The organism is Flavobacterium rhamnosi (assembly GCF_048286515.1).
Classification (GTDB): Bacteria; Bacteroidota; Bacteroidia; order Flavobacteriales; family Flavobacteriaceae; genus Flavobacterium.
On sequence record NZ_JBLVPS010000018.1, the window covers coordinates 1 to 57,671 of the forward strand.

A 57,671-nucleotide genomic window follows, 5' to 3' on the forward strand; every position below is an offset into this window, starting at 1 on the left:
ATTGCTCAGCCAATGTGTACATCTGTTCTTGTTGATTCATGTCTAAAATTTTGAATCAGCAAATTTAAACTAGATGATTTATGAATCAAAGATGCTTTTAGTGGGACCAATACGTTAAAAGAGTATAAATTGTCTATTAACAATTCTAAAACAATTGAATATAAAAAGCCCATTATTACAGAAATTACAATTGCTAAAGAAAAAATAAATAAATTATTTTCAGAAAACCCAAGATTTTCAATTAAAGAATTAGACAAAAAAGAAACTTCAATTGATGAAAATAAAGAGGATGTTGAAATACTAAATCATAAGTTTTCATTTTACTTTAATCCTGATAATTTAATAACTCAGTATAAAATTTTAATTAAAGAATCAACTGTTGATTACAAAGATGTTTTGAATTATAGCTTGGCTCTTTTAAATAATATTATTGAAAGGAATCTTGTTGTTTCTGAAGAAGTTTATATTGATTATAGGTCAAAAACAATGACAGGTGAAATTGCGGATAAAACTCTTATAAATAAATTAGATAAAGTTGAAGATGCGTTGACCTCACATTTGATAAACTTTATAGATTTTGTTTTTTTTATTTATTCAGTTTCACCAAGAGTAAACTCTACTATTAAAACTTGTCATATTTTATCTAAAATACTTGTTTTTTATAAACTAAAGCGAAAATCAGATAAAGAGTTTATTTTAAGCACTAATAATAGAAATAGAATTTTTAAAAAGATACTTGATGAATCAAGTTTAATAATCAAAAAGAATTCAATTAATGAATATGCACAGATTGAAACGTTATATCTTTTGACTGTGATTAGAGAATTAAATAGAGAGTTTAGAATTCCCGAAGTTATATTAGAGAAATTTATAGGTTTTGACAATGAAAAGAATGAAATTCCAGATTGTCAATTAAATTATTTTTCAATAATGGTATTATTGTTTTATTTTGGGCATTCTAAAAAGTATCCAAAAATTAAGGTTGCATTGAAAATATATATTGAAAACTATATTAAAAGGTTTCCAGTTGAAAAAAGAAGTAAATCTTCTGAGTTAACTCATCTAATAATTGATTTAATTGCTTGTCCGTTTCTTACAAGACAGGATAAAAGAAGGTTTTTTGCAACATACAAAAATAGTAAAGGTGTTAGCGAATTGAAAAACGATTTCGAAACGTTAGATAAAATCCGGTTTTTTCAAAAAAGACACATGAAATATGGGTTTACTAAATGGGAAAGGTTTAATTTAGCAAAGGAATTAGAATACAAAAAAAGTCAAGAGGTTTACTCTTAAAAATATTGTCAACACTATCTCCAGTTTGAATGTGTTATATTTCAATCTAGAATTTAAGAATGATTTATTATTTTTAAATTCACACACTTGTAGTTGGCAGCACTCTGTAAAAGAGGAAAAAGCAAGCAACCTGAGGAGATGAAGGTTGCTTTTTTATTTAGAATTGATAAAGTTCAATCTGTTTTATAATAAAGTATATTCAAAAGCATATAATTTGTTGATTTATATCCTTTTTATATTCAATTGCATATAATACTAAAACATAAAATTTGAAAATGCGGTGAAAAAACAACATAATCACCGCATTTTTTGCGGAGAATAATCGCTACATTTACCGCATAAACTAAAGACACGATGGCAATCTACATTCATCAACTTAAAAATTGGCCTAATTTACATTGGAATGAGCAGGAATTTATTTCTCTATTAAGCGAAGTTAGGAACTTGCAAGGCAAGCTTATGGGCAAAGTTGAATTGCTAGGTTTCGAATTAAAAGGCGAAGCCAATTTAGAAACCTTAATTCAAGATGTTCTGCAAACTTCTGAAATAGAAGGTGAAATATTAAATCCTGAACTAGTTCGTTCCTCTATTGCAACAAGACTTGGATTAGAATATTCTGGTTTAGAACACTCAGATAGACACGTTGATGGAATCGTAGAATTAATGCTAGATGCTACTCAAAACGACAACAAAACATTGACAGATGACCGTTTGTTTGGTTGGCATGCGGCACTATTCCCAACAGGAAGAAGTGGTATGCATAAAATTGAAGTAGCAAAATGGCGTTCAGGCGCTATGCAAGTAGTTTCAGGAGGAATGGGTCGGGAAATAGTACATTATGAAGCTCCTAAACCAGAGCGATTAACGTCAGAAATGAAACAATTTACAGACTGGTATAATAACGATGATAATGTAGAAGCATTACTAAAAGCTGCTGTAGCTCATCTATGGTTTGTCACCATACACCCATTTGACGATGGGAATGGAAGAATTACCAGAGCCATTACCGATATGCAACTTTCAAAATCCGATGGTGTAAATCAAAGGTTTTACAGTATGTCAACTGAAATTAACAAACAAAAGAAAAATTACTATACTATTTTAGAGAAAACTCAAAAGGGTGATTTAGATATTACAGAATGGATCATTTGGTTTTTAGAGTGCTTAAAAAATAGTATTCTTTACTCGAGTACTATCGTTGACAAAGTGGTAAAAAAACACCAATTTTGGGTTAAAAATACTGGCATAATCAATAATAAACGTCAGCAAAAAATGCTTAATAAATTGATGGATAATTTTGAAGGCAACTTAAACACTAGTAAATGGGCTAAAATGGCAAAAACTTCTCCAGATACTGCTCTTAGAGATATAACCGATTTAGTAAATAAAGGTATATTGATTAAAGCCAATTCAGGAGGAAGAAGTACACACTATATTTTAAAAGATACATTTTAAGAAAATCAAATAAAAGATCGTTATAAAACTTAAATTTGGTTCATTTTAAAACATTCGACATATGGAAAGAAAAATGAGAAATTTTCACCCTGGGGAAATTTTAAAAATGAAACTCGTTGAAGGAAGAAAACTTTCAATACGTAAAATTGCGAAGTTGTTAGATACTACAATTTTTGATATTTCTAATATTTTAAATGGTCATACCGAAATCTCCCTACCATAGCTTTACGTCTTGAAACTGTTTTTGGTGGTAAGGCAGATTTTTTTATTCGCTTACAGGCTAATTATAATTTAGAGGGAGCGAAGAAATAGTTTAAATCCTAACTGGATGAATTCATTATTAGAATAAAGATATTTCTTATATTAGCCTGAAACAAATACCAACTTATACAATTAAGCTAATTAGATTTAAGACTAATAAGATAACAACCATAAAATATGCCGAAAATTCATTCACTTTCAATTTCAAACTTTAAAGGCATTAGTCAGTTTGAACAGACATTTGGTCACAGGAATTTTATTTGCGTTATTGGTCGTGGAGATTCTGGCAAAACAACTATACTAGAAGCAATTAACTTAGTTTTATCCTCAAATTGGAATGTTTCATTCTCTGACAACGACTTTCATAATCAAAATATAGAAAAACCAATAGAAATTACCGCCACATTATATGACTTACCTGAAAGTATTTTAAAAGAAAGTAAGTTTGGTTTGCATTTACGTGGTATTGATTTTAGTACTAACATAATTAATGATGAAGTTCAACAAAATGACATACCTTCAATTACTATAAAATTAGTTGTTACTAAATCATTAGAGCCTACATGGTATATCACAAATGAAAGAGCACAACCAGATGTAGAAATTAAATCTTCAGACAGAGCTAAATTTAATACCTTTTTAGTGTCTGATTATATAGATAGGCATTTTTCCTGGAGTAAAGGTTCTCCTTTATATACTTTGTTAAAAGCTGATGATTCTGCTATTAATGCAACAGAATTAATACTTGAAACAATTAGAGAAGCTAAAAACAAAATAGACTCTAGTGCTTTTCCAGATTTACAAGCTATCATAGATAACATTAAAATTAATGCTCAAAAATTCGGTGTAGATCTATCTAAAATTAATACTACTATTGACTTTAGAGATATTATAATAAAAGAAGGCAAAATTAACCTACATGATGAAAATACACCTGTCAGGCTAAAAGGAAAAGGCTCTAAACGATTATTATCTATTGCAATTCAACTTGAACTTTTCAGTTTAAATAATGGAGGGATTTTGTTAATTGATGAAATTGAGCAAGGTTTAGAATCTGATAGAGTACAAAATTTAGCAAGAATTCTAAAAAACAATATAAATAATCAGGTATTCATTTCAACTCATTCTCGTGATGTTATTGTAGAATTAAACTCAGAGGACTTGTACAAGCTTAGTAAAAACTCAAACAAACTTTACAACTTTACAGCCTCAGAACAAGGAACTTTACGCAGTAATCCAGAAGCTTTTTTTGCTAAAAAAATAGTTTTATGTGAAGGAGCTACAGAAGTTGGAATTATTAGAGGATTAAATAATTTCAATTACGGAAAAAATGATTTTAGATTTTCAAGTAATGGGGTTAGATATTTAGACTGTGGTGGCGATTCAAAGATTCAAAAGTATATTGAAGTTTTTAAAGACAAAGAGTATGATTTGTTAGTTTTTTGCGATTCTGACAATGACGTTAGTGTAAAAAGCTTAAAAAAATTTATTGTTGATAACAGTATTGAATCGGTTCAATGTGAATCAGGTAAAGCAATTGAACATCAAGTTTTTTCAGATGTAGATTTTGAAACTATAAAAAAAATCTTTGATTTAGAGTTACTTGAAGATAAAGACTCTTTAAAAGAAAGTATTAAAAGTAAATTTACAGGATCTCAATGGGATGAAGATTTTTTAAAAAATGACAATCTTGATATTAGAAACGCTATTGGAATTGCGTCTAATAAAAAAAGTTGGTTTAAAAGAATTGATTTAGGTACAGAGATTGGTCAAATTTGTATTGAATCTCAAGATAATTTCAGAGGTACGCATTTAGATAAAATGCTAACAAATATTAATAATTGGGCAGGCAAATGATCGATTTAGATAAATTTATAGAACATCCCAAAAGCCTTTTAATAGCGCCAGCTGGTTTTGGAAAAACTCATACGATAACAGAATGTTTATTAAGACTTCCTATTAATTCAAAGAAACAACTGATTCTAACTCATACTCACGCTGGAGTAACTTCAATAAAGGAGAAATTAAAAAAACTTAATGTTCCTTATAACTATGAAGTTGAAACAATTAGTAGTTTTATTCAACGTTATGTTTTAGCATATAATCACAACAATACAATACCTAGTATTGAAGACTCAAAAAAGTACTATGCTTTTCTTAATGATTCAGCACTTAGACTTTTTAAGTCAAATCTTATCTCAAAAGTTATTAAATCTACATACTCAGGTTTGTTTGTTGATGAATATCAAGACTGTACTAAAAAACAACACGAAATAATAAAAATATTAGCCGAATTAATACCTACTAGAATATTAGGTGATTTTCTTCAGGGTATTTTCGAATTCAATGAATCTACAGTGGATCTAACTAGCGCTTCTGAAATGAATGGATTTATCCAAAATTCCTTTGAATTGACTCAACCACAAAGATGGCTCAATGGAAATAATATAGGTTTAGGTAATGATCTAAAAGCTATTCGTGAAAAATTGATTAAGAAAGAGGAAATTGATTTGAAATCATATAAATCAATTGAATTATTGAATTATCCTCCTTTAGATTTACATATTCCAAAAACAGATTATAGTAATTTACTATGGAGATTAATAGGAAATTCTTCTAGCTTATTAATAGTCCATAGCAATACAACTAGTGTTGAACCTAGGAAGAAAATCACACAAAAATTTAACAACTCATTGATACTAATTGAATCTATTGATGATAAATTATTTTACAAAGTTGCGAAATTATTAGACGAAATTGATTCAACAAATTCAGTTATTAAATTACAAGAAATTTCACTTCTATTATTTAACAAGACAGAAATTAATAATTGGTTCAATGATAAAGGATTGAAAAGAAAAATTAATGCAGATGATAAAAAAATAATTGAAGAATTAAAAGTGCTTTTTAAAGATGTTAAAAAAAATAGAAGAGATTTAATTTTAAAAATTTCAGATCTGCCGAAAGTGAAATGTTTCAGACCTGAAGTATTAGATAGTTTATTAGAAGCTATAGAAATCTCCAAAACGGAAAATATAAATTGTTATACCGCAATGATTAATTATAGGAATAAAATAAGACGTTTTGGTAGAAAAATTGAAGGTAAATGCATCGGTACTACACTTCTTACAAAAGGTTTGGAATTTGATACAGTATTAATTTTGGATGCAGATAAATTCAATTGCCCGAAACATTTTTATGTAGCTATAACTAGAGCTTGTAAAAAGTTGGTTATCGTAACAGAGAAGAATAAACTAAGATTTAATTAGAAGCCCTGCTACTCACGCGATTCTTTTATAAAAAATGGTTCCATATAAGGAATTTCTTTAAAGTGAGGCTGTTATAAAAAAAATCACGAATATTTTGAAGCAATAAAAAACTAACACAGGAGAAAAACCGGCATTGGTTTTTTACCGTTCAAATATTACCTGGATATTCCGCTGCAAATGGGTATTCCGGGGCAAACTGGACACCCTATTCCGGGATAAACTGGAATACGTATTGGGCTTAATTTCTTTTTGAAAACGCCCAAGAACAAATTAATCAACACCAGCTATAAATGGAGATTAGAAATAGTAAAGACCAACTTTTTCGTTATCGAAAAGCAAATGAATTTTCCTTAGATGAGTTAGAAAATAGCTATATCTATTTCCCTTCTAGCAATGAACTTAACGATCCTTTTGACGTAAGTCATAATACTTTAAGTTTAACAAAAGAAGATTCTGAAATGGAAAAGCTTTATAATCAAATCTTAAAAGAGTCACCCAACGAAATAACAAAGGCTTATGTCAAAAAAACTTACGGAAACAAACATGATATTCTCCGAGAACTAGTAGTTAACGGTATAGCAAATTATATTTCAACATATGGCATCGCATGTTTTTCTGTAACGCCTATACATGTGGTACTTTGGACATATTATGCAAATCACGAGGGAATTTGCATACAATATGACACAAATCGTGATGAATCATTCTTTAAAGGAGCGCGAAGAGTAGATTATGTTGACAATCTAGGAATAATAAATTTCGAACCAATAACCAATCCGCAGGTAACTAATGATATATTTTATAAGAAATTGAATCTTTGGGAAAAAGAATTTGAAATTCGGTTAGTCAAATCTGGAACAGGGAAACATAAAGTCAATCCTGAATCTGTTAGAAGTATAATTTTAGGTTTAAAAGCAAAAGATGATTTTATAGATAAAGTTATAGACATTGTAAAGAGAAAATATAAACACGCTACATTGTATCAAGCAGAAGTAATGACTGACAGTGTTGGGTTTTCCTTTATTCCTTTTAATCTGTAACGCTGCCTAACTCCAGTTTGTGGCAACTGCGAATATATTTGAAACGGTAGTCGATTTTCCGCTGGAAAATCTCTACTTTAGTAGAAATAAAAAAATCACTCAGCCACAGCTGCTTCAAGCCCCGAAACGTTACTGGTAACCTACCTCAGATTATGGAAAAAGTGATTCTTTTAAAAACTCAATTAGCAGAAGCCGCAGAATTTGCTAAGTCAAATCGTTTTGGACACAAACGCTTAGCAGTAATTCTTCTTGACAATTTCATCGAAATACAATTAACTTCCTTGATGAAACAAAAATTTGAATGGAATGTTTACTTAAAAGGTACTATGTATTCTATCGATAGAAAATTTAAAATCCAAAACCACTTTGACGAATTAATAAAAGCTAGTTTAGAAGAAGAAATTATTACTACTAACGAAAAAATGCTTTTAAGCTTTTGCCATAAAATTAGAAATAATTTATATCATAAAGGCAATGAAGAAAAATTGCTAACACAAGTAGCAATAATAATTTTGTCTGATATAATTAAAGAACATCAACATAAATGGAAAAATGCAAGAATGCTTACTTCGTATCGTTCGGATACAATTGATCCTTACAAAATTGGAGATAGTTCTATTTCAAGTGGAAATTCAGAGGAAAATTGGAAAAAATTTCTAGAAAAATATTTTGTTATAATAGATAGTACAGACAAAACTTCATCCAAATTGATTTCCGATTTTTTAATAGAAAAGATTAAAGATGCTAAAGAGTATTATAAATTTATTCAATCTGAGTTTGATATTTTTTTTCCCCATACTAAAGATTGGACATTTAATGATTTCGTTTTACACTATTCTTTCAAAATAACAAAAGAATCTCAATTGGAAAAAATTAGAGAAAATCCAAATATAACTGAGCAAAAGAATGAAGTTATAAAACTTCAAAAAGAATATTTAACAAAATGGCTAATTAAAAAACCCGAAAGATTAAACGTTTTGGAAATATCATTTGAAAAAATAGACAACCTACCAATTGAAAAAAGTATAGAAAAATTTATAACATACCGAGATGAAACATACTTATATTATGATTCTCTTTTAAAAGCAGCACGGGACTTAGATGACGCTATTGAAAATTCTATAAACATTGCAAGAGGAAAATAAAGGCTACAACTAACACACATTTTTATACATTTCCAATTTAGTGGAATTATAGTTTTTTATCGTATTTTCGTTTAGCCGAAAATACTCGTCTTCGTAAGTTGTAAACTGCGTGAGAGGTGTGTTATCAGTAATCTCACAGCACACAGAATGAAAGAAATTGCCGAAAAATATATAAAAAGTCTTCCAGAAATTAGGAATTTTACCTGTACACTTTTTAAAAATCTAGATTCTTACAAGCAACATGGGACAGGTGTTTTTGTAAAAATTGGAACGAAATATTTTCTATTCTCTGCGGCTCATGTTTTTGATGATTTTGAGAAATTATTCATACCAATCGAAGAAGGTAAAACATTAATAAAACCTGGCGGAAGTATTATTAAAAATAATCCCAAAAAAGATCGAAAGTCTGACGAATTAGATCTGGGAATTTTAATTTTAGACGAGCAATCTGTAAAAGAATTAAGCATTGATTATTCCTTTCTTGAAAGTTCAAACTTAGAGATTAATCACTCTTCAATTGATTTTATGAGTTACATAGTTTTTGGATATCCTAGTAGTTGGTCAAAAAAGTCACATTCAAGAAATTCATTTCACTCTGTTCCTTTTTTTAGTATCACAAAATGCGTGAATTTAAATGAGTATAAGAAATTAAAAAGAAAAGAATACTTAAATCTTATTGTGGAATATGATCGACAAAACACACCCAATCTAAAATCTAAATCCATAAGTTATGGGCCTGATTTATTTGGAATTAGTGGATGTGGTCTATGGTATATTAATCCTTTTGATTTGAAGAGAGAACCAAAATTAATTGGAATTATGAATGAGTGGTCAATATCAAATAGAAACAGATTAATAGCTACAAGAATTGACGCATATACAGAAATACTACGTAAACAAGAGATAATTGATTTTCAAGAATCGGAACTATTCGGATTTAAATAAAAAACTGGCAGATAATACGTTTCTAGATATTTGCAAATTTAATAGAATTACAGTTTTTTATCCTATTTTTATTTTACCGAAATTAAAAAATAAGCAAGTACAAATTATTACTATTATTAATTACTTCTCATTTATCGACAATATCACTACACCTCTTGTACACCTCTCCCCTTCTAAGCCCCTATAAATAAAGAGAAGTAAGATATTGCATCGGAAAGTAGTGTATTTCTAACCCTATCCCAACCTATTTTACAGTATTCAATAAATTTAATCTTAAACGATATTCCGATGGAGACATGGAAAATAAAAAAGTTCAAAAAATGGACAGCCCAAAATAGAGTCTCCCAAATATCTTTGTAAGACTAATACAATATCGAGCTTATTATTATCAAAATTAATTGTACATTTTCTAACTTTTTAGGTGCAGCCTAAAAACAGATTTTAACGCTGTTTTAAAATTTAACATTTCATTAGAAATAAATTATACCAAATGGTATAATTTTGTATCGAAATAATTAAATATGAATAAGTCCGAACGCACCCGACAGTATATAATTGAAAAGACAGCACCTATATTCAATACTAAGGGGTATGCGGGGACTTCTTTAAGCGATATGACTGAAGCCACCGGTTTGACAAAAGGAAGTGTATATGGTAATTTTAAAAACAAAGATGAAGTAGCTATTGCAGTTTTTGAATATAACTTTGGCCGTTTATTAATTATGCTAAATAGTGAAATTAGTAAGAGAAAAACCTATAGGGAAAAACTTTTATGCTTTCCAGAACTATATTTAAATTTTTTAGGTGATAAATTCCCTGTTGGAGGTTGCCCTATTATGAATACAGCAATTGAGGCCGACGACACACACAAGGACTTAAAAAATGCTGCAAAAAAAGCGCTTTTGAAATGGTTTGACAGTTTTGTTTATTTAATAAATAAAGGCAAAGAAAAAGGTGAATTTAAAAGCACCACAAATGCTGAAGATAAAGCTCTAGTTATTATATCACTGATTGAAGGCGCTATAATGATTACAAAAGTAACCGGAAAAACAAACTATTTAAAATCTTTAATGGGCAGTTTAAAAACGATAATTGAAGACTTCTAATTTTTTTTAATTATAAATATACCAATCGGTATAAAATAATTCATAAAAAACGTAACTATAACTTTAACAAAAAGAACTCCAACAGGAGCATTTTTAGGCCGCCTCTCAACACTTAGTGCAAAGGAACTTGGAAGTATACGGAGGCATCGTTGCCATGGAACAAGAAGCATTAATATTTAAATACATAATAATATAAACACGATAAAATGAAAACAACAGACAACACAATATTAATTACCGGGGGAGGCTCCGGAATAGGCTTTGAAATAGCTAAATTATTTTCAAAAAATAATACGGTCGTTATAACCGGACGCAATGAAAACCGATTAAAACAAGCTGTCTCCCAATTAGAAAACACATACTACATCGTTAGTGATATTACCAAAGAGAAAGATATCAATTCTCTCGCGAAAAACATCAAAACACAATTCCCAAATCTTAACTTACTTATTAATAATGCTGGCCTAGCCATTGTACATAATCTTACCGAAAAAGAAGGAAATACTCACGATAAAGCCTTAGAGGAAATCACAACAAATTACCTTTCTACCATAAGAATAACAGAAAAATTACTTCCGATTATTTCATTAAATGACGAATCGGCAGTAATAAACGTTTCTTCTGTAGCGGCTTTAGTACCAAGCCATATGCTTTCAACATATTCTGCGAGTAAAGCAGCTTTACATTCTTATACACAATCCTTAAGATATTTTTTAAAAGATTCGACAGTGAAAGTTTTTGAAGTAATGCCTCCACTGGTTAATACAGAATTTTCGAAAGAAATAGGAGGTAAAAAAGGAATCCACCCAAGTGTGGTAGCCCAGGATTTACTCGATGCGCTAACACAAAATAAGTTTGAGGTTCATGTGGGTGATACAGCAGCTATATATCAGCTATCGCTTTCCTCCCCGAAGGAAGCTCTTAGCGTAATGAACAATTAATTTAAAGAAAAGAAAATGAATCAGGAACCTTTAAATTTTCTCATCCAGCATAAAGATAAAGTGGTAACAAACTCACCCTCTCCTTTTATGGACTGGCTAATGCCCACCGTAGTTTTTGCCGAAAAAGGAAAATTGATTTTTCAGTATAAAATAAGGAAAGAAATGACCAATCCTTTTGGCACATTACACGGCGGAGTAACCGCTGCAATAATGGACGATGCAATTGGAGCTTCATTAATTACTTATGGAGAACCCAGTTTTTACATAACTGTGAATTTAGCGATAGATTATTTTGGAACGGCAAAAGAAGGCGATCTCATAATTTCCGAAACTTTTATCATCAAAAAAGGGAAACAAATAACCAATGCTTCCTGTGAAATTTGGAACAACGACAAAACAAAACTCTTAGCAAGAGGATATACCAATCTATTAAAACAGGATTTATAAATAAATTTATGAAAAAGAAGATTGCATTTTCGATGATTATGGCTATGATAACCACTTTTATCATTTCATTTCTCCTGATTTCCATCAACGTTGGGTTTGGAGACAAATTTATGTCAATATGGCTCAAATCTTGGGCTTTGTCTTATATAATGGCAGTTCCGGCCATATTGATAATTGCACCAGGAGTTAAAAAACTGACGAATCGAATCATTAAATAAAAAAATTATGAAAAGAGTAGTTATTACAGGAATGGGGGTTATTTCTCCAATTGGCAACACCATTAACGATTTTTGGAAAAATATGGTATCCGGTAAAAGTGGAGCAGATGAAATTACCAAATTTAATGCCAATGAATTCAAAACGCAATTTGCCTGTGAGGTTAAAGATTTTCATCCTGAAGAGTATATAGACAGAAGGGAAATTAAAAAATATGATCTCTTTACTCAGTATGCCATAGCTGCCAGCGAGCAGGCTATAAAAGATGCTAAACTGGACTTCGATGCCATGACTGATGACGAAAAAACAGACATTGGCGTTATCTGGGCATCTGGAAATGGTGGGATTGCTACTTTTGAAGAGCAACTCTATGAATTTCATCGTGGAGATGGTAGGCCGCATTTTAATCCGTATATGATTCCAAAAATGATTGCAGATATAGCAGCTGGGGTAATTTCGATCAGACATAAATTGTATGGGCCAAACTATGCAACGGTATCGGCATGTGCTTCTTCAAATACAGCCATCGCAAATGCCTTTGACACCATCCGACTGGGAAAAGCAAAAATTATGATTGCGGGAGGTTCGGAAGCTGCAATAACAATGGCTTCTGTTGGTGGGTTTAATGCTGCTCATGCACTTTCCAAAAACAATGAAAACTTCAAAACTGCTTCCCGTCCATTTGATAAAAACCGTGACGGATTTGTGATTGGTGAAGGTGGCGGAGCTCTAATTTTAGAAGACTTAGAAAACGCTCAAAAAAGAGGAGCCAAAATCTATGCTGAAATTGTCGGCAGCGGAATGGCTGCAGATGCTTATCATTTGACCGGAACTTCACCTGATGGTTTCGGTGCCTATCTCGGCATGAAAAAAGCCTTAGAAGAAGCCCAAATAAAAACTACCGAAATCGACTATATAAATGCTCATGCTACTTCTACAAATATCGGAGATTTAAGCGAAATAACCGCCATTAAACGGCTATTTAAAAACGACCCGATTATTGTAACAGCAACAAAATCAATCACTGGACATCTCTTGGGGGCTGCAGGAGCAGTAGAAAGTATCATTAGTATTCTTTCGATAAACAATAATACTATTCCAGCCACCATTAATACTATAACACTAGATGAGGACATACCGGAAAGCATACAGATTGTCTTAGAGAAATCTCTTGAAAAAGAAGTAAAATATGTAATGAACAACACTTTTGGCTTCGGAGGGCATACAGTTACAACCATATTTAAAAAATTCATTATCTAAAAACATAACCGATTAAAAAAAACTTATCCTTAATAATTATAACCAGTTTCTTTTGGAGTTGTGCCACTAGACCCAACAACCAATCCCCAATTAAAAAAAAATATTATTTCCTGTTTCAGCCTGCTTTGGAGATTGCCTAATTTATCATTTGAAAGTTAAAAATGATAAAAAAATTACGTTAATTACTGAGAAATTATTCCCCAACAAACTGAAGTTAAACGAATTTGAAAAACAGAATTTCTAACCTGAAAAGAAAATAGGGATTATATTTTAAACTGGATGCGTAAATACTAATCCCGTCGATAGAGAGTTCGAACTAAATTCTAACTCATATTGAAGATAAGAATTGAGACATTATATAAAATATCAAAGTAGCTAATTGCCTAGCTACTTTAATATTGTTTATTTAGAATAAAAAAAATATTTTTTACCATATATTTTTCAATCTTGTAGAAGTTGTGCAACAATTACCGCTGGTACGTGCAACTGGTACTGCCCTTTGAAATAGTAAGATTAGGTTCGGTTTTCCCGCGCAGCCATTACAGGAAAGTCCCAAACCTCTCAAAATGGCAAGTGTAGCCATTGGGATTCTTTACTAGGTAGTCCTGGTGATATTCTTCCGCAGGCCAGAATTTTGTATAGGGCTCGAGTGTTGTGACCACTTTACCCATCCACCTTCCTGAATCATCAACGATCTTAATGACTTCCTCGGCAACTTCTTTCTCTTGCTCATCCTGAATAAATATAGCCGATCGGTAACTGGAGCCCTTGTCATTCCCCTGTCTGTCAACTGTTGTTGGGTCATGCACCCTGAAAAAGTAGTCCAATAGGTCCTTATATGATATTTCATTTGGATCGTATGTTATTTCTATTCCTTCTGCGTGTCCCGGGTGATCGTGATAGGTCGGGTTCTCGTTCTGTCCCCCTAAATAACCTACTTCAGTGTCCTTTACGCCCGGGCGCACTCGGAACAGGTCTTCCATTCCCCAAAAACAGCCTCCGGCTATGTACGCTTTTTTTAAATTTTCCATAATTATTCTTTATTTTATTAATTATAAATTTTTAAGAAACAACCTCACTTTATATAGACAATGAAGTCTTTCCTGAATTGATTGAACTTATGAACGATTCCAAAATACATCAGGATTTAGTTCTGTTTTGGTGCTCCTCTTCTGCTTGGCAAAAATTTTTAGACGGTTTTAGTGGATTCTTATTCTTTTATCTTAACTAAAGAAACCGCATTGATACAATATCGAAGTCCACTTGGTTCCGGTCCATCAGGAAAGACATGCCCAAGGTGTGCATCACACACGCTGCATAATGCCTCTACCCTAATCATCCCATAACTAGTGTCCTTATGGTACGCTACACTATCCTCGGATATCGGCTGGGTAAAGGAAGGCCAACCCGTACCGCTTTGAAATTTTTCAGAAGCGTCAAACAGAGGTGTCCCGCAGCAGATACACCCGTACTTCCCCGGCTCAAAAAGGCTACACATTTCCGAACTATGAGCCCTTTCGGTTCCTTTTTTTCTCGTGATGAGATATTGTTCTGGGCTTAAAAGGGCTTTCCATTCGCCATCCGTTTTTTCCACCCTCTTTGGTGGCTTCACATTGCCATGTGAGGCAAATTTTATTATATCATTCCACTTTAACATAGCTCTTGTTTTTAGTTTACCATTGAATCTCTATCTGAATAAAACCTATGCTGAAAATTCTGCTTACTTTTCTATTTCCAGATAGTAGCCGCTATTTTATTACTAGTTTATATTTTATTCTCCATTAGACTAACTTAGCGGACATATTGTTACTCCCTTGTATCAAACCCGACCATACAGGCAGGCGGTTTCCGAAGAGCATACCTCCTTGTTTACTTTCTTAATTTCCATGGTACTCCACTTTATTTATTATTTATCGATGTTTCAATTTTAAAATGCAGCCCGTTCAGTTTTTTTTTACATTCTTGGCTAAAAATCGCCGTGCGCCTGCCCACCAAACTTTTTCCGGATCAAAGCAAGCTTTGGGCTTATATAGGTTTGGCAAAATGGCGCCTCTTTATTTTTTAGGTAATAGTTGAGTTGGTTTTCAGTATTCTTTCTGAATCTGCTAAAAACAAGAGACCGTGTTATATAAGTTAGGTTATTCTGAGATGACAACTGCAAAATCCTTCGCTTAATAGTTTCATTGTCCCCACCATCAAAATAATAAACTGCCGAACGGTATTTCTCGCGCATACTATGGGCACTGCTGCTACTATGGGTAAGTAGGTGCACCTCGATGAGGGTGTCCAAAGTGATCTCCTCATTAAAATGTACCACTACGGCTTCCGAGAAGGCATCATCAGGTGCTACAGAGGCAATCCACCCCTGTTCTACCCGATCCACTCCATGAAATGCCTGAAAAATTGCTTCTGTACACCAATGGCATCCTCCCCCAAAACCTATCTTATTCATAACTGGTAAATATTTTATAGTAGTACTAAAGTCTTACTACGATTGCTACTATTGAAATGGTCAGCTGTGATTTCGCTTTTGCGATTTCTTTCAGCCTTCGTAATTCTTTAATTGTGAAGCACGGTTTTTATTTTTTTTTACCGCAATTTTTAAACATTGACCCTAGAACTGTTAACTATATATCCTATTTTACATTAGCCAAAAATCGATAGAAAGGGGGCCACTTCCCTCAATGATAATGACCAAAAGCAATGACAGCAAGAGTATGAAATACTCAATGCCTTCACCCTTCTTCTTCCCCAACCAATTCAGTGTCCACCCATCTGGCAGATGATTAAAAAGTGCGCCTGTAAAAATGATAAAATTCACCAGCGCTGCTAATCTCCCCAGACAGCCAAATATAAGCATAACACTTCCAAAAGATTGCCCAATTATAACCATCCAAGCGATAGTTATTGGAATTTCCTTCTTTTTAAAACTTTTTAGGGATTCAGCAATGCCAACACCACCACCAAAATCATCAAACCAACCAAGTAGCTTTTGCATTCCGTAAGGAAAAATAATAATTCCGGCCACCAATCTGCATAAAGTATAAACCCAGTTGGGTTCTGTCTGTAATAAATCATTAAGAATTTCCACCTTGTTCCGCTTTAGTAATTGATTGAATCGGTTAATGCTGCCAACGTAAAATTAAAGATTTATATGTGAATCTCATATAAAACAGTCCTTCATTATTTATGACTTTTTAATAATCTAAGTACTAATTTACGATCAATCCAAAAAGGATATTCGTTTTTTTACAGTAATAATAGATTAAAAAAAGGGAACTACTACACCGGTTTGATTTTTCAGAAAGACCTGCTTTGGCTATGCCAAAATTGCTCAGCCATTGTACTGTATGCCCTGCCTTCTGATATTTTATGTACGCTTTCTGCAGCAATAGTGCTCCATTCCGATTTCACACCGTCCGGCTCAATAAGCAAAACATCAATACCAAATAGCTGTGCTTCTTTCCTTATGCTGTTGCTTATAGCTTCTAATGCATAACTACTGGCTTTATTCCAACCTGATAATTCAACTTCTTTATTGCTATCAATCGAAGATATCATAACTATCTTACCGGACTTTTGTCTTCTCATATACGGCAAAACCAATTGTGATAATCTTGCCATGCCAAAAACGTTCACATCAAATTGATATTTGGCCTGTAAAATAGTAGCATCTTCTATTGCTCCCAACAACTCAAATCCGGCACTATTAACAAGGATATCAATTCGCCCTTCATTGGCAATTATTTCATCTATTCCGCTTTGCATTTCATCATCCTTAGTAATATCCGTCATCATTATTTGGGCGCCGAGTCGCTTCAGGTCCATAATCTTTTCTTTCCTTCTGGCTGATGCATAAACTACATAACCATATTCCAGCAAAAGTTTAGCGGTAGCTTTCCCAATATCTGAAGAAGCTCCCATTATCCATACTACTTTATCTTTGTTTTCCATCACGATACTGGTTTAATTTTATGGATGTCAAAAGCCGGATTTTGCAGCTCCTAAAATGGCTCCCGTAGCGTTATCCTGAATAAAACCTATAATCTCCCCATTTCGAGAATCAAAATTCTTCGGAAAATATACGTTTAGACTTCCTTTTTCGTCAACAGCTATTTTTTGGGAAATCAAATTCCTCACGATTTGATAATGAGAAAGTAACTTCCCTTCGTTTTCTCCACGCTGAACTTTGCTTTTTACTGATTTTTGTACTAGTGCAACGATTAAACGGCTGCCTTTTGAATTTCCGGAAACCTTATAGTTGACCACTACCCAGGTTTTTCCTTGTTGTGCTGAAATAACTAAGCTCGCTGGAGCGGATTTCGAAAGCGCCTTTGTAATACCACCTCTAATTAGTGTTTCCTGAGAACCGATATAATCTGCTTTACCGTTTATAATTAGCTGCGGAGTATAGATCGGTTCCTTTTTAAGCCATTTGGCATATTCGTACTGTCTCTTGGTGTAATCCGAATTACTGAAAAGATCTTTCCAGCCCAGATCATCCCAGTAATCTACGTGATACGAAAGGACATAAATGGGCTTGTCCTTGTATTCCTTTTGGATTTTACCCATAAGCTCATCTGCTGGAGGGCAACTGGAGCAACCTTCTGAGGTGAACAGTTCCAAAACTGCAAAACCTTTTTTAGCATTCTTGTTGGTACTACTTTGACCAAAAGCTGTGCTACTAATAACTAATGCTAAAAGCAATAAAACGGATGTAAATTTAATAGGTGTCATGTGTAAAGAATTTAATTAATTATGCAACGAAATTAGCAGCTAATGAGCAGGCCATATACTACAAAGTGGCTGAAGTGGACAAATTGACCCTCAAAGTAGTCAAAGACTGCCATCAATTATTTTGAAATTCCGGTTTGAAGCCATTCTTTATATTCCTTTATATCAGGAACATAACCTGCTGGTTGATTCAGATCGTTTCCATCAGAATCTAAAATAACGTAGAAAGGTTGTGCATTGGCTTTATAGCGTGCAATCTGAAAATCACTCCATTTGTTTCCAACTGTTTCAATGCTTTTACCGGTTTCCTCAGAAATATATTGTTGGTTTTCCGGTAATGTCCGTTTGTCGTCAACATGCAATGATATAAGTACAACATCATTTTTTAAGATGGATAATATTGAAGGATCAGACCAAACATTATCTTCTATTTTACGACAATTTACACAGGCATATCCAGTAAAATCTAACAGGATCGGTTTATTGATCGATTTGGCATAAGCAATTCCTTTATCATAATCCGTAAAGGCAGTGATACCATGAGGCCCTAACTCAGCACCTGACGGCAATACCACCGCAGTTTTCGCTTCAGCGGATCCTCCAACTCCCTTAGGTGATTCAGCATACGTCAATGGTGGTGGAAAACCACTAATCAACTTTAAAGGTGCTCCCCAAAGGCCGGGAATTAGATAAATCGTAAAGGACAATACCAACAGCCCTAAGGACAATCTTCCCACCGTAATCTCATCAACTGTGTCATGTGGCAACCTGATTTTTCCAAACAGATAGAGCACAAATGTTCCAAAAATAGCAATCCAAACCGCCAAAAACAGTTCACGTTCCAACCAATGTAATTGTAAAACCAAATCAGCATTCGATAAAAACTTGAACGCTAATGCCAACTCTAAAAACCCCAAACATACTTTTACGGTATGCAACCATCCTCCTGATTTTGGTAAAGAATTTAACCAACCCGGAAATAAAGCAAATAACATGAATGGTAAAGCTAAGGCTGAAGAAAACCCTAACATGCCAACTATCGGTGCCAAACCTCCCTTCGAGGCTGCTTCAACTAGTAAGGTACCCACTATCGGACCTGTACATGAAAAGGAAACGATTGCCAATGCGAGAGCCATAAATAAGATTCCGAGAATTCCACCTCGATCGGCTTGTCTATCTACTTTATTGGCCCAGGAATTAGGGAGTACGATTTCAAAAGCCCCTAAGAAGGATAAAGCGAAAACTACTAATAGAACAAAGAAAGCCAGATTAAACCAAACGTTAGTTGACAAAGCATTTAACGCGTCTGAACCAAATAACAGGGTAATTACGCTTCCTAAAAACAGGTAAATTAAAATAATCGAAATTCCATACATAATAGCGTTCCTAATCCCTTTTGCTTTGCTTTTACTTTGTTTGGTAAAGAAACTTACTGTCATCGGAATCATTGGAAATACACAAGGAGTTAGTAAAGCAGCAAAACCCGATAAAAAAGCGATGAAGAAAATAGACCACAGTCCCTTTCCAGATATCGTAACTGGATTTTCGGTCACTGGTAATTTTTCTGTTCCTTTTTTTACAAGAACAAAGCTTTTTACAATTTTGCCTTCTAACTTGGAAGTATCAAACTCTAAATAAGTTCGTTGCGGAACACAAACTTCTTTGCATACCTGGTAAACAAGCTCTACCTGTACCAACTTATTATCTGGTTCTGTTACTCGTATTTGCTGCTGAAGCTGGACCTTATCTATAAAAAAGGTCTCATCAACGCCAAATACATCATTGAACTTTGTTGCCGTCAGACTTTCAGTAGCTTTCCCAATAATGTTGAAATTGTCCTTACTATTCGGAAACAAAAGCTGTAATGGGGCAGCACCTCCTTTCGGAGTAAATTGAGAATAAAGGTGCCAGTCTTTTTCAAGAGTACCATTAAAAATTAAAAGATACTCAGTATCCGATTGTTGCTCAATCCTTGCCTGCCACTTTACAGGAGTAATTATCTGCGCATTTGCACTAGAACAGGCAAAAAATGCTATCGCTAAAATGTGTTTGAGATATCTCATGATAATTAATTTTTTTGAGCGAAATTATATTAGAATCCCTAGTGGCGAAATTTTAAAATAAGGGAACAAGACATATCAATGGATAAACCGGACAAATGGTAACCTGAATTCAATTTTCGTTTGTCATTTCCAATCTAAATATCAGATTTATTGCAAACTACCAACTAATAATTATTGCGGGTAAACTATAAAATCTAATCAACTAATAGGCTTACAATATGCTGCATGGATTTATAGGAAGAACTCCGTGTAGTTGCTAAAGAACTTCTCTGCAGCCCTCAAACCACTTCGCTATGTACTTTAAAAAAGTTCAAGTTTGAAAATGTCTAACTCACGGTAAAGTTTGTCTACTTAAAGATAAAACCGTTTGAGTTCAGTGCATTGCCAAGATACCTTTGACCCATAATTTTAATATTTAAATCATAAAAAATGGAAACAAACAATGCAAAAGTGGTTTACACAGGTGTAACACACACTACGGGTGGCAGAACTGGTGAGTCTCGCAGTTCAGATGGTAAGTTAGACATTAAACTTTCATCTCCTGGCTCTAATGGAAACGGTACTAATCCAGAACAATTATTTGCTGCAGGTTGGTCAGCTTGCTTTATTGGTGCTATGGGAAAAACAGCAGCCAATTTAAAAGTAACTCTCCCTGCTGACCATTATGTTAGTACTGAGATAGACTTAGTAGCCAGCGACGAAGGCTATTCGCTACAGGCACGTTTAAACGTAAGCTTACCTGGCTTAGATATTGAAGTAGCACAAAGTATCGTAGATGGTGCGCACCAAGTCTGTCCGTATTCAAAAGCAACACGTGGTAACATCAATGTTACAATTAATCTAATCTAAAATTAGGTACAAATGAAGATCTCATTAAAACAGCAGTTGTGGTTTAAAAAGTATGCAGCCATTACATTGGTACTAACGGCCTTATTTATAGGAACCACCAAAATTCATGCGCAGCAAAAATTCGCTAAGAATATTGTGATTGTACATGGCCTTTATTTAGATGCCTCCGGTTGGAAAGGAGTCTATTCTATACTAACTAAAAAAGGGTATCATGTGACATTGGTACAAAATCCCCTGACATCCTTAAAAGATGATGTGGCGGCGACTACCAATATTTTAGACAATCAGGATGGACCAACTATTTTAGTAGGGCATTCTTGGGGTGGAACTGTGATAACCGAGGCAGGCATGCATCCTAAAGTTGTAGGTTTGGTTTATATAACAGGATTTATGCCCGATAAAAGCGAAACTACCCGAAAATTGGCTAGCTCATTTCCGAAACTTCCTGAAATGAGAACAGAGGCACCGGACAAAGGAGGCTTCGTCTTCTACGACAGAAGCTCTTTTAGGGTCGGTGTTGCGGGCGAATTAAGTAAAGAGGATGCTGATTTTATGAATGCTTCTCAAATACCAATCCACAAAGATTGCTTTGATGCTCCACTCAGTGCTGCTGCTTGGAGAACTAAACCAAGTTATGGAATTTTGACGCTTAACGACCGAACAATTAATCCGGATCTTCAAAGAAGTATGTACAAAAATGCGAAAGTAAAAGTTACCGAATTAAAAGGAGGTCATGTAGTCTACATTTCACAACCCCAAGCAGTTGCTAACGTAATTATCGAGGCCTCATTGCAAAAGTAAATTAGTAATTATAATTGGTTTTTAATTTGTTTACTTTGGAAGAAAGCCGCTCCCTTAGCGGCTTTCTTTATTGTAAGAAATAATACTTTCAAAAATTATAGATCGCACTCGTATCAAAAATACAAAACTACAGACACCAAATAATATTATCTGTTTTCCATCCAATGCAAAAAGCTACTTGATCTTTCCTTGTTGATCAAAAGTCTTTCTGGCGTCTCAATGACTAATTTCACATATAATTTGCGCGCAAAATAAGGTTCTATTTCCTTAATCGCATTAAAATTAATAATATACTGTCGGTTTAATCGGTAAAACAGCGAAGATGGTAACAGCGAATAAATTTGATCCAATGATTGGTTGACCGAGTATTCCTGCTTATCAAGACAAACGATATGCACACTCTCATGCTTGATACAAAAATAAGCGATTGTATCAGTTTGAACTGTACTATACTTGTTATGCTTAAATACCAAAAAACTCTTCTTACCTCCTTGTGGCTCCAACCTGCTCAATAAGTTTCCGATATCAGCAACAAGATTTTGCTGAAAGTAATTTTTAAGCTGATCCACTTTCTCAAAAGCGATTTCAATATCATCCTTTGAAAACGGCTTTAGTATATAATCAATACCATTCGCTTTAAAAGCTTCCAACGAGTATTCATTATATGCAGTGCAAAAAATAACAGGACAATTAATAGTAACATTTTTAAAAATGTCAAAAGAAAGTCCATCAGCCAATTGGATATCCATAAAGATAAGACCCGGCATCTCATTCTCAGATAAATACTTTACAGCACTTTCAACACTTTGAAGTTGAGACACAATGGTAGCAGCTGGTCTCACAGCCTTTATCATCGTTACCAAGGACTTAGCAGCTTTTAGCTCGTCCTCAATGATTAAAATGTTCATAAATTATGGGAAGTTTTACTGCGAATGTTCCATTCACATCAGTTATTACTATTTTTTTGTTCAATAAATGTAAGTAACGCTGGTTGATATTCTCCAACCCAATACCGGTCGAAGTTTCAGGATTAATTTTAAGCTGAATCCCATTTTCTATGATAATATAGTCACCGTCGATATATATTTTAATCCACAACGGTTTATCTAGTGAAACAACATTATGCTTGACACAATTCTCAATCAATAATTGTAAAGTAAAAGGAGGTAAGAGTGAATTCATATATTGATTGCCGACAGTAATTGTCAAATCAATTCCGGCTTCAAATCGGGTCTTAAGTAAAAAAGTATATGCATTGACAATCTTCAGTTCTTCCTCTAACCTAATGAGATCTAATTTTCTGCTCTCCAGTGTAAACCGATAGAAATCCGATAGCTTTAAAATAAACTCCACAGTATGCTCATCATGAGTTTCCGCCATATACTTTAAAGTATTTAAGCTATTAAAGAGAAAGTGAGGATTAATTTGCTGTTTCAATAATTCATATTGGGCTCCCAGATTGATGGATTTTGACCTTTCAAACGCCACTCCTACCTGCTGGTTGTAGTGACTTTGATACAATAAATGTAAAAACATAAAAAATATAAGATTAATCAATACACCACGAACCTCAAACATCAACATTGAAGCACCAAAATCTAAATAAGGAAGTAAAAACTGCTGCAGAAAGGAAAGTGCCAACATCATCCCTATCCCAAAAAGTAAACTCCACAACAGCCGCAGTACTGAGATCTCCTGGGAATCATTTTTCTGATAGGTTTTTGGAAGCATATAAATGTTAAAATACCATATAAATACGGAAAACAGAAAGGTAAGTACCGAATTAACCAAAGCTTCACCAGGATTAAAATGCCGTTCAGCGATCTTTGGAACTGAAGATAAAAGCCCTAAGGCTAAGGAGCTGCCCCAAATGAGCCAAGGTGATACTTTAAAGGGTTTTCTATTCATAAAAGTCTTTATTTAAATTAAAAAAGGCTTAGTTAAAGATAAGCTTTATTGTTTAATCTTGAAGCTGTTCTTATTTTTTCAGCACGTTATACCAGGTAAAAGTAATCGATGTCTTTTAAGGCACCAATCAATTTCTGCCTGAAACAGACAAATTCATAAGTCAACCAGACTTTAGAAACCCTGACACTGGCATATTGTAAATTAATAATCAAAATGATACTGTGTAGCAATTACCAAAATTCAAGTTATAAATCTCTTTAAAATCAATGTTTTCAGAGAATTACAAAAAATAATTTGCTTTTTATTTTTTTATATGACCGAACGGTCATATATTTGCATTATAATTCATTCACAATGTCAAAAGGAGAAGCAACAAAACGATTTATCATTGAGCAGGCAGCGCCACTTTTTAACACAAAAGGGATAGCAGCGACAGCCATGAGCGATATTATGGAAGCCACAAAACTTTCAAAAGGAAGTCTGTATGTACATTTTGAAAATAAAGATCTTCTCGTTGCAAGTGCGGTGGATTACAATATGGAACAACTCACAAACAAATTGAGGAGCAAATTAAGCCAATACAAAACAGCCAAAGACACATTATATGGTTACCTCGACTTCTTTATTGACCCAACTCAGCCGATTATAGCCGGAGGATGTCCAATGCTAAATTTTGGTATGGAAGCAGATGATACCAATGAGTTGATTAAAAAGAAAGTAAATATTTTAATAAATAAAAGTCAAAAATTACTGTCAGATATCATCAAAGAAGGAATTGGTAATGGCGAATTTAAAGCTGATTGGAACCATGAGGATTTTGCCACCATCATGTTTGCTATGATTGAAGGCGGTGTTCTAATTTGCAGAGTGGCCGACAACAACGCTAAGATGAAAGTCATCAATGATAATCTAAAAAAAATGATTGCAGCACAAACACTGTAGTTTTTTTTTATTCAAAATATGACCTATCGGTCATTTATATTAAATAAAAACAATTCAAATAATTAATTAAAAAACAAGAACAATGTCAAAAACAATTTTAATTACAGGCGCTTCAAAAGGATTTGGTAGAATCTGGACAGAAGCTTTTTTAGAACAAGGTTACCAAGTAGCAGCTACGGCTAGAAATATTGAGCCACTCAACGATTTGGTTTCAAAATACGGTGAGGCCTTTTTACCCTTTTCATTAGATGTAAATGACCGTGAAGCAGCGTTTGCAGCGGTAAAGAAAGTGCACCAACATTTTGGAAAAATTGATGTACTAATCAACAATGCGGGTTATGCCCTATTTGGTGCTATTGAAGAAGCCAGTGAGCAAGAAGCCAGGGATCAATTTCAAACCAATTTTTTCGGTGTTTTATGGATGACACAGGCAGTGTTACCTATTATGAGAGCACAAAAAAGCGGACACATCATCCAAACATCCAGCATATTGGGCCTTGTAACCTTGCCGTTCGTGGGATTGTATAATGCATCTAAATTTGCCATCGAAGGTTTTAGCGAAAGTTTGGCTTCGGAGGTAAAAGATTTTGGAATCAATATAACCTTGGTAGAGCCTAATGGTTACGCCTCTGACATTTGGAAAAACGAGACTCATTCACAAGGTATAGCGGCTTATGATGGCGTTAAAAAAATTGCTTCCGAAAGTGGAGCAACAGGTTCTTTCGGTAGTATTGAGGCTACTGCTGGTGCATTAGTGAAATTAGTAAATACTTCTAATCCACCGTTGCGTTTGTTGTTAGGTAAAGTAGGACTTCCTCTTGTAAAACAAGTTTATGAACAACGATTGGCTGTATGGGAAGAATGGGCAGAAGTATCTGAAAAAGCACACGGCAATTAATTACTAAAACATCAATTATCATGAAACAGAAAATAGCATTTGCCATGATTATGGGCGTGATTACGACAGGAATAATCTCATTCAGTCTTATCTCCATCAACATTGGATTTAATGACACCTTTTTAGGGATTTGGCTTAAATCTTGGGGAATGGCTTATGTAATAGTCATACCGGCTATTTTGGTTATTGGCCCAAGGATACAAAAAGCAATTGACAAAAGAATCTAAATAAAAAGCGTAATCAATGAACTGCCCCCCAAAAGTTAGACCTATCTGGGGGCAGTTTTATTATTTTATTTCACAGTAACTTAGTCTTTCAAATTATCGAAATAGGTCGTCGTTTCGTCGATTAAAGATTTCATTAATTCGATTGCTTTGGTGTGTTTAAGAATTGGTGCAATTTGCCCACCCCAAAACAATATCATATCCCATTTTTCCTGTTCAAGCGCAGCTTTTCTTAGCGATGACATGAAGGTCGTTTGCAACGGGAAAGGCAAAATCTGATCTTCGCGTCCTACCATTTCCATGGCAATTTTGCTGTTAATGCCACGACCAAGCCTTCCTGTATAAGCGCGAGAAAGTGTTGTGTATTTTGCTATATCCGAAAATAACATTTGTTTGTGAATGGGTAAAGCATTCGATTCCTCTGTGGCTAAAAAAGCAGTTCCGACTTGTGCCGCACTTGCTCCCAAAGCCAAAGCGGCAGCTACTCCTTTGCCTGTAGCAATACCACCGGCCGCAATAACCGGCACTTTTACTTTTTCTCTTATTAGTTGTAACAACACAAAAGAACCTGTAATGGACGATTCTGCTTTTGCCAGGAATGAAGGCCGATGTCCACCGGCCTCAAAACCCGAGGCGATAATCATATCCACACCAGCAACTTCTAAAAAGAGGGCTTCATCTAATGTAGTGGCAGCCCCAATCGTAATAATACCGCGTTTGCGGCATTCTTCCAATATAGTTGCTGATGGAACCCCAAACATAAAGCTAAACACTTTGGGTTTGACATCCAGTACTACCTCTATCTGGTTTTCAAACCGCGACTGAAAAGGTTTTGGTTTCTCCGGAAATGGAATTCCTACTCTTTCAAAATAAGGCTGAAATGCAGTTTTGGCCTGTTCATACTGAGCATCCGTGATACCAACCTTTGGAGCATCAGTATCCGATACCCAAAGGTTGATATTATAGGGCTTATCAGTGGCGGCCTTGATTTGCTTGTCTACGGCAACGATTTCCTGAGGACTTAAGGTATAAGCACCATAACCGCCAAGACCCCCGGCATTGGATACTGTTGCTACCAATTCAACTGATGATAGGTTGCCGCCAAATGGTCCCTGCAATATTGGGTATTGTATTCCCAATAATTCTGTTGCTTTTGTATTATACCACATGATTTAATCATTTATTGGTTAGTATCAGTAAGCATTTTATTGACGATGAGCCATTGACTCTCTATTTTGTGGAATGATAAAATATCATGATAAATGAAATCATACATTCTCACCCTAGCTTCGAGTACTGCAATGGAGTTTACGATATGTAAAGATAAAATTTCTCCTTTAAATGGCTTCCCTGAATCCTTAGGACTTTTTCGATTTTTCACACCATCCAAATACTGTTCAAGTGTTTTGGCATATGGTACACCTTTGATATCACCAAAAAGTAAGGCTTCAGTATAAAAAGCACTGCCCAACAAATCGACATCACCTTCATAGATTCCCTTAAAATAATTATTTTCCAATACTTCGGTAATCGATTTTATATCTGAAACTTGACTTTTCATTGTGTTACTATTTTGTGCTTTCATACCCTGTAAATTATAGAACATGCAAGCGGTTAATAAGATTATTTTTGGTACAAACTGTTTTAAATTTCGTGGTTTCAATTTATTATGATTTATAATTACTATGCAAATTTCAAAAGAAACAGTGAGCCACATATGTGATTTACATCACATTTAAAATGGCGGAGGTAAATGAGGTATTCTATTTATTTATTTTTTAACCTAGGATCAAATTGCATATCAAGATAGTCTAACCCAAGAGGTCCAATAGCATATACCTGAGTAACATATTCGCCGGATTTAGCAAGATGAAAATGTGGAGTGTTACCCGGCAGTATTACGACAGCACCAGGAGGATAGGCCTGTAATTTAGCTTCATCAAATTTGTTCCCAATTCCTATATAGAATACACCTGAAATTACGGTATATATTCTATCTTCAGGATGTATATGAGGCATTATTTTTTCACCGTTAGGTATTTTTACCCGAACTATAAATGGTTCTCGCTTAGTTGGGTCACCAACTAAAATAGCCAGTTTTATTTTTTCATGAAAAGCTGGAAAAGAATTCCAGACTATATTTTCGGAATTAACAAAATTAAACTCTTTGGGAGTCATGCTTTGTGCTGAGCAGATTTCAGTAACAGTAACAATAAAAATGAACAATAGTGTTAAGAAGCTAATATTGGATTTCACAAGGAATGCGTTTAAATTATTAAAAAAAAAAAAAATGGTATAGCTGTATTTTCAAACTATACCAAATCACTAAATAGCAATACGATTCAATCGATTTATATCTCGGTACTAATTTTACATACCGGAGAAAATCCCTGTTGATTGCCTTACTTTATTTTAGACAATAGTTTTGAAGCTACTTCTTCTGAAGACTGAGGATTTTGACCCGTTAGCAATAACCCGTCTTCCACTACATAGGAACTCCAATCAGCACCTTTAGAATAGTTTGCTCCTTGCTCTTTTAATTTATCTTCTAATGAAAATGGTACAACTTTGGTTAATGCAACAGCTTCTTCTTCTGTGTTACAAAATGCTGTTAAATTTTTTCCGGCAATTAGATATTTTCGCTCTTTGTCTTTAACATTAATCAGAGCCGCCGGACCATGACATACAAAAGCAATCGGTTTGTTATTATAGTAAAAATCCTGAATGAGTTTTATGGAATTTTTATCCGTTGCAAGATCCCACATTGGGCCATGTCCTCCCGGATAGAATACGGCTTTGAAATCCTGTTGTTTAACACCCGTAAGCTTTACAGTGGTACTCAATGCTTTTTGAGCATTTTTATCTTCATAGAAGCGTTTAGTTGAAGCTGTTTGAAATGTTGGGTCTGTACTTTTTGGATCAATTGGTGCCTGTCCTCCTTTTGGGGTAGCAATTACTACTTCAATTCCTTTGTCTAAAAAGTAATAATAGGGTGTTGCAAATTCTTCAATCCATGAACCTGTTGGTTTCCCTGTGTCGCCTAATTTATCGTGGGAAGTCAAAACAAATAGCACTTTCGCTTTTTGCTCTTTTTGTGCATAAGTAACAAAACTTGCCATTGCAAAAACAGCAACAAATAATGATTTAATTATATTTTTCATATTGTTATATTTTATGCTTTTTATGCGCTGTGGCTACAGCGCATAAAAAGTGTTTAATGTTTTTTTATATTAACTTAGATTATGTCCCGATCCTTTACCGCCATCTACATTGATAATTGAACCGGTAATAAAATTACTTTTCGCAACAGTATAGACCATCTCTGCAACATCTTCGATTTCGCCTACTCTATTTAATAAGTGAAGACCTGCTGTCGCATCTGCCTTATCACCGTGCATTGGCGTACGGATAACACCCGGGGCAATCGTATTTACTCTAATGTTTTGTTTTCCAAATTCAGCAGCAAGCTGAATGGTTAGCGCATGTATCGCACCTTTGCTTGATATCGCAGCACTAGCTGGCCATCCGCCTAATCCGTGGTTTACCAAAGGCGTTCCAATGTTAATTACTACACCATCCTGCTGTTTCAGCATTTGGGGAATAACCGCTTGTGTAGTGAAATAAGTCCCTTTCAAGTTAGTGGTCAGAAATTTATCAAGATAGGCTTCATCTACTTCTAAAAATGGTTTACTATCAAAGATGCCTGCATTGTTAATAAGTACATCTACTGAACCGAATCTTTCGATGGCAGTCGCTACCAGCTGTTCCCCTATACGCTTATTACTTACGTCACCAGAAACCATTGCCAGATTATCACCTGCACCAAATTCATTAAACGTCTTCTCCAGGGATGTTGCAGTTAATGAGTTGATTACTACATTATCTCCTCTGTCCAAAAAATATTTGGCTATTCCTTTACCGATACCCGATGCTGCACCGGTAACGATTATCGTTTGTTTTTTCATAATTATTTATTTTTTATCGGCTGTAATGCCTTTTTCTCTTAATATTGATACTTGTTCTCCTGCGTAACCCCAATTATCTAATTCAATTTCATTAATCACCACATGGGTCAGGTGTGGGTCTTTGTTCAATACTTCTGTAATCAGATTGGTAATCCCAAAGATTAATTGCTGTTTTTGCTCGCGGGTAACACCTTCACGAGTCAAATCAATTTTTACAAATGGCATGGCTTTAGTTTTTAGAAACTTCTATTAATGCTACTTTTGCAGTTACATTCACATCAAGTTCAAAATCATTATAGATTAGCGTATCGCCTAAATCTTTAAAGAAATTACCCGAACGGAATTTAATGTCGTACTTAGTACGGTCAACAATTAGTTTACCTACTAAGTTAAAGGTGTCTTCACTGCTATTGACAATCGCGTCAAATCCTGCAGCGTGGGTAATCCCTTTGATGGTCAAGTTACCTTCAAAACGATATTGATTACCAGAGTGTGGTTGTACTGATACAATTTCAAAAATAGCCGTTGGGAATTTTTCAATTGAGAAAAAATCATCCGAGGTAAGGTGACCGGCAAATTGTGTATTGGTAGCCGAATCGGTTACGTCCAAAATTACAAGTGTAGCCATATCAATGATGATTTCCCCTCCGGTTACTTGCCTGTCAGTAAGCAGGAATGAACCTTCTTTTACTTCAATTGTACCGTTGTGTGCTCCGGTCACTTTTCTTCCAATCCAATCGATACGGCTTTGTGTGCTTGCGATTTCAAATTTTGTTGTTTTCATTTTTTTTGTTTTTAAATTATAGTGCAAAGTAAAAACAGAAACAGAAGTTGGTTACGTGATGTAGATCACATTCTAAAAAAGGTGATTAATGCGGAGTATAAAGTCTACTCAAAGTTTCTCTTGAAACGCCCAGATACGCTGCGATCAAGTGTTTGGGAACCAAATTATACAATTGCGGATATAACGTCAAAAGTTCCTCATAGCGCTTTTTCGTATCATTGTTCATAAAGGATAAAAGTCTTTTCTGCGAAGCAACATATCCCTTATTGGTGCGCCAGCGAAAAAAATGTTCCACCTGATGGAGTTCACTGCAAAGTTTCTCTCGATCATCATTCGAAAGACAAAGCACCTCAGCATCAGTGATACAGTCAATGTTAATGGTGGCTCTGGTTTGGCTGTATAGAGCATCATAGTCTGAAGTCCACCAAGTAGGCATAGCAAACTGAAGGATATACATCTTGATTTCGTCATTGATAAAAAAAGCTTTTAAACAACCCGAAAGTACAAAGTATTCACAATCCACTTTATCACCGGCACTTATAACAGTCTGTCCCTTTTTAAAAGACATACTTTTAAAATGGGAAAATAAATAATCGAACTGTTCATTAGTTAGTAATGCAGTCTTAGCAATGTGCTCCTGTAATAATTCTTTGCCATCCATTTGTAAAAAACATAAATACATCCAATTGCGGAGCTATTTCAACACTACTAAAATAATAATCATACTCTTTAAAACGGCTCCGTCCAGAAAAACAAAGTTACATATTTATCAATTATAGTTGAACCATTAACAAAGCAAAATTGAATTAAACGAAAGAGGCAGTGCACTTGCACTGCCCCCAAAAGGTATATTCTTTGGTGTATTTTAATTTTAAATTGTATAAGTATTCCTCCCCCTTTTTGTACATTGCTATTTTGTTCGAAGCGTTTTTTCAGCCTTTTCTACCAGTAATAGGTTCAATTTCTGGTTTCATTTTTTTCTCTTACTTTTTCATGACAAGGAGAGGTTTCCCCTTTTCGACAATATAGGTTGCCAGCTCAGCAGCTTTTATGTTGCCAGCGTTCCTGGCGGAATGGTTTTTTCCTGCCGGTATAAATAGTACGTCTCCTGCTTTGAGCGTTACCGGGCGTTCACCCTCAACCTCATACTCGAGTATCCCTTCCAGGACATAGATAACCTCTTCCCCGGGGTGTGAATGCATTCCGAAAGCCGTATCTGCCTCGAAGTCGATACGGACTTGAATAGCCTCGTGTCCGGAAGCACTAAGATCACGTCGCTGAAGATCAGTGCGCTTTATTCCCGACTGCTGCGCTATAGCTGAACTTGGAACAATAAATGCTGCAAAACTCATTATAGCAATGGCCATTAACAAAAATTTTCCTCTTTTAGTATTTTTCATTTTTTTATCACTTTAATTTTTATTTCTATAGATCAACGCAATGATCTGAATGCTGCACGCATTTCTTCAGTAAATAACTGTGGCTGTTCCCATGCCGCAAAATGCCCGCCTTTGTCAACCTCATTGAAATAGATTAGGTTTTTGTAAGCACGGCGTGCCCAGGTTTCCGGTGATGCATAAACATCCTGTGGAAATGTTGTAACAGCTACCGGAATAGTAATCTTATCAGATTTCATTGAACCTGAACTTATGATATTTATGTTGCGATTCTCCCAATAAATCCTTGAAGCAGAAGAAGCGGAGCCTGTAAGCCAGTAGAGTGAAATGTCATCAAGTACCTGATCTTTTGTTGGCAACTGTTTCGGATCGTTACCATAAGACCAATTTTCGAATCCCGGATGCAAGAAAAACCATGCTGCAAGTCCTGTTGGAGAATCTGTCAGACCATAACTCACTCCTTGTGGGCGTGTTTCCATTGTCGTTTTATAGATAAATCCACCACCTTTGATCGCTTTGTTCAGTTGTTCAAAAGCTGCACGTTCCTTTTCAGAAAAACCTGCCGGTACCGCATTACCTCCCAAAGCCATTCCTGCTTCTGCCGGTAATGTTGCTGGTAAATTACTATGAATACCCAGCAATCCTTGAGGTGCTTGCAGGGCCATTGCGTTAACGATTCCTGCACCCCAATCACCACCTTGCGCAACGTAACGTTTGTATTCGAGGCGGTCCATGAGTACAATCCATGCTTTTGCAATCCTGTCATTATTCCAACCTGCTTCGGTGGGCTTGCCTGAAAAGCCAAAACCCGGCAAAGAAGGTATGATGACATCAAAAGCATCTTCGGCCTTTCCGCCATAGGCGGTCGGATTGGTCAATGGTTCAATAATACCCATAAATTCGAATACTGATCCTGGCCATCCATGGCTTAAAATAAGAGGCATGGCATTTTTATGTTTTGAACGGACATGGATAAAGTGAATATCTACCCCATCAATCTTTGTCATAAACTGTGGGTAAGAATTTAGTTTGGCCTCAGCTTTTCTCCAATCATAATTCGTTCCCCAATATTTGATCAATTCCTTCATATTGGAAAGCTTCGCACCTTGCGATTGATCGGCTACTGTTTCCATACTAGGCCATTTTGTGGCCAATACACGTTCACGAAGATCTTTTAAATCTGCATTCGAAATAGCTACACGATAAGTACGGATAGCCTCATCATTTTTTACATCTGCTTTTTTTGATCCTCCCTGCGCTGCAGCAACTGTTAACTGTAAAGCTAACACTCCCGTCCACAATGCACGAGTTACAATGTTTCCTGAATTTTTCATTTTTTTTACTTTTTATTTTTTTTAAAATTTATATTTCCTACTCTTTATTCTATATTCTGATTAAACTCTTTCACTGCGGTTAGCTCTGAGTACACTCCCCGTTCATGTACGTTAGCAGTCGGTGTACGGTCTATAAGCAAACTCAACAATTCGGGACGACTGTAATGTCCACTGGCGTCCATCAATCGCTTGCGTGCATCTATCTGTGCAAAGTCAATGTCCGCAATCACTTCACCTTCGCCTGACTTTAGTGGCTCACCAATAAGTTGTCCGTCCGGACCAACTATGGCAGTAAAGCAGCCTCCTGAAATCGGTCCAATAGGAGCTCCTGTATCTTTCGCAATTTGAGCTTGTTGGTCGGCATCAAGCCAACCTGTAGCACAAACGACAAAACAGGCTGATTCTAAAGCGTGTTGGCGTACATTGATTTCTGTTTGCTCGCTGAACAATGGGCCAAAGATTGACCCTGGATACATTGCTGAATGAATCTGCTCTCCATCTGCTATCAGCGCGTAACGGAAAAGTGGGTTGTAATGTTCCCAACAGGCCAGCTGACCGATACGCCCTGCTGCACTGTCGACAGCACGTAGTCCTGAACCATCTCCTTGCCCCCAAACCATCTTCTCGTGATAGGTTGGTGTTAGCTTGCGACGTCGCTGAATCAAAGTTCCGTCTGCATCAAAAAGAAGTTGCGTATTGTAAATTGTACCTCTATCACGCTCATTGACACCAATCGACACTACCATGTTTGCCTCCTTTGCTGCCTCACCTATCGCGGCGGTTGCGGCTGACGGAACTGTCACTGCTTGTTCGAGTAAGCGCTGATGCTCCTTTCCCATCATAAATGGAGCCTGAATAAAAGAGAAATAAGGATAATAGGGTACAATTGTTTCTGGAAAAGTAGCGAATTGCACCCCTTGTTTGCCCAGCTCACGAATTTTGTTCACTACCTTTTCAACTGTACCCTCTCGGCTGTATAACACTGGGCTTATTTGTACAGCAGCAACTTTCACCACGCTATTAGTTTCTGAATTTTTAATATTTTTCATGGTTTTTTTTTTAATGATTAATCTAATTATATGTCAAAAGTACTCTGGTACTAAAATCCATGCTAGTACCAAATTGGGCAATGAGACAAAATGGTAGGTGAAGTAGACAATGTGGAATGCGAAAGATTTTCAATATGTTGTCCTCCTTTGTACATTAAAATCTGTAATGATTTAAAGTATCAAAGTTATACGATGAAAATCTGCCAAAAAAAAAGAGGGCATAAAACCCTCTTAAATACTAAAAATCTCTTTTTCGCTAACTTCATAATAGACGGACTTAATCGCTCCGTACAACCGGGAGTCCATCGTGGCTCTTTCAGACCCAATGAACCTTAGCTGGTAGTGGCAGTTTTAATTTCCTAGTTCTAAATGTGTACTAACTGCAATCCTGTTCCATGCGTTTATAATTGCTACTGCCATTATAATTTGAGCGATCCTGTTTTTGTCAAAAAATTGTTCCGCTTTTTTGTACGTTTCATTTGACAAACCTTTATCATGAATCAAGGTGACTTCTTCTGTAATTGATAAAATCAACTTTTCTTCTTCCGAAAATAAATCGGTTTCACGCCAGACATTTAGTAAAAAAATACGTTGATGGGTCTCTCCGTTTTTTAGCGCGTCTTTTGTGTGCATATCAATACAAAAAGCACATCCATTGATTTGAGAAGCGCGAATTTTGATTAATTCTTTGTGCGTTTTCGATAATTGAGTTGTTGCTAAATAACCTTCCAATGCATACATTGCTTTATATGCTTGAGGTTCTACTTCATTGATGTTTATTCTTTTTTCCATTTTTATGTTACTTAAAATTAACAGAGCAAAGTTCAGAAACAAAAAATGGAAAAAACTTAAACTGGTTTAAGAACGGTTTTTATTCCTAATTTCACTTAAATATTCTGGGGTAAAACCTAAAAAAGAAGCGATTAAATATTGTGGAATCCGTTGTACAAACTCAGGATGCATTTTGCACAGATGATCGTAGAATTCTTCCTTAGAAAAGTCATAAAGGTATTTTATCCTCATTTGCGAAGCCGCATATGCCCGTTGATAGATAAATCTAAAATAGCGTTCCATTTTCGGGAATTCAATTAATAATTTTTCTTGTGAATAACTGTCAATGGCTAAAATTTCTGAATCTTCTACAGCCTGGATATAAAATTCGGACGGTAGTCTCCGCTCATAAGCAAAGTTGTCAGTAATCCACCAGTTTTCTATCGCAAATTCAGTAGTTTGTTCTATTCCTTTATTATTTATAAAAAATTTCCTTAAACAACCATTAAGAACAAAATAATGCGATTTACAAATCTGTCCTTCAACAAGCAGATTTTCTTTCTTTCTGATATTTACAATCTGGAAAAATGCTAAAATATCAGAAAGTTCTCCTTCGTTTATTTCAATAAATTTTTCTAAATGATTTTTAAATATTTCAGACATAATTTTCTTCAGGATTTAAAAATTACTACTAGCGCGTCCCCCCGGATTTAAGATGGTGGAATTTTTTATTGCTTTAGTTTACTTTAGCCAAATATACAAAAAGAAGTTTCAGTTTAGCCTTAAAAACCGCACTGGCTCAAAACCTGAATTGCACTTTATCTTTGGTAATACTTACCGAAAAAGGTACTCTTTGCTACAAATAATAAAAACGGAAGTATGACTGAAAAAAAAATACCGATGCTGTAAGAGAAAATAAGATGCCTCGGTTGCAACAGGTATCTATTGATCATACATAGGAAACGTACCCATAACGTTCACTTCTTTTAATGTAATTTTACCCCAACAAAAATCTTTTTCGGCTATTAAATATACTTCTTTTATCGCCAATAAGTTCTGTTGCTTCTGTTATAGTATCGAATCGAATGTTTTTAAGAGCCTTAAAGATACATTTATTTTCAGATGTGACAGAACCATCGTTTCTTGTTCGTTAGCAAAGCATTAAAGAAATGCAAGTACTATTTTGTTAATAATTATATTTAGATTTTAGTAGGCAAAATCACTATGTTTGTAGGTACGCTAAAAATTTATTAGCACAAATTGTAATCCTTTTAACTCTTACCGGGCCTATCATCACAGTACCGTGTAATTAAATAAAGATAAACTTAGGTGTTTATGAAAAAAATTAAACTAAAAAAAGCACCCTTACAAAAAACAGTGTTATTCCTAATTGTAATTTTAGGTGTATTCTATCTTCATTACACCTGGAAACAATTTAAAAATGACCAGGCTGAAGAAGTATTGCAAATTGCAAGATCCATTGAAACGACTTTACCAAAAGAGAATTTAAAAACACTTGAAGCGAAACCAAGTGATATTGATAAGCCGTATTATAAGCTTCTAAAAAACACCCTGACAGCGATAATTCAGGCCAATCCCAAAGCCCGATTTGCTTATATATATACCAAACAAAACGGAAAAATATACTTTATTGCAGATTCTGAACCTACTCAATCGAAAGATTATTCACCTCCTGGACAGGAATATTCGGAAGCGGACTTGGCTTATAGCCTGCCTTTTGAAAATGGAAAAGAATTTGTTACAGGTTCCCTTACCGATAGATGGGGAACATGGATAAGTGTACTTATACCTATAAAAGATGAAGTTACAGGAAAGACAACGGCGGTATTCGCAATGGATTTTAACGCAAAGGCATGGGACGCTGTCTTAATTTTCAAAATAATTAAATCAGGTGCGTTAATTGTTTTATTGCTATTGGCATCCTTTTTTCTATTTATAATAAACGCTAAGAATGAAATATTTAAGTATGAGAATGCAAAACACAAGCTCACTGCAAATGAGTTAAGAGAAAGTGAAAAAAAGTACCGCAATATTTTCGAAAACATACAAGACGTATTTTATCAAACTGATCTTAAAGGGATTGTTCTCGAAATAAGTCCATCAATCCAATATTTCTCCGAATTCGTCAGAGATGAAATTATAGGCTTCCCTGTGCACAATCTCTATTATAACCCCGATGACAGGAATATCCTGCTTGAAGCAATTATGAAAAATGGAGAACTCCTTGATTACGAATTAAAACTAAAGACAAAAACCGGCACCATAAAGTATGTTTCAATTAACGCCCGTTTAATAGTAGATGAGAACGGCAATCCAAGCCATATTGATGGAGCACTTCGGGATATCACCGAGCGTAAACTATCTAAAACTAAACTCATCGAAAGCGAATACCACCTGCGAACCATCATCGAAGCTGAGCCAGAATGCATCAAGATAGTGGATGCAGAGGGTCGATTGTTACTGATGAACCCAGCTGGTTTGGCTATAATCGAGGCTGATTCAATGGAACAGGTAGCCGGGCAAGAGATCGTTGGTCTTGTCGCTACGCAATACCAAAGTGCTTTTATAAAAATGCATCAAAGGGTAATCGCGGGAGAATCAGCACAAATGGAATTCGAAATTGTGGGGCTTAAGGGCAGCCATCACTGGCTGGAGACCAATGCTGTTCCTTTGCAATACAAAGGTAAGACAGCATGCCTCGCCCATACCCGCAATATCACCGAACGCAAACGAGCTGAAGAGATGTTAAAGAATAGTGAAATGTTTTTAAAAGAAACACAAACAATTGCTCGTTTAGGAACTTATATCTTAAATATTGAAAATGACTCCTGGACAAGTTCTGATATATTAGATGTTATTTTGGGAATTAATTCTACTTATAATAAATCTTTACAGGATTGGCATTCGATTGTTCATCCAGAATGGCTTCAAATCATACTAGATTATTTTACAAATGAAGTAATTGAGCAGCAATGCAAATTTGATAAAGAATATAAAATTATCCGAAAAAACGATAACGAAGAACGTTGGGTCCACGCATTGGGTGAAGTATTATATAATGAAGAAAATCAGCCAATAAAAATGATTGGTACCATCCAAGATATTACCGATCGCAAACAGATTGAAGAGGAACTTACAATTGCCAAAGAAAAAGCTGAAGAAAGCGACCGTTTAAAATCGGCTTTCCTTTCCAATATGAGCCATGAAATCCGCACTCCCATGAACGGCATTCTGGGTTTTGCCGAATTACTTAAAGAACCTGGCTTAACCGGTGAAGAGCAGCAAGAATATATTGGCATTATAGAACGAAGTGGTACTCGTATGCTCAATATCATCAACGATATTATTGATATTTCTAAGATAGAATCAGGATCGATGAAAATGTTAATTTCAGAAACAAATATCAACCAACAGATCGAATACATCCATACTTTTTTTAAGCCGGAGATTGATGCAAAAAACATAAAGCTTTCCTTTAAAAACACATTACCCTTAGAAGCGGCCCTGATTAAAACAGACCGAGAGAAAATCTACGCTATTCTTACCAATCTGGTTAAAAATGCTATAAAATTTACACATAACGGCTCTATTGATTTTGGCTATGTCTTAAAACCCGTCATACCAAGGGCAGAGTATATTTCTGTCTATCCTTTTGAACCTTTCGAACTGGAATTTTTTGTAAAAGATACAGGGACCGGTATTCGCGAAGAACAATTGGAAATCGTCTTTGAAAGATTCAGGCAAGGCAGTGAGTCGCTGACCCGAAATTATGAAGGAGCGGGATTGGGATTATCCATCTCGAAAGCATTTGTGGAAATGTTAGGCGGAAAAATTTGGGTAGAAAGCGAAATTGGAAAAGGTTCCGTCTTTTATTTCACTATTCCTTATAATTTCGAACAGGAAGCAAAAGAGGTTGCAAAAAGTACTGATTTGGCATATGACGATGAAAAGCAAATTGAAAGCCTGAAAATATTAATTGCTGAAGACGACGAAATATCTGGAAAATTACTTACAAGAACAATTAAGAAATTCAGTAAAGAAATTTTAAGGGCAAAAACTGGAATTGGGGCGATTGAAATCTGTCATAATAACCCTGATATCGATTTGGTATTGATGGATATTCAAATGCCTGTAATGGATGGTTATGAAGCCACCCAAAAAATACGGGAATTTAATAAAGATGTTATTATTATCGCACAAACAGCTTATGCATTAACCGGTGATAAAGAAAAAGCAATAGCGGCGGGATGTAACGGTTATATTTCAAAACCCGTAAAAAAAGAGGAATTAATGGCGATGATGTATCAATACTTCAAAAAAAAGGAAGCGAATAACTATAAATAAACGACCGAAAAAAGTGCGAATTAAGAGACCATAAAAAGACTCTATTTAATTTAAATAAATTACTTTTAGGACAGCCACTTTAGAGTTTTCAGATCCATATCGAACTACAATGGAGTCAAAATCTATTATTTTATTTAGGTTCTGTCGCTTCTGTCGAGCATAAATCTACTTATTAGTGCTAGCGCCTATGTTTGATCCAATTTTGTTACTATTTATTTTTCCTGGTTTACAATAATTGCCAATTGCTTTAATAAAAAAGATTGGGCACTTTCCTTTGCCTTCTCTTGGTTAATAGGAAATTAACCGTATTACTTGATCTATTAACTGCTCTGTACAAATACACCATTTACTCTTAACTTTTATATAGGTTTCATCCATTCCCCAATTTCCCCAACCCTTAGTTTTCGTTTTTACATTCTCGCCTTGCTAAAAGGACTAAAATACATCGTTGAGCTCTGACATGGCAGCCTGAATTCCCCTCATTTTAATTATTTCTTAAGCATCCCGACAGCTTACCGTAAATATACGTCTGGAATATAAAGCTGGAAGAATAATAGATTTTGGATGGTAGTGCCCTTTGATATTCATGGGTCGAATGCTTTTAAAAGTCCTAAAAATAAAAAGTTGTCTTTAGACATATCGAAACCTTTCTATCTGTAATTTAATCATTTAAGAAAAAATAAATCCTAATTCCCCAGCAATTTCATTTCTTTAAATAACTTTTAGTACATTTGACCATAAGTACAATTAAAACCTATATTAAATTAAAAATATCCTTGCTTAAACTATGAAAAAAATTCTCTTCTTATCCTTACTTTATCTGTCACTGGGAATAAGTGCACAACAACAGGCTACTCCAAACAGTAACACCAATTACCAAAATCCGATATTTTCAGGAGATTATCCCGATCCATCGATAATTAGAGACGGTGAAGATTTTTACATTGTGCACTCCTCATTCAACTATTACCCAGGGCTGTTGATCTGGACCTCCAAAGATTTAATCAACTGGATTCCCGTAACACACGCTCTTAAAAAAAATGTGGGATCAGTATGGGCTCCTGACTTAGTGAAGCATAATAACCGATTTTATATCTATTTCCCTGCAAACGAAACTAATTATGTAGTGTGGGCCGATTCGATAAATGGTCCTTGGAATGATCCAATAGATCTAAAAATTGGCAATATAGATCCAGGCCACATCGCAGATAAGGATGGAAACCGTTTCCTTTATTTTAGCAACGGAAGTTATGTACCATTATCCGAAGATGGTCTTTCGGTTATCGGAGATGCAAAACATGTTTATGCCGGATGGCCGATACCCTCCCTCTGGTCAATAGAGTGTTTTTGCATGGAAGGCCCAAAAATTGTAAAACATGGGGAGTACTATTATCTTACGGTTGCTGAAGGAGGCACTGCAGGGCCCGCAACAAGTCACATGGTAGTATCAGCAAGATCCAAATCGCCTCTAGGACCATGGGAAAATTCTCCTTACAACCCGATTCTTAAAACAAATGACAGTTCAGAAAAATGGTGGTCTAAAGGTCATGCAAGTCTAATTGATGATGCTAGTGGAAAATGGTGGATGGTTTTTCATGGATATGAAAACGGTTATTATAATATGGGACGCCAGACATTGCTGCAACCAGTAGAATGGACTGAGGATGATTGGTATAAAACTCCTGACGGTGTAAAAACACAAGAACCTATTAAAAAGCCATCAGGGAAGCTCACAACAAGCAACTTCATCCTGTCAGATGCCTTTTCCGGTGCAGTACTCAGTCCACAATGGCAGTTCTTTAACGATTATGACCCCCAGCGGTTCAAATTAACTAAAGATGGAATTCAAATCAAGGCCAAAGGGAAAAGCATTGGGGAAAGTGCACCACTTCTATGTACACCCGCTGATCATTCTTATACAGCTGAAGTTGAAGTTGAAATTCAAGGCAACGCTACAGCAGGACTAATACTTTTCTATGACAACAAACTCTATACTGGTATAGCTGCAGATAAAGAAAACGTACTGGCAATACTTAGGTCATGGCAGTTCCCGACCAAGAAAGGCATCAACAAGAGTCATATATTTCTTCGTCTGGAAAAAAAAGAACAGCTGGTCGATATGTTTTACAGCACCAATGCAAAAGAATGGCATAAAATTGAAAATTCAGCAGAAGTATCCTCCTTTAATCATAATGTATTAAGCGGCTTTATGAGTCTTCGTTTGGGGCTTTCTGCAGTTGGAGAAGGACAGGTAACCTTTAAAAATTTTATTTACAGTCCAAAAAAATAAGCCCCTGCTAAATGTAAGAAAACAGATTCCCGCGCTTCTAAAAAAGCAGGGAATCTTCCTTTAAAGACAGCCTTAAAACGCATTTACGCACTTAGTTGTTTTTTCGATAAAGTTTGCCCAAACTTTGACTCTCTGTAGTTAACAAGAGCTGTGTTTTTAGCCACTTCCGATTTTATTTTAGAAATGTTTTTATCTTGGACAGCTTCTGCTAAAGTCCAAGCTTTAGTACTTTGAAATAATCTGTAATAATTTATCTTTGTCCACTAACTTTTCTTGATTATAACAATTTCAATAAAAAGATAAAATAAATATTTTCTTCATAAACTAGTTTTTAATATTTGATAAATTCATTAAAAAAAGGTTAACGGCTTCTGTCGTGGGACAAATGATTTAAAAGCATAAAAGATAAAATGTTGTTTTCAGATGTTCTATAGCCCTTCACTGTACTCATGAAAATTATTACTTAAGCACTTTTAATAATACTCGCAAAATGTTCCCGATAAGTAATCCCAATTGGGATGCGTGTCTTATTTATAACCACTACAGATTTTTCAATAATCTCTATTTGTTTCAATGAAACAATATAGGATTTATGAATCCTCACAAACATATTGGAAGGTAACATTTTTAATATTTCATTCATTGGCAGCAGTGTCATAATTTTACCCTTTTGGGTATAAAAAAGCATATAATTTCCAGCAGCTTCAATATAAAAAATGTCGTCAGTTGCTATTTTAAATGTTTTGGAACCACTTTTAATAAGTACGGACTGGCTATGTGGTTCTTTTATAAAAGGAATTTCAAGCTCTTCTTTTTTTACAGAAAAAAGATCAACTGCTTTGTTGACCCCCTTAAGAAACCGATCATATTTTACAGGTTTTAAAAGATAATCAACCGCATTAAATTCATAACTTTCTGCTCCGTACTCTGAATAGGCCGTAGTAAATATTATATTTGGAAGTACAGGCAATGCTTTCAATAATTCGATGCCGGATAATTCAGGCATATTAATATCAATAAACACTAAGTCAATGGGGTTTTTCAATAGAAAATTCATTGCATTAAACGGATTGGTAAACCCTGCAACAAATTCCAAAAATGGTGTTTTTTGAATATATCCCGAAATCAATTCAAGAGCTAATGGTTCGTCATCAATAGCAATACATTTCATAGTTGGACTGGTTTAAGTTGTATTTCTAATCTTACCTTAAAAAAATGTTTCTCGTTACTAATCGCTAATTGATGTTGGTTAGGATACAGCAGCTGCAGTCGTTCTTTTACATTTTTCATTCCAATTCCCGAATGTTCCCTACTGGCTGTATTGACATTGGTATTCTTTGAATTTTTTGTTTCAAGTATCAAGGTATCAGAATTTAAAAAAATTGATATTACTATTTCTGCTTTTTTACTTAGCATTATCCCATGTTTAAATACATTTTCAATAAATGGAATTAGAATCATTGGCGCTATTTTAAAATTTTGATAATTTCCTTTTACTTCATATTGTACCTGACTGGCAATTTCTGGAGATAGTCGTTGCAATTGAAGTTTAATATAATTGTCGATATAATTAATCTCCTTTTCAAGTATCACTTTATCTTCATTACTTTCGTATAAAACATAACGCATAAGTCCTGATAATTTTTCTATGATATCGGCAGTCCCCTCATCATTATTTTTAATGGCACTGGCAAAAGCCATATTTAATGTATTGAAAAGAAAATGGGGATTGATCTGGGCTTTAAGATATTTTAACTGCGCACTCAATTTATCACTGGCTAACTGTTGCTGTAATTTGGTAGTGATTATCCAGTTTTTGGTGAGGCCATAAGCTACCGACAAAGATAAAATAAACGTTTTAGTCTGAAAGTTAAGAATAATTTCCGAAAAAAAAGGCTCTTTTTCACTCGAAAAAAGGGATATTGAATAAAAATGATCAAAAACACTATTGATCAAAACAATACCTATATATAAGACAATCAACAGTAGAATATACAACCGGTATTGCTGTTTTGCAAAAAAACGTGGAATGAGATATAACGCATTAAAATAAAACAACGCAATACTTAAAATGGTGCTCCAAACCATAGGAGGGTAAATACTGTCGTCTTGTTTTCGAAAAGATCCAAGAGTTCTAACTTCAAACCATACAAACAGGAAGAAAGAGCCCCAAATAAGAAAATGTATTACCGGCTCAATCGCATCTTTTAACCTGATTTTTTTTAGCATTAGTAATCATTTTAGTTGTAAATATACTTAGTAAAAATTTAAAAAACGGGGCAGCAAACCCATAATTATTTATATTGTACTTATGCCTATTTGTATTGCATTCATCCATTAAATAGTGGCAGTCCTATTGTTTTTTTGCGCATACATATAATTGTTTTTTTTCTGCAAAATTTAATGAGTTAGTTTGTCAAATAATTGTAAACTAATTTATTATGAAAACAAAAACTTATGTATCGGTTATCCTACTATTCATTGGGTTTCTGAGTAATGCGCAAAATATAAAATCAAATCGTTTAGAAGGTTCTTGGATGGGAAAAACCAATACCAAAGACGTATCAATGTCAGAATTAGTTCTATTTAGAATTGAATTGAAAAAAAACTCATTAAAAGGATATATGGATTTTCCTGATAAAAGGTTAAAAGACATATCATTAGATAAAATATGGAGAGTTAAGGACAGTGTATTTGCAGATGCAAGAAATTCATTGGGATGGCCTGCGACAGCTCCATTAATTTTTAAAGGAGTAATAATGCCTGGAGATTCTATTATTGATGGAATGTGGGGTGGCAATACGCCTCTAAAATTGAGCCGGACTAATTATGTATTTAAACTTAAAACAAATACAAACCCGCAGGTGGCAGGTTATAAAATAATCAAATTAATTGATAGCACCCCTTTTAAAGACCAGCAAGCCACTGGTGATTGCTGGAGTTTTGCCACTACTTCCTTTATTGAAACAGAAGCAATACGACTGGGAAAAAGACCTGTAGTACTTAATCCAATGTTTTTTGTTAAACCCACTTACATCAATAAAGGAGAGAATTATATAAGAAGGAATGGTAGCAGTTTTTTTGGAGAAGGAGATTTAACTTTCAGCGTAATGAAAGCATACAAGGAATTCGGAGCCATTCCTGAAAGTGTTTATTCGGGAAAATTGGATTCTGATGCTAAACACGATCATGCCGACATGAATAATGCACTATTGGAGAAGGTTAAATTCTATAAAAACTCGCATGGAGATCTGACACCCGAGCTGTACAGAAGAGCTATGGATGAAATCCTGACACAAACTTTAGGAAAAGCTCCTGATACTTTTGTTTACGATGGAAAGCAATTTACCACTAAATCCTTTGCAAAAGAAATGATTGGAATAAATCCCGATGATTATGTGGAAATTACCTCGTTCAACCACCATCCTTTCTATTCGAAGTTTAATTTAGAGATTGAAGCTAACTGGAATAATAATCAATATTTAAATCTTCCATTAGAAGATTTCAGCACCGTTATTGATCATGCCCTGCTACATAATTATTCCGTTTGCTGGGATGGAGACATTTATGAAGGCTTTAACGATGGTTTCGCAGTTTTGGGTGATACTAAAATTATTACACAACAGATTAGACAGGCAGCATTTGATAATCGTACAACTGAAGATATACATAATATGCATATTATTGGTATTGCAGAAAACGAAAAAGGCAACAAATTTTATATTATTAAAAATTCAGGGGATGCCAAGGATTGCGGAGGATATCTGTATATGTCCAAGGAATATTTACTTTTAAAAACGATTTCGGTGATGGTCAACAAAAACTCCATTCCAAAGGCAATCGTGAAGAAAGCAGGGAAAAATATTTAAATTTTATAAATTATCAATTGATAAAACAACACCTTTAAAAAATGTTCTAATTTGAAAAAGCAATAAAAAATAGTGTCTCATTAACTGTATAAGTTAAAAAAATGAAAGGTTTAAAATTCCATCATTTTTTAAAATTTTTAATTTTACAACGTTTTATGAAAAAGAAGATCTATTATTGGATGAATTCTTAAAGCAATTCAAAAGTAATACTAACATTTCCATCGCCAACTGTACTAGAAAGTCCTGTCGTATTGTCAATATGGCCGAGACTTGTGTAGTTGTAAGACGTTGAAAATGATTTATAAAAAAGTACCAATGTGTTAGCTCCATACATCATCAAATCTCCTGTTTGGATCGCAGAAGGATTGGATGTATTAGTAGGCAGATTTGCTGATAGATTGAAATACTTTTCGTTCCCATTGAGTTCAACCATATTTATTGTCATTGGCAACAGTGCTTTGAATGCAGTTGCTGTATCATTGTTTAAAAGAGTGGCGCTAAAAGTACTTGAACCAATTTTAATTCTAATTTTACTATTCATACTATCGTTATTGTTATGAGTATTACTATTGTTTTGAGTATTACTGTTATTTGCCGTAACGTTGTTCTTATCACAAGATGGAAAACCCGTAATAAAAGAAAATAACAAAAAAAGGATTAGAATTGTCCGCTTCATCATTGATTTAGTTAGTTAGAATATTATTGAACTGCCGTTGCGGTTTGTTGAATGAATTTTCTTCTTGAACATTGTTCCTTGTTATTTTTCATTTAAATTTTATTTTAAATTTAGTTCTTTGGACGATTCAAATACATTTGTAAACTTTCCCGATGTAGTGAACTACTTTAAATACTTTTTAAAGAATGCTTCCAACGTATCAAAAGGAATTAATTCTAATCTATCGTAAAGGTCTACGTGACCGGCATTCGCAACATAATACAATTCTTTCGGTTCTCTTGCACGTTTGTACGCGTCCTCACTAAACTCCTTTGAATGAGCGGTATCGCCCGTAATGAAAAGCATAGGACGAGGTGAAATTGTTTCTATGTCATTAAACGGATAGAAGTTCATAAATTTAACATTACTGCTCAACGTTGGATGGGTTGTAGTTTCCTGAGATCCTCCTTTAGGAGTATATTCACCACGTGGAGTACGATAGAAATCATAAAATTCACGCTGAACAGGATGCGTGTTTTCATCCATCTTGTGTACGGTTCCACTTGTATATTTGGTTTCACCTCCCGTAAACTCTATGTAACGCTGCTCAGCAGCGTCTGTTATAATTTTTTTTCTCTGTTCATGGGTCTGCGAATGATTCAGTGCATTACGGTTGGCTGATCCCATATCATACATACTTACTGTTGCGATAGCTGTCAATCTCGGATCAATTTTGGCAGCACTGATAACAAAACTTCCACTTCCACAAACTCCAATTACACCAATATTGTTTCTATCAACAAATGGACGTGTGCCCAAAAAGTCAACTGCCGCACTAAAATCCTCAGCATACATATCAGGCAAAACAGCGTTGCGCGGCTCACCGTCGCTCTCTCCCCAAAAAGACAAATCAAGAGATAAAGTCACGAATCCTCGTTCAGCCATATTTGAAGCATATACATTAGCGCTTTGCTCTTTTACAGCCCCCATAGGATGCCCAACAATAATAGCAGGATTTTTAACATTTTGGTCTAAGTTCTTAGGAATAAAAAGATGTCCTGCAACATTCATTCTATATTGGTTTTTAAAAGTAACTTTATACATTGTAATATTATCGCTTACTTTAAAGGTCATATATTCCGCTAATATCTGTTCCATTTCTTCTGTTTTTTCCATTTGGTCTTTTTGGTCCTTTTGTGTGTAAGCTTGCCCAAATGACATAAGCGATACAATTGCTAAAATTCCTATTCTTCTCATTTTCTTTATAGTATAGTGATTTATTTGAATCTTGATATTAATTTTCTGTAATTGATTTAATGACTTTGGCAGGAATGCCGCCAACAATTGTATTGTCCGGAACATCTTTTGACACTACCGCACCTGCGGCAACTATAGAATTTTCACCAACAGTTACTCCCGGAAGTATCGTTGCACCAACTCCAATCCAAGCACCTTTTTTTATTACTATCGGTTGAGAAATTGTAGCCCTTCTTTCAGCAGGATTTATTGGATGATTGGTTGTAATCAGGTTTACTTTTGGACCAATTAGTACATTGTCTTCAATAGTAATACCTCCTCTGTCCATGAAGGTGCAGGCATGATTAACAAATACATTTTTACCTACACTAATATTTTCACCATAATCAGAATAAAAAGGTGGAATAATAAAAAAAGTATCGTCTACTTTTTTACCTATCAGTTCACTAAAAATAACATTGATTTCTTGTAAATCATCAGTAACCAGATTGTTCAACTTTGCTGTTGTACGAATTGCCTTTTGAATCACCTTAAATAATTTTGGGTATTCAGGGTCATTAAGCAGAATCGTTTCGCCTGATCTGTCTCTTGTAAAAATGGTTGTGTTTTTCATATCTCTTTGCATTTATCATACATGCAAAATTATAGAAAAACTTGGTTTATGCGGTAATAAGAATCAAACCTATAGTTAAGAAATTCAAACTGACTCTAAACGAAAGCTTTTAGGATTTGTGCCAGTATTTTTCTTAAAAAAGTTGTTAAAGTAGGTTGGGTATTCAAAACCAAGAGCATAGGCTATTTCTGCAATATTCCAATCGGTGTGTTGCAACAGTGCTTTAGCCTCGGCAATAATACGTTCAGAAATATGAGTAGTGGTTGATTTTCCTGTTACACCTTTTACAGCACGATTAAGATAATTAACGTGAAGCGATAAAGCGCTAGAATAATCCTGTGCTGTTTTTAGTTCAAGTGGTCGTTCATTGGTTTCAATTGGAAATTGCCTTTCCAATAACTCTAAAAAAACCGATGTAATTCGAGATTGAGCATTATTATTATTTACATAATTTTCAGAAGGTTGCATTTTCAATGCCTCGTGAATTATTAAATTAATATAATTACGGATTAAGTCATCCTTAAAAGCATAATCAGTTTGCTGCTCCTCCATCATTTTCTGGAAGAGGGTATTTAAAAACTCTCGCTGTTGTTCTGTTATTTTCAATATAGGCGTGCCTCCAATCTTAAATAAAGAAGAGTGTTGTAAACTTTCGGAGCGGTCTGATTTTAAAAACTCTTCTGAAAACAAGCAGGTGTAACCTACATAGCTTGTTGAGATTGTCTCCCAGGAGTAAGGAATATGCGGGTTACCAAAAAACAAAACAGTTCCTTCTGCATTAAAACTTTTATCAGCATAGTGAATAATGCTATTTCCAGTAGTCAGACAAATTTTATAAAAGTCCTTTCTGCTGTAATTTCGTGTTGCATTGCCATCGCTTTCAATTTGGAAAACATTAAATCCTTTTAACTTTAATTCAGTATTGAATTCTGAAACCGAACGTGTAACTTTGTTTTCCATATCACAAAGTTATAAAAAACAAACCTTATTTGATAGCACTCTCTGTTTTTTCTATCTAAACAAACTGTACCTTTTCTTCTTTAAAGTCAAGGTATAGAGTGCTTGCAAATTTTTTTTATCTCTATTTTCTTGCCTGTTTTAATAGCGAGCCATTATTACTTCTTCGCGCATTAGCACATCATCATCATTTGAAATACTGGAATCTTCGCCCTTACAAGCCAATTACTGTACTATTCGCTCGCTTTTAAGCTGTATACTATAACGCCCCAATTATTCTTTCGGAAGATAAGCACCTGTATCGATCCATGTCTTGAATAACTTGGCGAAGTTTTTATGACTCATTGGTGGTACACTTCGTCCTTCACCTGGATTCCATCCTCCTAACACCAACTTATCTGAGGTGATATGTTCAATTAGCTCCTTTGTGTTTTTCCCTCCGTTTTGTTTTGGATCAAGCAATTGCATAGCAAGTTGTCGTGGAGTTCTGCCTTGGAAAACCATTTTCATGTTCGCAGGAGGCAGGTGCCAGTTAGGATTACCTGGAGGAGTATGCACTCCGGCGGTATTGTCCAGTTGATGGCAATTAGCACATTTCATAGCGAATAGTCCTTTGCCATCTTTCCCTCTCTTAGGCAACATTGAATGCACATGACTGTCGTCACCCTGCAAAGGGACATCACCAGAAGGATGACAGTTCATACAGCGTGGATGCATAAGTACGGAATAAACCCCCTTAAATGCTTTCACTGAAGCAATACTATCTTTTACTGGGATATCTCTATAAATGCTTTCTTTGCTATAAAAATCTTTTGTGAACGAAAACGCTAAAAGCCCAGTCATGACAAGCATGACTGCAACTAATAGTACTTTTAAATTTTTAAATAATTTATATTTCATCTTCTATTAGATATTATGTTTCATCACTGGTAAACTATAAATACGTTTGCCTGTTGCAGCAAAAATAGCATTGGTCAATGCCGGAGCAACAGGCGGCACACCGCACTCTCCAGCCCCTCCCATTTTCGAAGTGCTTTCTACAATATGAACAGCTATAGCTGGAGACTCATGCATCCTTACCATCTTATAATCATAAAAATTATTTTGTTGAATCTGTCCTTTTTTGATAGTTACCTCCCCATATAAAGCCATGGTAAGGCCAAAGATGATACCGCTTTCCATCTGCGCTACAACTCCGTCGGGATTTACCGCCAGACCGCAATCTATGGCACAGGTCACCTTATGTACAATTACTCCCTGGTCTCCCAGACTGATCTCAATTACCTGCGCTACAAAACTTCCAAAAGACTCATGGACTGCAACACCGCGAAAATGACCATTCGGCAATGGTTTACTCCATTCTGATTTTTCTGCTACGAGATTTAAAGCAGCCAAGTGCCGTGGATGTGCTTCGAGAAAAGTTCTTCTGTATGCAACAGGATCCTTTCCTGCTTCATGCGCGAGTTGGTCAATCATTGTTTCCATCACATATCCGGTATGGGTATGCCCAACGGATCGGAACCATAGCGGCGGCACAACTTCCTTGGTCGTGTGCAACCCAATAAAATAATCTTGAATATTCGACATATAAGGCGATCCAGTAACTCCCTCTACTGAGGTATCGTCAATGCCATTGTGGATCCCACCGGCCATAATCGTATCCGCCATTATAGATTGCCCAACGATATTATGCTGCCAGGCTTGAGGAAGTCCACGGGCGTCCAGACCCACTTTAATTTTGTGAACATACACAGGACGATAGTACCCACCTTTCATATCGTCTTCACGACTCCATACCATTTTGATAAACTTTTGACTTTCCTTTGCTATATGAACGGCTTCCGATACAAAATCACAGCTTGGTGTAGCTCTACGCCCAAATCCTCCTCCAAGAAACATAGTGTTAACCAACACTTTTTCTGATGGCAAACCTAAAATTTTAGCAGCCGCTTCACGCTCTAGACCCGGTACCTGCGTCCCGGTCCAAATTTCGCATCCATCTGCACTAATTTTAACGGTGCAGTTCATAGGCTCCATTGGCGCATGCGCCAGATAGGGAAACTCATATTGCGCTTCAACCACTTTAATAGATTTTGTGAAAGCGTTAGTTACATTTCCTTTTTCTTCTGCAGGCAGTCCGTCGGAGGAGGCTAATTTTTTATACTTTTCCATCTGAGTTGTCGTGTCCAGATTGATACCCGAACCAGCATCCCATTCAATTTTAAGTTTTTTTCTACCCTGGCTTGCTGCCCAATAATGATCTGCCAGTACAGCAACTCCGCCTGGAATTTGTACAACTTGTCGAACTCCGGGAACACGAATCGCTTCTGAATCATCATACGATTTTACGGTACCTCCGAAAACCGGTGAATACTCAACAACTGCAGTAAGTAAACCTGCTGCCTGTACATCCATACCAAACTTTGCCGTACCATTAGTCTTAACGGCCGAATCAAGTCTTTTCATCCCCTTACCAACATATTTCCATTGCGAGGAAGCTCTCAACGTTACTTTATCAGGTACAGGCAATTGTGCAGCATCATTGACCAAATCTCCATAACTTATTTTTCGAGTACCGGCAGTTACAAAGCCATCCCCTGTTTTACAGTCCGCTACAGCTATCCCCATGCGCTTCGCTGCGGCCTGTACTAAGAGAATCCTTGCCGTAGCTCCAGCCTGACGGTATCTGTCAAACTCTGACCACGTACTACTGGAACCACCTGTAATCTGCATACCATAGGCCGTATGATTATAAGCAGAACCCGGGGGAGAATGCTCTACTTTAATATCATTCCAATTGGCATCTAATTCCTCTGCAATAAGCATGGGTAAGGTCGTCCAAACACCCTGCCCCATTTCTACATGTGAAAGCACTACAGTAATGCTATTATCAGGCAGTATGCGTAAAAAAGCATTGGGTTTAAAAGCTTCTGCACTATTCGGTGCAAGCAGCTTGCCTAATCTCCCAGAATGTGGCACAGTGAAAGAGACAAGCAATCCACCGCCTAGCAATATTCCGCTCTTAAGAAACTTCCTTCTACTATTTTCTGAATTATTCATCTGTATGTGCTTTATTTTGTGACTCTGCCACGTGGTGAATGGCTTGTCGTATGCGGTTATACGTTCCACAGCGGCAAATGTTACCAGACATTGCATCATCAATATCCTGATCTGTTGGATTTGGATTTTCTCTAAGAAGTACAGCGGCCGACATTAACTGTCCAGACTGGCAATAGCCACACTGGGGCACATCAAATTTCACCCACGCTTTTTGCAAGGGATGATCATTATCGGTTGACAATCCTTCGATTGTAACAATTTTTTGTCCAATAGCTCGACTTACTTTGGTAACGCAAGAGCGCACTGCTTCACCATTCAAATGAACAGTACACGCGCCGCATTGCGCTACACCGCAACCAAATTTGGTGCCTGTCAAACTTAAAACATCTCTGATTACCCACAATAATGGCATATCAGGATCAACATCAACGTTATAAGTACGCTGGTTAATAGTTAGTTTTATCATAATTTTTGTTTAGCCTCTTAAATACATACTAATTAACACGTTACCATTTTAAAAAAAACCAATTCATTACCAATCAAGTGTATATGTAAATTTAGCTAAAAATTTGTATACCAAAATTGTAATTTTCAAACAATTTATGAAGTATTTCAAATAATTTCAGACTTTAAACTATTCTAACCCATGAGATCTAAGCTCCTTGTCATACTGTAACACGCAAATACCGAAATAGTCTTTGAATTGACTTTTTTTTAATAAAAACCCCCTAAGTAAATCCAAAGCCACATTGCTTTATATAATCAAAAGTATTTGTTTCAATAAATAACAATATATACTTATATATGAACAAATTATAATAAAAAAATTAAATTAACAAACATAACGAAAAAGTAACGACTGAACCTCCTTTTTTAAGGGCCCTTTTCTCATCTCGATCGCTGTTTTTCCGCAGCTACAGCTGTGAGATTTCAAACAATATAAATTTTTAACAAAATTTCAACACTTTTGTTTATTCGAATTGAATGTTCAAAATCGTACTTTTACATACAATACTCTAAATAATTTATGTCACAGCAGCAAACTATTTATCTCGACAATAACGCCACTACCCGTCTGGATCAACGTGTGCTGGATGCGATGCTTCCGTATTATACCGATTATTACGCCAATGCCAGCAGTAGTCATTTGGCCGGATTAGCAGTTAACGAAGCAGTCGAGCACGCCACATGGCAAACAGCTTGTCTCATAGGAGCAAAACAGGGCGAAATTATCTTCACTTCCGGAGCAACTGAATCTATAAATCTCGCTATTAAAGGTCTTTTACACCAAAAGCGCAAACATATTGTTACCGTTGCCACAGAACACAAAGCTGTTCTCGATACCTGCCAATATATGGAAACTGCTGGATTTGAAGTTACCTCCTTAAAGCTACATAATAATGGTATTTTAGATCTTGAAGTACTCCATGAAACCGTTACCGATAAAACGCTGCTAGTCATTATCATGATGTCGAATAATGAAACTGGCACCCTTCAGTCTATTGCGGAAATTGCATCAATTGCCCATGCTAAAGGAGCCCTTTTTATGTGTGATGCTACTCAGGCGGTGGGTAAGCTCCCTATAGATGTAAAAACGTTAGGAATTGATCTCTTGCCGCTTTCGGCACACAAATTCTATGGACCAAAAGGCATAGGCGCTCTGTATCTTTCCGGTGCAGCCAAAATAAAATTAGCACCTCAGTTGCACGGCGGTGGACAGCAACGCAAATTACGCAGTGGAACCTTAAATGTACCTGGCATTATTGGACTGGGTAAAGCTTGCGAAATAGCCATGGCCGAAATGGAAACCGACCAAAAAAGAATAACAACACTACGTGATCGCCTTGAAAATGAATTATTGAAGTTTGAAGGCTCATTTGTAAACGGGAGTACTATCAGTAGAATATACAACACTACTAACATTTGCTTTCCAGGAGTAAACTCCGAAAATCTTATTCTTGCCTTAAAAAATATTGCTGTTTCTAATGGATCAGCGTGCTCATCCGTAACCACAGAACCCTCCTATGTCTTAAAGGCTTTGGGTTTATCAGATGCAGATGCTTTAAGCTCTGTCCGCTTTAGCTTGGGCAGGTTTACTACTTCAGAAGAAATAGAAGACACGATCACAAAAGTTTCTGCTCTGGCTGTACAGCTAAGGTCGTGAAACGTGCTAAAAATAGTATTAATCGTTTTGCTCCTTTATCTTTCTTGTAATGCATTTATACCTCCCTTGAGATGACTTATTTTTTTAGACGTCCCGAATTTTTTCAACAACATTTCTCCTGCTTTGAGACTCCGCTTGCCACTTTGACAAAATAATATAATATTGCTAGCCGTAAGTTCCGGTATCTTTTCACTGAAGGAAGACAGAGGAATGTTTACATTGGGAAAATCGGATTTTAGAAGTTCATGAGATTCTCTAACATCAATAAAAATCGTATCAGGACTTGTTCTATTTTTCAGAAAATCTGACACATCAAGCTCCTCAATACCACTAACAGACATACCGCAAAGCCGGCTATAATCTGTTTCCTTAAAAGCAACCCTATTTTGAGGAATCATTGCATTAACTGAATCATCTTTCGTGATATCAATAATAAAAGTACTGTAATTAAGGAGACTAAATGTCAGTAATTTACTGATCAGCAGTTCACCAATCCCTACAATAAGTTTGATAACTTCAGATGCCTGTATAACACCGATAATTCCTGGCAAAACACCAATCACTCCGGTTTCATTGCAATCAGGCACTTCCTGAGGCTTTGGCGGTGTTGGAAATAAATGACGGTAGTTGGTCTTATTTCCTTCGCTATCCTTGATATTAAAAACCGCAACCTGTCCTTCATACTGATAGATCGCTCCAAAAACTAAGCCTTTTCCAAGTACTACGCAGGCATCATTAATTAAGTATCGTGCAGTAAAATTGTCTGTGCAGTCTACCACGATATCATAATTGGATATGATTTCCAGGGCATTTGCAGAAGTAATTGTTACATTATAAGTTTTGATAACGATTTCTGGATTGAGACTTTCCAGCCTTGAGGCAGCAGCTTCCGTTTTAGGCTTGCCTATATCATCTGTAGTATACAATATCTGACGTTGCAAATTACTTAGTGCTATGGTATCACCATCTGCAATACCTATAGTTCCCAGACCTGCTGCTGCAAGATATTGCAATACGGGACATCCCAGACCTCCAGCTCCGATGACAAGCACTTTTGCTGTCTTGAGCTTTTGCTGTCCTTCAATACCAAAATCTTTAAGCGAGTAATGGCGGGCATACCGAGTATTTAATTTTTCCATATTATCCTCCAGAATAAGGTGGCATTAGTGCCACCGTGTCATTTTGAGTTAAATTAACATTTTCTTTAACCAATTTCTTGTTCACTGCCATTGCATATTTTACTTCGGCAAGTGCTGGAAAATGGTTTTGCAAAGTTATTTTCAGCGATACTACATCAGTCGCTTTCACATAAATTTCCTTACCGATAATCTGGGCTATTTGGCCAAAGGCTATAATTTTAATTTCCATAATTATTGAACTTGATTACTACTAATCTTTGAATGATTTTATAAGCACCTGCGACACAGCCGTCTTTGTCTGTAGGAATACCTAAAACAATGCTCTCTTTCTGCGTAACCACAGACGCCCCTTTGGCATGACAATTTAAGCTTTTGTGAATAAAAGTTTATAAGAGGCCATCAGTAATACCGTGGCCAGTACGTATTTCAAGACATTTTGGTTAAACTTTCGGGAACCCAAATAAGCGCCCAACAGTCCACCTGTAAATGCGATGGTTATATACAGCACCATATCTCCTGAAAACGATATTCCCTGTATAAGCATGCCGCCCAGGCCGGCAACCGAATTTACGAATATAAAAGCCGCACTAATCGCCGCAGTCTGTTTCTGATTTGTCCATTGCAAAAGCAATAAAATAGGAGAAAGTATGATTCCGCCACCAATACCAATCATTCCGGAAAGTAAACCTACAATACTTCCCGCTGCGACGGCTATGGAAACGTTATGCACTTTAAGTTCACTATCTTCAACATTCTTAAAAAAGAAAAATCTTAAGACAGGAAATAGCAATACTATTCCGAGAACGCGCTTATACGTATTTTCTTCTACAGTCATCATTCCTCCAATAAATGCTAACGGTATAGATCCTAATGCAATCGGGGCAAACAATTTCTTTAAAAAATAGCCTCCACTGTAATATTGTATGAAGGAAGTCAATGAAACAAAAAGGTTGAGCACAAGTGCAGTCGGTTTCATTTCATGTGGCGCAACTTCATATAATACCATAAGAGCAAGGTAGCCACTTGCACCACCGTGGCCGACGGCAGCATATAGAAAAGCGACCAAAAAAAGTATTACGTAAAATATTTCTATGGACATGGTAGTAGATTACGTTTGCGGAAACTTAAATTCAAGGCCTGAATTATTTTTTTTGCTTCTTGTATAGCGATCATTACTAAAATTAATTAATAAGGTTATGATAGTCTTCAGCGGTATCTATGTCAATGGCACCTTTTTCAAACGGAATTGAAACGGTATCATCCAAGTATGCATTGATTATTTTTTTTGCTCCCTCCTGACCTTTTAGTGCTAACAATGCACTAAAATGTTTTTTATCGAACAGCACTGGTGTACCCAATGTTTCAGAATAAGCACAAGCAACGATTCCTTTGTTCGTTTTATCCTGTTCACTGACTAAATTCTTAAAAACTGCATCCGTTACATAAGGCTGATCGCAAACTGTAAAAAGACACTTTTCAATATCCGGATGCAACTGTAGTACTACTTCAAGGCCTTTTACTATGGAAGAAGCCATGCCAGATTTCCAGTCAGGATTAAAGCAAATCGTCAGTACTGTTCTATCAAGTTCTTTTTCAATTAATTCGTTGTATGCTCCTGTCACTACTATAATAGCGCACTGCGGTAATAACGACGCTTCCTTTATTATTTTTTCTAGAAGCGTCGTATTCTTATATTCGAGTAACTGTTTAGGCAGCCCCAATCTTGAGGAGCTTCCAGCTGCCAATACAACGATGCCTATTTTATGTTCCATATTATCCACCAATAGTTATCATGCTGCGATTTTCTAATTTGTCTGTATCAATACTCTCAAAAAAACCACTAAACTGCCCATCCAATGCTTTGCTTTGCCCTTGATTGTTTCCGCTATAAGCGGAAGTAATTCTTGTCCACTACGCAAAGCTCCGAGCAAGTCAGTTTCATATTATATCTTCTTTATACTAGGTGCGTAGCGTTATGTATTTTTTCTGTTTTGTATTTCAATGAAGTTCCTCGCTTACTGCTCATGACTGCTTTAATTTCCGCTACTACTGCTAAAGCGATCTCTTCTGATGTCTCGGCACCGATATCAAGTCCTACAGGGCCATAAATCCGATCCAACTGCTCATCACTGACAGTTACTCCTTGATTTTCTATATCCTGAAACATGCGCTTCAGTTTTGTTTTAGGGCCAAGTATTCCGATGT

Annotated in this window: 58 protein-coding genes (1 of these 58 running past the window's edge); 22 read left to right on the forward strand and 36 right to left on the reverse strand. The window is 35.5% G+C overall.

From position 1 onward, the window contains the following. Nucleotides 1-129: 129 nt before the first annotated feature. The 13 genes from ACNQGN_RS13760 (at nucleotide 130) to fabF (ending at nucleotide 13,378) form a co-directional block, all read left to right on the forward strand. A complete protein-coding gene (locus ACNQGN_RS13760) occupies nucleotides 130-1,293 on the forward strand; it encodes a hypothetical protein (RefSeq protein WP_417988402.1) in 1,164 nt (387 codons plus the stop codon). 354 nt (nucleotides 1,294-1,647) lie between these two features. After that, nucleotides 1,648-2,748 (forward strand): Fic family protein, encoded by a 1,101-nt coding sequence (locus ACNQGN_RS13765; protein WP_417988403.1) that lies wholly within the window; start codon nucleotides 1,648-1,650, stop codon nucleotides 2,746-2,748. 61 nt (nucleotides 2,749-2,809) lie between these two features. Beyond that, complete coding sequence (locus tag ACNQGN_RS13770; RefSeq protein WP_417988404.1) at nucleotides 2,810-2,971, forward strand: helix-turn-helix transcriptional regulator; 162 nt, start codon at nucleotides 2,810-2,812, stop codon at nucleotides 2,969-2,971. Between the two features lie 215 nt (nucleotides 2,972-3,186). After that, on the forward strand, nucleotides 3,187-4,866 hold the full coding sequence (locus ACNQGN_RS13775; protein WP_417988405.1) for an ATP-dependent nuclease: 1,680 nt from the start codon (nucleotides 3,187-3,189) through the stop codon (nucleotides 4,864-4,866). Further along, the gene (locus ACNQGN_RS13780; RefSeq protein ID WP_417988406.1) at nucleotides 4,863-6,278 is read left to right on the forward strand and encodes a UvrD-helicase domain-containing protein; all 1,416 of its coding nucleotides are present in this window, start codon (nucleotides 4,863-4,865) and stop codon (nucleotides 6,276-6,278) included. Before ACNQGN_RS13775 ends, ACNQGN_RS13780 begins: the two co-directional genes overlap by 4 nt. Nucleotides 6,279-6,568: 290 nt before the next feature. Next, nucleotides 6,569-7,318 (forward strand): hypothetical protein, encoded by a 750-nt coding sequence (locus ACNQGN_RS13785; RefSeq protein WP_417988407.1) that lies wholly within the window; start codon nucleotides 6,569-6,571, stop codon nucleotides 7,316-7,318. A 152-nt stretch (nucleotides 7,319-7,470) separates the two neighbouring features. Continuing rightward, nucleotides 7,471-8,463, forward strand: a complete 993-nt coding sequence (locus tag ACNQGN_RS13790) for a hypothetical protein (protein WP_417988408.1) — start codon at nucleotides 7,471-7,473, stop codon at nucleotides 8,461-8,463. A gap of 147 nt (nucleotides 8,464-8,610) precedes the next feature. Continuing rightward, the gene (locus ACNQGN_RS13795; protein ID WP_417988409.1) at nucleotides 8,611-9,408 is read left to right on the forward strand and encodes a hypothetical protein; all 798 of its coding nucleotides are present in this window, start codon (nucleotides 8,611-8,613) and stop codon (nucleotides 9,406-9,408) included. Between the two features lie 521 nt (nucleotides 9,409-9,929). Then, on the forward strand, nucleotides 9,930-10,514 hold the full coding sequence (locus ACNQGN_RS13800) for a TetR/AcrR family transcriptional regulator (RefSeq protein WP_417988410.1): 585 nt from the start codon (nucleotides 9,930-9,932) through the stop codon (nucleotides 10,512-10,514). 206 nt (nucleotides 10,515-10,720) lie between these two features. Further along, entirely contained in the window at nucleotides 10,721-11,455 is a 735-nt protein-coding gene (locus tag ACNQGN_RS13805) for an SDR family oxidoreductase (RefSeq protein ID WP_417988411.1), read from the forward strand. Nucleotides 11,456-11,470: 15 nt separating this feature from the next. Continuing rightward, a complete protein-coding gene (locus ACNQGN_RS13810) occupies nucleotides 11,471-11,902 on the forward strand; it encodes a PaaI family thioesterase (RefSeq protein ID WP_417988412.1) in 432 nt (143 codons plus the stop codon). Nucleotides 11,903-11,910: 8 nt separating this feature from the next. Then, a complete protein-coding gene (locus ACNQGN_RS13815; protein ID WP_417988413.1) occupies nucleotides 11,911-12,120 on the forward strand; it encodes a DUF2798 domain-containing protein in 210 nt (69 codons plus the stop codon). 7 nt (nucleotides 12,121-12,127) lie between these two features. Beyond that, nucleotides 12,128-13,378 carry a beta-ketoacyl-ACP synthase II gene (fabF, locus tag ACNQGN_RS13820; RefSeq protein WP_417988414.1) on the forward strand — a complete coding sequence of 417 codons (1,251 nt, stop codon included), beginning with the start codon at nucleotides 12,128-12,130 and terminating at the stop codon, nucleotides 13,376-13,378. 539 nt (nucleotides 13,379-13,917) lie between these two features. On the opposite strand, the gene msrA is transcribed toward fabF, so the two are convergent. The 7 genes from msrA to ACNQGN_RS13855 form a co-directional block, all read right to left on the reverse strand. Then, nucleotides 13,918-14,409 carry a peptide-methionine (S)-S-oxide reductase MsrA gene (gene msrA, locus ACNQGN_RS13825; RefSeq protein WP_417988415.1) on the reverse strand — a complete coding sequence of 164 codons (492 nt, stop codon included), beginning with the start codon at nucleotides 14,407-14,409 and terminating at the stop codon, nucleotides 13,918-13,920. Nucleotides 14,410-14,588: 179 nt separating this feature from the next. Continuing rightward, nucleotides 14,589-15,035, reverse strand: coding sequence for a peptide-methionine (R)-S-oxide reductase MsrB (gene msrB, locus ACNQGN_RS13830; RefSeq protein ID WP_417988416.1), 447 nt, complete (start codon nucleotides 15,033-15,035; stop codon nucleotides 14,589-14,591). A gap of 309 nt (nucleotides 15,036-15,344) precedes the next feature. Further along, on the reverse strand, nucleotides 15,345-15,830 hold the full coding sequence (locus tag ACNQGN_RS13835) for a peptide-methionine (S)-S-oxide reductase (protein ID WP_417988417.1): 486 nt from the start codon (nucleotides 15,828-15,830) through the stop codon (nucleotides 15,345-15,347). 189 nt (nucleotides 15,831-16,019) lie between these two features. Continuing rightward, nucleotides 16,020-16,469 (reverse strand): DoxX family protein, encoded by a 450-nt coding sequence (locus tag ACNQGN_RS13840; RefSeq protein ID WP_417988418.1) that lies wholly within the window; start codon nucleotides 16,467-16,469, stop codon nucleotides 16,020-16,022. Between the two features lie 209 nt (nucleotides 16,470-16,678). Continuing rightward, entirely contained in the window at nucleotides 16,679-17,332 is a 654-nt protein-coding gene (locus ACNQGN_RS13845; RefSeq protein WP_417988419.1) for an SDR family NAD(P)-dependent oxidoreductase, read from the reverse strand. A gap of 27 nt (nucleotides 17,333-17,359) precedes the next feature. Further along, on the reverse strand, nucleotides 17,360-18,115 hold the full coding sequence (locus tag ACNQGN_RS13850) for a DUF1223 domain-containing protein (RefSeq protein WP_417988420.1): 756 nt from the start codon (nucleotides 18,113-18,115) through the stop codon (nucleotides 17,360-17,362). Nucleotides 18,116-18,231: 116 nt separating this feature from the next. Next, nucleotides 18,232-20,175 carry a protein-disulfide reductase DsbD family protein gene (locus ACNQGN_RS13855; RefSeq protein WP_417988421.1) on the reverse strand — a complete coding sequence of 648 codons (1,944 nt, stop codon included), beginning with the start codon at nucleotides 20,173-20,175 and terminating at the stop codon, nucleotides 18,232-18,234. 429 nt (nucleotides 20,176-20,604) lie between these two features. On the opposite strand from ACNQGN_RS13855, the gene ACNQGN_RS13860 reads away from it, so the two are divergent. Continuing rightward, a complete protein-coding gene (locus ACNQGN_RS13860; protein WP_417988422.1) occupies nucleotides 20,605-21,024 on the forward strand; it encodes an organic hydroperoxide resistance protein in 420 nt (139 codons plus the stop codon). A gap of 12 nt (nucleotides 21,025-21,036) precedes the next feature. Beyond that, complete coding sequence (locus ACNQGN_RS13865; RefSeq protein ID WP_417988423.1) at nucleotides 21,037-21,825, forward strand: alpha/beta hydrolase; 789 nt, start codon at nucleotides 21,037-21,039, stop codon at nucleotides 21,823-21,825. 146 nt (nucleotides 21,826-21,971) lie between these two features. Here the strand turns inward: ACNQGN_RS13865 and ACNQGN_RS13870 are convergent, their stop codons facing one another. After that, nucleotides 21,972-22,733 (reverse strand): LytR/AlgR family response regulator transcription factor, encoded by a 762-nt coding sequence (locus ACNQGN_RS13870; RefSeq protein ID WP_417988424.1) that lies wholly within the window; start codon nucleotides 22,731-22,733, stop codon nucleotides 21,972-21,974. After that, on the reverse strand, nucleotides 22,714-23,733 hold the full coding sequence (locus ACNQGN_RS13875) for a sensor histidine kinase (protein ID WP_417988425.1): 1,020 nt from the start codon (nucleotides 23,731-23,733) through the stop codon (nucleotides 22,714-22,716). The genes ACNQGN_RS13870 and ACNQGN_RS13875 overlap by 20 nt, the downstream gene beginning before the upstream one ends. Nucleotides 23,734-24,087: 354 nt before the next feature. Here ACNQGN_RS13875 and ACNQGN_RS13880 point away from each other — a divergent pair, with 354 nt between their 5' ends. The 3 genes from ACNQGN_RS13880 to ACNQGN_RS13890 all read left to right on the forward strand — a co-directional run bounded on the left by ACNQGN_RS13880 (nucleotide 24,088) and on the right by ACNQGN_RS13890 (nucleotide 25,800). After that, on the forward strand, nucleotides 24,088-24,675 hold the full coding sequence (locus ACNQGN_RS13880) for a TetR/AcrR family transcriptional regulator (protein ID WP_417988426.1): 588 nt from the start codon (nucleotides 24,088-24,090) through the stop codon (nucleotides 24,673-24,675). 82 nt (nucleotides 24,676-24,757) lie between these two features. Then, a complete protein-coding gene (locus ACNQGN_RS13885) occupies nucleotides 24,758-25,573 on the forward strand; it encodes an SDR family NAD(P)-dependent oxidoreductase (RefSeq protein ID WP_417988427.1) in 816 nt (271 codons plus the stop codon). A gap of 20 nt (nucleotides 25,574-25,593) precedes the next feature. Further along, the gene (locus ACNQGN_RS13890; RefSeq protein WP_417988428.1) at nucleotides 25,594-25,800 is read left to right on the forward strand and encodes a DUF2798 domain-containing protein; all 207 of its coding nucleotides are present in this window, start codon (nucleotides 25,594-25,596) and stop codon (nucleotides 25,798-25,800) included. A gap of 80 nt (nucleotides 25,801-25,880) precedes the next feature. On the opposite strand, the gene ACNQGN_RS13895 is transcribed toward ACNQGN_RS13890, so the two are convergent. The 13 genes from ACNQGN_RS13895 to ACNQGN_RS13955 all read right to left on the reverse strand — a co-directional run bounded on the left by ACNQGN_RS13895 (nucleotide 25,881) and on the right by ACNQGN_RS13955 (nucleotide 35,760). Beyond that, nucleotides 25,881-26,966: an NAD(P)H-dependent flavin oxidoreductase gene (locus tag ACNQGN_RS13895; protein WP_417988429.1), complete on the reverse strand. Its 1,086-nt coding sequence runs from the start codon at nucleotides 26,964-26,966 to the stop codon at nucleotides 25,881-25,883. A gap of 11 nt (nucleotides 26,967-26,977) precedes the next feature. After that, on the reverse strand, nucleotides 26,978-27,460 hold the full coding sequence (locus tag ACNQGN_RS13900) for a nuclear transport factor 2 family protein (protein ID WP_417988430.1): 483 nt from the start codon (nucleotides 27,458-27,460) through the stop codon (nucleotides 26,978-26,980). 104 nt (nucleotides 27,461-27,564) lie between these two features. Continuing rightward, entirely contained in the window at nucleotides 27,565-28,053 is a 489-nt protein-coding gene (locus ACNQGN_RS13905; RefSeq protein WP_417988431.1) for a cupin domain-containing protein, read from the reverse strand. A 146-nt stretch (nucleotides 28,054-28,199) separates the two neighbouring features. Further along, the gene (locus tag ACNQGN_RS13910) at nucleotides 28,200-28,958 is read right to left on the reverse strand and encodes a type 1 glutamine amidotransferase domain-containing protein (protein ID WP_417988432.1); all 759 of its coding nucleotides are present in this window, start codon (nucleotides 28,956-28,958) and stop codon (nucleotides 28,200-28,202) included. Between the two features lie 69 nt (nucleotides 28,959-29,027). Continuing rightward, the gene (locus ACNQGN_RS13915; RefSeq protein WP_417988433.1) at nucleotides 29,028-29,762 is read right to left on the reverse strand and encodes an SDR family NAD(P)-dependent oxidoreductase; all 735 of its coding nucleotides are present in this window, start codon (nucleotides 29,760-29,762) and stop codon (nucleotides 29,028-29,030) included. Between the two features lie 6 nt (nucleotides 29,763-29,768). Next, nucleotides 29,769-29,987, reverse strand: a complete 219-nt coding sequence (locus tag ACNQGN_RS13920; RefSeq protein ID WP_417988434.1) for a tautomerase family protein — start codon at nucleotides 29,985-29,987, stop codon at nucleotides 29,769-29,771. 4 nt (nucleotides 29,988-29,991) lie between these two features. Continuing rightward, nucleotides 29,992-30,546, reverse strand: a complete 555-nt coding sequence (locus ACNQGN_RS13925; RefSeq protein WP_417988435.1) for a YceI family protein — start codon at nucleotides 30,544-30,546, stop codon at nucleotides 29,992-29,994. An 85-nt stretch (nucleotides 30,547-30,631) separates the two neighbouring features. Beyond that, nucleotides 30,632-31,114, reverse strand: coding sequence for a Crp/Fnr family transcriptional regulator (locus ACNQGN_RS13930; RefSeq protein WP_417988436.1), 483 nt, complete (start codon nucleotides 31,112-31,114; stop codon nucleotides 30,632-30,634). A 415-nt stretch (nucleotides 31,115-31,529) separates the two neighbouring features. After that, nucleotides 31,530-31,946: a cupin domain-containing protein gene (locus ACNQGN_RS13935; RefSeq protein ID WP_417988437.1), complete on the reverse strand. Its 417-nt coding sequence runs from the start codon at nucleotides 31,944-31,946 to the stop codon at nucleotides 31,530-31,532. Between the two features lie 32 nt (nucleotides 31,947-31,978). Continuing rightward, nucleotides 31,979-33,277, reverse strand: a complete 1,299-nt coding sequence (locus tag ACNQGN_RS13940) for an epoxide hydrolase family protein (RefSeq protein ID WP_417988438.1) — start codon at nucleotides 33,275-33,277, stop codon at nucleotides 31,979-31,981. A gap of 44 nt (nucleotides 33,278-33,321) precedes the next feature. Beyond that, on the reverse strand, nucleotides 33,322-34,326 hold the full coding sequence (locus tag ACNQGN_RS13945) for a nitrilase-related carbon-nitrogen hydrolase (RefSeq protein WP_417988439.1): 1,005 nt from the start codon (nucleotides 34,324-34,326) through the stop codon (nucleotides 33,322-33,324). 351 nt (nucleotides 34,327-34,677) lie between these two features. Then, complete coding sequence (locus tag ACNQGN_RS13950; RefSeq protein ID WP_417988440.1) at nucleotides 34,678-35,118, reverse strand: carboxymuconolactone decarboxylase family protein; 441 nt, start codon at nucleotides 35,116-35,118, stop codon at nucleotides 34,678-34,680. 66 nt (nucleotides 35,119-35,184) lie between these two features. Next, the gene (locus ACNQGN_RS13955; protein WP_417988441.1) at nucleotides 35,185-35,760 is read right to left on the reverse strand and encodes a Crp/Fnr family transcriptional regulator; all 576 of its coding nucleotides are present in this window, start codon (nucleotides 35,758-35,760) and stop codon (nucleotides 35,185-35,187) included. A gap of 672 nt (nucleotides 35,761-36,432) precedes the next feature. On the opposite strand from ACNQGN_RS13955, the gene ACNQGN_RS13960 reads away from it, so the two are divergent. Beyond that, complete coding sequence (locus tag ACNQGN_RS13960; RefSeq protein WP_417988442.1) at nucleotides 36,433-39,462, forward strand: PAS domain-containing hybrid sensor histidine kinase/response regulator; 3,030 nt, start codon at nucleotides 36,433-36,435, stop codon at nucleotides 39,460-39,462. Between the two features lie 787 nt (nucleotides 39,463-40,249). Next, nucleotides 40,250-41,752 carry a family 43 glycosylhydrolase gene (locus tag ACNQGN_RS13965; RefSeq protein WP_417988443.1) on the forward strand — a complete coding sequence of 501 codons (1,503 nt, stop codon included), beginning with the start codon at nucleotides 40,250-40,252 and terminating at the stop codon, nucleotides 41,750-41,752. A 463-nt stretch (nucleotides 41,753-42,215) separates the two neighbouring features. On the opposite strand, the gene ACNQGN_RS13970 is transcribed toward ACNQGN_RS13965, so the two are convergent. Both ACNQGN_RS13970 and ACNQGN_RS13975 read right to left on the reverse strand, forming a co-directional pair. Continuing rightward, nucleotides 42,216-42,923 carry a LytR/AlgR family response regulator transcription factor gene (locus tag ACNQGN_RS13970; RefSeq protein WP_417988444.1) on the reverse strand — a complete coding sequence of 236 codons (708 nt, stop codon included), beginning with the start codon at nucleotides 42,921-42,923 and terminating at the stop codon, nucleotides 42,216-42,218. Next, complete coding sequence (locus tag ACNQGN_RS13975) at nucleotides 42,920-43,981, reverse strand: sensor histidine kinase (protein ID WP_417988445.1); 1,062 nt, start codon at nucleotides 43,979-43,981, stop codon at nucleotides 42,920-42,922. The genes ACNQGN_RS13970 and ACNQGN_RS13975 overlap by 4 nt, the downstream gene beginning before the upstream one ends. A 212-nt stretch (nucleotides 43,982-44,193) precedes the next feature. On the opposite strand from ACNQGN_RS13975, the gene ACNQGN_RS13980 reads away from it, so the two are divergent. After that, entirely contained in the window at nucleotides 44,194-45,621 is a 1,428-nt protein-coding gene (locus tag ACNQGN_RS13980; protein WP_417988446.1) for a C1 family peptidase, read from the forward strand. A 187-nt stretch (nucleotides 45,622-45,808) separates the two neighbouring features. Here ACNQGN_RS13980 and ACNQGN_RS13985 read toward each other — a convergent pair whose 3' ends face one another. The 7 genes from ACNQGN_RS13985 to ACNQGN_RS14015 form a co-directional block, all read right to left on the reverse strand. After that, a complete protein-coding gene (locus tag ACNQGN_RS13985) occupies nucleotides 45,809-46,300 on the reverse strand; it encodes a cyclophilin-like fold protein (protein ID WP_417988447.1) in 492 nt (163 codons plus the stop codon). Between the two features lie 159 nt (nucleotides 46,301-46,459). Continuing rightward, on the reverse strand, nucleotides 46,460-47,533 hold the full coding sequence (locus tag ACNQGN_RS13990) for an alpha/beta hydrolase (protein WP_417988448.1): 1,074 nt from the start codon (nucleotides 47,531-47,533) through the stop codon (nucleotides 46,460-46,462). A gap of 37 nt (nucleotides 47,534-47,570) precedes the next feature. Then, nucleotides 47,571-48,146, reverse strand: coding sequence for a sugar O-acetyltransferase (locus ACNQGN_RS13995; RefSeq protein ID WP_417988449.1), 576 nt, complete (start codon nucleotides 48,144-48,146; stop codon nucleotides 47,571-47,573). An 84-nt stretch (nucleotides 48,147-48,230) separates the two neighbouring features. After that, entirely contained in the window at nucleotides 48,231-49,106 is an 876-nt protein-coding gene (locus ACNQGN_RS14000) for a helix-turn-helix domain-containing protein (RefSeq protein WP_417988450.1), read from the reverse strand. A 270-nt stretch (nucleotides 49,107-49,376) separates the two neighbouring features. Beyond that, nucleotides 49,377-49,955 (reverse strand): hypothetical protein, encoded by a 579-nt coding sequence (locus ACNQGN_RS14005; RefSeq protein WP_417988451.1) that lies wholly within the window; start codon nucleotides 49,953-49,955, stop codon nucleotides 49,377-49,379. 54 nt (nucleotides 49,956-50,009) lie between these two features. Next, nucleotides 50,010-52,082, reverse strand: coding sequence for a xanthine dehydrogenase family protein molybdopterin-binding subunit (locus ACNQGN_RS14010; protein ID WP_417988452.1), 2,073 nt, complete (start codon nucleotides 52,080-52,082; stop codon nucleotides 50,010-50,012). A 73-nt stretch (nucleotides 52,083-52,155) separates the two neighbouring features. After that, complete coding sequence (locus tag ACNQGN_RS14015; protein WP_417988453.1) at nucleotides 52,156-52,629, reverse strand: (2Fe-2S)-binding protein; 474 nt, start codon at nucleotides 52,627-52,629, stop codon at nucleotides 52,156-52,158. Between the two features lie 561 nt (nucleotides 52,630-53,190). Between ACNQGN_RS14015 and ACNQGN_RS14020 the strand changes: the two genes are divergently transcribed. After that, a complete protein-coding gene (locus ACNQGN_RS14020; protein WP_417988454.1) occupies nucleotides 53,191-54,327 on the forward strand; it encodes a cysteine desulfurase family protein in 1,137 nt (378 codons plus the stop codon). Nucleotides 54,328-54,362: 35 nt separating this feature from the next. On the opposite strand, the gene ACNQGN_RS14025 is transcribed toward ACNQGN_RS14020, so the two are convergent. The 5 genes from ACNQGN_RS14025 to ACNQGN_RS14045 all read right to left on the reverse strand — a co-directional run. Continuing rightward, nucleotides 54,363-55,466: a ThiF family adenylyltransferase gene (locus tag ACNQGN_RS14025; protein WP_417988455.1), complete on the reverse strand. Its 1,104-nt coding sequence runs from the start codon at nucleotides 55,464-55,466 to the stop codon at nucleotides 54,363-54,365. Between the two features lies 1 nt (nucleotide 55,467). After that, entirely contained in the window at nucleotides 55,468-55,695 is a 228-nt protein-coding gene (locus ACNQGN_RS14030; protein WP_417988456.1) for a MoaD/ThiS family protein, read from the reverse strand. A gap of 135 nt (nucleotides 55,696-55,830) precedes the next feature. Further along, the gene (locus ACNQGN_RS14035) at nucleotides 55,831-56,565 is read right to left on the reverse strand and encodes a sulfite exporter TauE/SafE family protein (protein ID WP_417988457.1); all 735 of its coding nucleotides are present in this window, start codon (nucleotides 56,563-56,565) and stop codon (nucleotides 55,831-55,833) included. Between the two features lie 82 nt (nucleotides 56,566-56,647). Continuing rightward, the gene (locus tag ACNQGN_RS14040; RefSeq protein WP_417988489.1) at nucleotides 56,648-57,247 is read right to left on the reverse strand and encodes a nucleotidyltransferase family protein; all 600 of its coding nucleotides are present in this window, start codon (nucleotides 57,245-57,247) and stop codon (nucleotides 56,648-56,650) included. 173 nt (nucleotides 57,248-57,420) lie between these two features. Continuing rightward, nucleotides 57,421-57,671: the 3' end of an XdhC family protein gene (locus ACNQGN_RS14045; protein ID WP_417988458.1), read on the reverse strand. Its footprint extends 871 nt past the window's final position; the window shows 251 of its 1,122 coding nt (coding positions 872-1,122); its start codon lies off the right edge, out of view — the gene reads right to left on this strand; it ends in the stop codon at nucleotides 57,421-57,423.

Bases quoted from the DNA above. Each gene is read 5' to 3' on its own strand.
- ACNQGN_RS13765 (WP_417988403.1), top strand. From the start codon at position 1,648: ATGGCAATCTACATTCATCAACTTAAAAATTGGCCTAATTTACATTGG.
- ACNQGN_RS13770 (WP_417988404.1), top strand. From the start codon at position 2,810: ATGGAAAGAAAAATGAGAAATTTTCACCCTGGGGAAATTTTAAAAATG.
- ACNQGN_RS13775 (WP_417988405.1), top strand. From the start codon at position 3,187: ATGCCGAAAATTCATTCACTTTCAATTTCAAACTTTAAAGGCATTAGT.
- ACNQGN_RS13780 (WP_417988406.1), top strand. From the start codon at position 4,863: ATGATCGATTTAGATAAATTTATAGAACATCCCAAAAGCCTTTTAATA.
- ACNQGN_RS13785 (WP_417988407.1), top strand. From the start codon at position 6,569: ATGGAGATTAGAAATAGTAAAGACCAACTTTTTCGTTATCGAAAAGCA.
- ACNQGN_RS13790 (WP_417988408.1), top strand. From the start codon at position 7,471: ATGGAAAAAGTGATTCTTTTAAAAACTCAATTAGCAGAAGCCGCAGAA.
- ACNQGN_RS13795 (WP_417988409.1), top strand. From the start codon at position 8,611: ATGAAAGAAATTGCCGAAAAATATATAAAAAGTCTTCCAGAAATTAGG.
- ACNQGN_RS13800 (WP_417988410.1), top strand. From the start codon at position 9,930: ATGAATAAGTCCGAACGCACCCGACAGTATATAATTGAAAAGACAGCA.
- ACNQGN_RS13805 (WP_417988411.1), top strand. From the start codon at position 10,721: ATGAAAACAACAGACAACACAATATTAATTACCGGGGGAGGCTCCGGA.
- ACNQGN_RS13810 (WP_417988412.1), top strand. From the start codon at position 11,471: ATGAATCAGGAACCTTTAAATTTTCTCATCCAGCATAAAGATAAAGTG.
- ACNQGN_RS13815 (WP_417988413.1), top strand. From the start codon at position 11,911: ATGAAAAAGAAGATTGCATTTTCGATGATTATGGCTATGATAACCACT.
- fabF (WP_417988414.1), top strand. From the start codon at position 12,128: ATGAAAAGAGTAGTTATTACAGGAATGGGGGTTATTTCTCCAATTGGC.
- msrA (WP_417988415.1), bottom strand. From the start codon at position 14,409: ATGGAAAATTTAAAAAAAGCGTACATAGCCGGAGGCTGTTTTTGGGGA.
- msrB (WP_417988416.1), bottom strand. From the start codon at position 15,035: ATGTTAAAGTGGAATGATATAATAAAATTTGCCTCACATGGCAATGTG.
- ACNQGN_RS13835 (WP_417988417.1), bottom strand. From the start codon at position 15,830: ATGAATAAGATAGGTTTTGGGGGAGGATGCCATTGGTGTACAGAAGCA.
- ACNQGN_RS13845 (WP_417988419.1), bottom strand. From the start codon at position 17,332: ATGGAAAACAAAGATAAAGTAGTATGGATAATGGGAGCTTCTTCAGAT.
- ACNQGN_RS13850 (WP_417988420.1), bottom strand. From the start codon at position 18,115: ATGACACCTATTAAATTTACATCCGTTTTATTGCTTTTAGCATTAGTT.
- ACNQGN_RS13855 (WP_417988421.1), bottom strand. From the start codon at position 20,175: ATGAGATATCTCAAACACATTTTAGCGATAGCATTTTTTGCCTGTTCT.
- ACNQGN_RS13860 (WP_417988422.1), top strand. From the start codon at position 20,605: ATGGAAACAAACAATGCAAAAGTGGTTTACACAGGTGTAACACACACT.
- ACNQGN_RS13865 (WP_417988423.1), top strand. From the start codon at position 21,037: ATGAAGATCTCATTAAAACAGCAGTTGTGGTTTAAAAAGTATGCAGCC.
- ACNQGN_RS13870 (WP_417988424.1), bottom strand. From the start codon at position 22,733: ATGAACATTTTAATCATTGAGGACGAGCTAAAAGCTGCTAAGTCCTTG.
- ACNQGN_RS13875 (WP_417988425.1), bottom strand. From the start codon at position 23,733: ATGAATAGAAAACCCTTTAAAGTATCACCTTGGCTCATTTGGGGCAGC.
- ACNQGN_RS13880 (WP_417988426.1), top strand. From the start codon at position 24,088: ATGTCAAAAGGAGAAGCAACAAAACGATTTATCATTGAGCAGGCAGCG.
- ACNQGN_RS13885 (WP_417988427.1), top strand. From the start codon at position 24,758: ATGTCAAAAACAATTTTAATTACAGGCGCTTCAAAAGGATTTGGTAGA.
- ACNQGN_RS13890 (WP_417988428.1), top strand. From the start codon at position 25,594: ATGAAACAGAAAATAGCATTTGCCATGATTATGGGCGTGATTACGACA.
- ACNQGN_RS13895 (WP_417988429.1), bottom strand. From the start codon at position 26,966: ATGTGGTATAATACAAAAGCAACAGAATTATTGGGAATACAATACCCA.
- ACNQGN_RS13910 (WP_417988432.1), bottom strand. From the start codon at position 28,958: ATGAAAAATATAATTAAATCATTATTTGTTGCTGTTTTTGCAATGGCA.
- ACNQGN_RS13915 (WP_417988433.1), bottom strand. From the start codon at position 29,762: ATGAAAAAACAAACGATAATCGTTACCGGTGCAGCATCGGGTATCGGT.
- ACNQGN_RS13920 (WP_417988434.1), bottom strand. From the start codon at position 29,987: ATGCCATTTGTAAAAATTGATTTGACTCGTGAAGGTGTTACCCGCGAG.
- ACNQGN_RS13925 (WP_417988435.1), bottom strand. From the start codon at position 30,546: ATGAAAACAACAAAATTTGAAATCGCAAGCACACAAAGCCGTATCGAT.
- ACNQGN_RS13930 (WP_417988436.1), bottom strand. From the start codon at position 31,114: ATGTCTTTTAAAAAGGGACAGACTGTTATAAGTGCCGGTGATAAAGTG.
- ACNQGN_RS13935 (WP_417988437.1), bottom strand. From the start codon at position 31,946: ATGAAAAATACTAAAAGAGGAAAATTTTTGTTAATGGCCATTGCTATA.
- ACNQGN_RS13940 (WP_417988438.1), bottom strand. From the start codon at position 33,277: ATGAAAAATTCAGGAAACATTGTAACTCGTGCATTGTGGACGGGAGTG.
- ACNQGN_RS13945 (WP_417988439.1), bottom strand. From the start codon at position 34,326: ATGAAAAATATTAAAAATTCAGAAACTAATAGCGTGGTGAAAGTTGCT.
- ACNQGN_RS13950 (WP_417988440.1), bottom strand. From the start codon at position 35,118: ATGGAAAAAAGAATAAACATCAATGAAGTAGAACCTCAAGCATATAAA.
- ACNQGN_RS13955 (WP_417988441.1), bottom strand. From the start codon at position 35,760: ATGTCTGAAATATTTAAAAATCATTTAGAAAAATTTATTGAAATAAAC.
- ACNQGN_RS13960 (WP_417988442.1), top strand. From the start codon at position 36,433: ATGAAAAAAATTAAACTAAAAAAAGCACCCTTACAAAAAACAGTGTTA.
- ACNQGN_RS13965 (WP_417988443.1), top strand. From the start codon at position 40,250: ATGAAAAAAATTCTCTTCTTATCCTTACTTTATCTGTCACTGGGAATA.
- ACNQGN_RS13970 (WP_417988444.1), bottom strand. From the start codon at position 42,923: ATGAAATGTATTGCTATTGATGACGAACCATTAGCTCTTGAATTGATT.
- ACNQGN_RS13975 (WP_417988445.1), bottom strand. From the start codon at position 43,981: ATGCTAAAAAAAATCAGGTTAAAAGATGCGATTGAGCCGGTAATACAT.
- ACNQGN_RS13980 (WP_417988446.1), top strand. From the start codon at position 44,194: ATGAAAACAAAAACTTATGTATCGGTTATCCTACTATTCATTGGGTTT.
- ACNQGN_RS13985 (WP_417988447.1), bottom strand. From the start codon at position 46,300: ATGATGAAGCGGACAATTCTAATCCTTTTTTTGTTATTTTCTTTTATT.
- ACNQGN_RS13990 (WP_417988448.1), bottom strand. From the start codon at position 47,533: ATGAGAAGAATAGGAATTTTAGCAATTGTATCGCTTATGTCATTTGGG.
- ACNQGN_RS13995 (WP_417988449.1), bottom strand. From the start codon at position 48,146: ATGAAAAACACAACCATTTTTACAAGAGACAGATCAGGCGAAACGATT.
- ACNQGN_RS14000 (WP_417988450.1), bottom strand. From the start codon at position 49,106: ATGGAAAACAAAGTTACACGTTCGGTTTCAGAATTCAATACTGAATTA.
- ACNQGN_RS14005 (WP_417988451.1), bottom strand. From the start codon at position 49,955: ATGCTTGTCATGACTGGGCTTTTAGCGTTTTCGTTCACAAAAGATTTT.
- ACNQGN_RS14015 (WP_417988453.1), bottom strand. From the start codon at position 52,629: ATGATAAAACTAACTATTAACCAGCGTACTTATAACGTTGATGTTGAT.
- ACNQGN_RS14020 (WP_417988454.1), top strand. From the start codon at position 53,191: ATGTCACAGCAGCAAACTATTTATCTCGACAATAACGCCACTACCCGT.
- ACNQGN_RS14025 (WP_417988455.1), bottom strand. From the start codon at position 55,466: ATGGAAAAATTAAATACTCGGTATGCCCGCCATTACTCGCTTAAAGAT.
- ACNQGN_RS14030 (WP_417988456.1), bottom strand. From the start codon at position 55,695: ATGGAAATTAAAATTATAGCCTTTGGCCAAATAGCCCAGATTATCGGT.
- ACNQGN_RS14035 (WP_417988457.1), bottom strand. From the start codon at position 56,565: ATGTCCATAGAAATATTTTACGTAATACTTTTTTTGGTCGCTTTTCTA.